Consider the following 55,843-nt stretch of genomic DNA (forward strand, 5'->3'; position numbering starts at 1 on the left):
GTCAGTTGTCAGTTGTCAGTTGTCAGTTGTCAGTTGTCAGTTGTCAGTTGTCAGTTGTCAGTTGTCAGTTGTCAGTTGTCAGTTGTCAGTTGTCAAAAGAGCATGGACCAGGTCATGTTCATGTCAAGGTTTTTGACCACTGACCACTGACAAGGGACAAAAAACAAAAAGGCCCGCACAGGGCGGGCCTTTTTGTGCATCAGGTGACGCCAGATCAGCGCATGGGGCGCAGGCCGTACTGATCCAGGTAACGCAGGTCGGAACTCTCGACGCGACCCAGTTCCCAAGCACCACGGGTACGGGCGTGGTTCACGGCCGCATCCACATCAGCACTGGAGGGGTTGAGCTGCACCGTCAGGCGCTGACCGGGGAAAATCAGGTCGGCGTCGCGGATCTGGGAGGCGTTGGCCCTGTAGATCAGCGGCCACTGGTACGGGTTGCCGTACACGGAGCTGCGACCGGAGATCTTCCACAGGCTGTCACCGCGCACCACCTCGTAGGTCATGGTGGTGGGCGCAGCCGGCGGCGGCGGAGCCGGGGCCGGGGCCGGCGCGGCACGGGGGGCCGGAGCAGGTGCCGGGGCCGGGGCCGGGGCCGGTTCGGGTTCCGGGGCCGGCTGGGTGGAGGCACATCCGACGGTCAGCCCAAGGGCAATGGCGCCGGCAAGGACAAGCCGCAGCTGTTTCGTATTCATGTCTAAAGCTCCTGATTTTTGGGAATTCTTTGAGCGGGCATACAACACGGCACTACGTGTGACCAAGCTACCACCGTGAAACTTGAGGCGTCAAGAAGAAGCAGAGACGCACGTCACGGAACGGCTTATCGAGACGATGATTGGTAGAGGCAGAATATTGAGCGGTGAGAAATTCCGATGCAGTGCCCTGCACAGATCCGATGTGCCCAGGGGATCAGATCAGGGGATCGCGTCCAGCGCTTCCTGGCGCGCCTTCAGGGCCTCGTTGCGGGCCTGCGCGGCCTTGTCACGGGCAGCCCGGTATTCTCCCGCCTGCAACAGGGTCTCGGCGGACTCGAGCAGGCTGCGGGCAGTCTCGTAGGAGGGTGCGGCGCGCTGGGGGGCGCCCACCTGCTCCGCCGCCCGTAGGGCCTGACGCGCGTCACTCATCTCCTGGACAGGGGCGGTGGCGGCACATCCGGCGAAGGCGAGCACCGACAGGTATAATGCGATCACAAGCGCGGTGCGCAGTCGTTGACTCCACATGGGGCAGGATTCGGGCGTAAAAGGCGGGCTGGGACTAAGGTTGGTTCCCGACGCTATCACCCACCCCCCATGCCGTCAAGACACGCCCCAGGTACCAACCTGATTCACCGAGAGCAAAAGGCAGCCCGATGACCGAACAGCCAGCCCCCGTCCTGATCTACCACAACCCCCGCTGCAGCAAGTCCCGCGAGACCCTGCAGCTGCTCGAATCCCGGGGCATCTCGCCCCGCGTGGTGGAGTATCTGAAGACCCCGCCCAGCGCCGAGGAACTGGACCGCATCCTCAAGATGCTCGGCATGGAGCCCCGGGAGCTGATGCGGCGCAAGGAACCCGAATATGCCGAGGCGGACCTGGACGACCCGGGCCTGACCCGCGAGACCCTGATCCGCGCCATGGTGCAGCGCCCCAAACTCATCGAGCGCCCTATCGTGATCCACGGCGACAAGGCCGCCCTGGGGCGCCCGCCGGAACAAGTGCTGGAGATCCTCTGAGATGACCGAGATCCTGGTGGTCTATTACAGCCGCTACGGCGCCACGGCGCAGATGGCCCGGCACGTGGCCCGGGGCGTGGAGTCGGTTCCCGGCATGCAAGCGCGGCTGCGCACCGTGCCGCCGGTGTCGGCCACCTGCGAGGCGGTGAGCCCGGAGATACCTACCGAGGGTCCGCCCTACGTCACGACCCGGGACCTGGAGGAATGCGCAGGCCTGGCCATCGGCAGCCCCACCCGCTTCGGCAACATGGCCGCGCCCCTGAAGTATTTCCTGGACCAGACCGGCAGCCAGTGGCTCTCCGGCGCCCTGGCCGGCAAGCCCGCCGGGGTGTTCACCTCCACGGGCACCCTGCACGGCGGCCAGGAGAGCACCCTGCTCAGCATGATGATCCCCCTGCTGCACCACGGCATGCTGCTGGTGGGCCTGCCCTACACCGAGCCGGCGCTGACCGAGACCCGCACCGGCGGCACCCCCTACGGCGCCAGCCATTTCGCCGGGCCCAAGGGCGACCTGCCCCTGAGCGAGGACGAACGCCACCTGTGCCATGCCCTGGGTGAGCGCATCGCCCGCACGGCCCAGACCCTGGGCCTGGCCCTGCACCAGGGAGAGTCCCGTTGAGCCGCATCTGCTACCTCAGCGCCATCTCCGGGCTGCTAGGCCTGTTCCTGCTGATCCTGGTGTGGAATGCCTGGCTGTTCCCGCCCCAGGTGCTGCCCCGCGCCCTGGTGCTCGCGATCCTGCTGGTACCCCTGGTATTCCCCCTGCGGGGCATGCTGGCCGGGCGCGCCTACACCCACGCCTGGGCCAGCTACCTGGCCATGCCCTACTTCGTGATCGGGGTGTTTCACGCCGCGGGGGAACCCGTCGAGAAACTCTACGGCTGGCTCATGGTCCTGCTCAGCCTGGCCTGGATGGCGGGCAGCGCCTTGTATCCGCGGATGTCGCGGCGGGAAAGACAAGTGAAGTGAGAAGTGAGAAGTGAGAAGTGGGACTTAACTTCGCACTTCCAAATTCACACTTCCCACTTCACCCCCCTCCCCCAGCACCGCCCGGGCGAACGGCAGGGTCACCCGGCGCTGATCCCGCAGGGACGCCTGTTCCAGACGCTCCAGCTGCACCATGAGCGTGGCGAGATCACGGGCGCAGGTGCGCAGCAGAAACTCCCCCACATCCTCGGGCAGATCGAAGCCGCGGCGGCGGGCGCGTTCCACGAGCACGGCACGCTTGCCGGCATCATCCAGGGGCTGTAGCTGGAACACCGGCCCCCAGACCAGGCGTGAGCCCAGGTCAGGCAGTGCTGCCGACAGGGCCCGCGGGGCATGGGTATCGGCAAGCACCAGCCGGGTATCGCGGCACCTCGAGGCGTTGATGAGGTTGAACAGGCCCGTCTCCGTCTCCACACACCCGACCAGTGCACTGATGCCATCCAGGCAGACCAGATCCAGCTGTTCCAGGCCTTCCAGGGCGTGTGCACCGCCCTGGCGCAGCAGGAAGGCAGGGAGGTAGGCGGCGCGGCGACCCCACAGGGAGGCCTCGTGACAGGCGGCCTGCAGCAGGTGGGTCTTGCCGCTGCCGGGCTCGCCGTAGAGATAGAGCTGGCGTTCCCCCTCGCCCCGGGCCAGGGCGCGCAGGCTGTCCACGGCCAGGCCGTTGGCACCTGCATGGAACGCATCGAAATCGGACCCGTCCGGCAGGGTCACGTCCAGGGTCAGCTGGCGCGCCTGCATGTCAGCCCCCGGGCTTGGCCGAATCGCCCGCATAGAGTGCGCTGCCCCGGTAGTCCGCATGGGCGTGGCGCACCAGCACCGCCAGTACCGCGGCCGCAGGCAGGGTCAGCCGCTGGCTTGCGGCACCGGGCTGTGTGTTCATACGCCGGGCTGCCGGGCGGCCAGGGCGCGCCGGGACCAGCCCACCACGTAGGCCACGCCGCTGGAGACGGTGGTCACCAGGACGATGCCCACCAAGGCATCCAGGTAGAGCTGGGGCAGGGAAATGACCCCGGCGTTGACCAGCACGGACAGCACCAGCACGATCTGGAAGAAGGTGTTGAGCTTGCTGATGAGCAGGGGCTGCATTTCCAGGCTGCGGGTCACCGCCCGGTAGGCCAGGGCCCCGAGGATGATCACCACGTCGCGGGCCACCACCAGCACCATGAGCCACCAGGGGATCAGGCCCACCCAGGCCACGGTGAAATAGGTGCCCATCATGAGCACCTTGTCCGCCAGGGGGTCCAGATAGCCGCCCAGCCGGGTGTGCCAGCCGTTGCGGCGCACCAGCCAGCCGTCCAGGCCGTCGGAGATACCGGCCAGCAGCAGGAGCGCCAGCACCCAGCCGTAATGCCCATTCAGCAGCGCGAGCACGATGGGCAGCGTCAGCAACAGACGCAGCACCGTGATCGCATTGGGCAGTTGGCGCAAACTCACCGGGACAGACGCAGGCTGACGCTGCTCATGTGCTGTTCATGGAAGGGCAGATCGGCGGCCGTTTCGGCGGGTGCCAACACCCGGCCCAGACGCACGCCCCGCTCCAGGTCCCGAGGGCTGCCGCGCAGCCGGGTGATAAACACCGCCTGACCGGCCTCGAGTCGGTGGGGTCGGATCTCCGCCACCACGCTCAGTTCCGCCAGGTACTGACGCACCGCCTGAAACTCAGCGAGGCTGTTCACGCCATCGACTGTCACCAGCACGTGATCCTCGCTGGCCAGCAGCCCGGCGATGGCCAGGCGCCGACCCAGGGCGTCGGCGACACGCTGCAGTCCCTCGTCCAGGGCGGCCTCCAGGGTGTCTGCCTCGACCGTGAAATCCTCCTGCTGCTCCTGGCCCATGAGCCGCCAGCGTCCGCTCCACAGGCCGCCACGGCGCTGCACATGGGCGGCCAGCACGAAGCGGCTGGCATAGCGGCCCGAGGCCTGGAGCACCGGTTCGTGGAAACCACCGGCCAGGTCTGCGTAACTCACCGCTGCCTGGTCCTGAAGATCCATGACGGGGAATACCAGGCGCAGGCCGCGATCCCGTGCCACCCCTGTCAGGATCTGCTGCAATGGCCTACCCTCTTCGCCGCCCAGCACGACGCGACGACCCTCGTCCACGGTCGCCAGCCAGAGCAGCACGGAGGGACGATCAGCACCCCATACGGGCAGCCCGCGCTCGGCCAGCTGGCGCTCCAGGGCCGCGACGTCGAACAACACCTCCAGGCCCGGCTGATTCTCACCCAGGTCCACGTAGCGGAAACGCTGCACATAACGGGAGGCCGCGGCACGTATGTCGGCCAGGCGGGGGTCGGCGAGTACCTGCCGATCACCGGAGAGCTTCAGTAGGACCCGATCAAGAGCGGCCTCGAATCCCGCCTGCCGAGCGGGTCGGTCCCGGTCCGGCACGGGCACAGTGGCTTCGTGCAGCCCGCTACCGGCGGCCTGGGCCACGCCGCCGGCAACGGCCAGCCAGGCCCACGCCAGAACCAGGATCAGGGCAAGAATCGGCAGACGACGCGGCAAGAGTCGCAAGTTCATGGGAGAGACGGCGTTTTCGCTTGGATTGAGAGTCCGCTAACATATCACAGTTGACCCTGACGTGAGCCCGACTGACCGCACCGCTTTACACCCCCTCACGGCCTCCTTAACATCGTTTGCCCCCCAACCCCAGGGACCCGTTCATGCCCCATTCCGACCCCAGCTCCAAGGACACGACACCCGGCCTGCGCTACCGCGACGCGGGGGTCGACATCGACGCCGGCAATGCGCTGGTGGAGCGCATCAAGCCCCACGCCCGACGCACCCATCGCCCCGGCGTGCTGGCGGGCCTCGGCGGCTTCGGCGCCCTGTTCGAACTGCCCGTGGGCAGATTCAAGGAACCGGTCCTGGTCTCCGGCACCGACGGCGTGGGCACCAAGCTGCGCTTGGCCATGCAACTCAAGCGCCACGACACCATCGGCATCGACCTGGTGGCCATGTGCGTGAACGACGTGGTGGTGCAGGGGGCGGAGCCGCTGTTCTTCCTGGATTACTACGCCACCGGCCGGCTGGACGTGGACGTGGCCGCCGACGTGGTCAAGGGCATCGCCGACGGCTGCGAGCTGGCCGGCTGTGCCCTGGTGGGCGGCGAGACCGCCGAGATGCCCGGCATGTATGCCGAGGGCGACTACGACCTGGCCGGTTTCACCGTGGGCATCGTGGAGAAGTCCCGGATCCTGGACGGCCGCCTGGTGCGCGAAGGCGACGTGATGCTGGGCCTGGCCTCCTCCGGCCCCCACTCCAACGGGTACTCCCTGATCCGCAAGGTCCTGGAGGTCAGCCAGGCGGACCTGGACCAGCCCTGCGGCGACACCAGCCTGGGCGAGGCCCTGCTGGCCCCCACCCGCATCTACGTGCGCCCACTGCTGGCCCTGATGCAGAAGCAGCCGGTGCACGCCCTGGCCCACATCACCGGCGGCGGCCTGCTGGAAAACATCCCCCGGGTCCTGCCGCCCGGCACCTGCGCCCGGCTGGACCCCAACGCCTGGACCCGACCGCCGGTGTTCAACTGGCTGCAGGAGGCCGGCCAGGTGCAGCCCCGGGAAATGCTGCGCACCTTCAACTGCGGCATCGGCATGGTGGTGATCCTGCCCGCCGAGGGCGTGGACAGCGCCCGCGCCCACCTGACCGAGGCCGGCATCGAGTCCTGGGTCCTGGGGCAGATCGGCGCCAGCGAGCACGTGCCGCCCCATGTGGAACTGATCACTGAATGACCCTGCCGGAACCGATGCCGGTGGTGGTGCTCATCTCCGGCACCGGCACCAACCTGCAGGCATTGATCGACGCCATCGCCGCCGGCGAGGTGCGGGCGCGCATCGCGGCGGTGATCAGCAACCGCCCCGGCGCCGGTGGCCTGGAACGGGCCCGGCGGGCGGGCATCCCCACCCACGTGCTGGACCACACCGGTTACCCGGACCGGGCCGCCTTCGACGCCGCCCTGGCAGCCGCCATCGACCGCTATCAACCCGGCCTGGTGGTACTGGCCGGCTTCATGCGCATCCTCACCCCCGGCTTCGTGGAGCACTATGCCGGACGCATGATCAACATCCACCCTTCCCTGCTGCCGGACTTCCGCGGCCTCAACACCCATGAACGGGCCCTGCGCGCCGGGGTCAAAGAACATGGCGCCAGCGTCCACTTCGTCAACAACGAGCTGGACGGCGGCCCCGTGATCATGCAGGCCCGGGTTCCGGTCAGGTCCGACGACACCCCCCAGACCTTGGCCGCACGGGTCCAACAGCGGGAACACCGCCTCTATCCCCGGGTGGTGGGTCTACTGGCCGATGGCCTCCTGAAACTCCAGGGCGGTGAGGTATGGTTCGACGGTACGCCGCTGGACGCCCCCCTGGACCTGGACGCGCAGGCATCCGCAGAGGATTGATCAACATGGCATGGAACACCCTCAGCACCCGGCTCGCACTGCTCATCCTGCTGCTCGGCGCCGGCCCCCCGGCCCTGGCGATGCCCCCGGCCCATACCGCCTTCTACGAGGCCGTCGCCTACGGCAACACCCTCAAGACCCGCAGCACCGTGAACTACGAACCCGGGCTGGTGCGCATGAGCCTGGACGCCCGGATCGTGGGTTTCCTGCGCATCCTGGGGCGCTTCGAGATGTCCCGGGAAAGCATCCTCAGCAACAGCCCCGAAGGCCTGCGCCTGCTGGAAAGCCATCACAGCGAGACCCAGCCCCGGCGCAGCCGCGAGGTGCACACCCGCTTTGACTGGGACGCGCACCTCGCGCGGGGCACCCAGGACGGCAAGCCCTTCGAGATCGAGGTGCAGGACGGTACCCTGGACTACCTCTCCGTGCTGATGATGCTCATGCAGGAACTGCGCACCGGCAATGTCGAGGCCCGTGAAACCGTGGAAGTGGTGGAGCGCCATCGCCTGCGCACCTACACCCTGATCCGGGAAGGCAACGAGCGGCTGCAGACAGACCTCGGCCGCCTGGACACGGTGAAGATCACCCGCCGGGACGAGGAGCGGGGTATCGCCCTCAGTGCCTGGTTTGCCCCTGAACTGCACTACATCCCGGTACGCTTCGACTACGAGGCCGACGGGCGCATCTACGCCCTGAGAATCACCGGGGTGGAGTGGCATTGAGCTTTGCGTGAGGGGTCAGGCGTCAGGCGTGGATGCTTGTACGCCTATCCCCTGCCCCTTCACGCCTCACCTGGCGAAACACCTCTGATCAACCCGAATCACACACCCAAACACCGGTAACACACCATGAGCGAACACTTCGACCTGGCCGTGATCGGCTCCGGACCGGGCGGCTATCGCGCCGCGATCCTCGGCGCCCTGCGCGGGCTCAACGTGGCCATCATCGAGAAGGCCGACTGGGGCGGCTGCTGCCTCAACCGGGGCTGCGTGCCCAAGAAGGACTGGTACCACACCGCGAAACTCATCGCCGCCCAGCGCCACTTCGCCGGGCGCGGCATCGAGGGCACGCTCACTGCGTCCATGGACAGCGCCTGGGAACACCAGGAGACCGTGGTGGCCAGCGTGCAGCAGAGCTACGTGGACTACATGAAGCACCTGAAGATCAGCGCGCTGCAGGGCGCAGCCCGCTTCAAGGACACCCATACGCTCGAGATCACCGCCAGCGACGGCAGCACGCAGCTCATCCAGGCGAAGCACAGCATCATCGCCACCGGCGCCACCGCCTTCGTGCCGGCCCCCTTCGAGGCCGTGGACGGCAAGGTGCTGACCAGTGACATGCTGTTCGACAGTCCGCCGCCGAAGGGCAAGCGCGTGGCGGTGATCGGCAACGGCGTGGTGGCCACGGAGTTCGCCTTCATCTTCGCCATGCTGGGCAAGGAGGTGGTGTGGCTGTCGCGCTCCGCCGCCCTGCGCAAGATCCCCTTCAGCCCCCAGGCCATGGGCGCGTTGAAGACCGCCTTCAAGGAACACGGCATCGAGCACCGCCAGGACGTGGGCTTTGAGTCGGTGGACACCGCCGGTGACGGCGTGGTGATCACCCTCAAGGACGGCGAAAAGATCCAGGTGGACTGGGTGTGTCTCGGCACCGGCCGCACGCCCCACACCGAGGACCTGGGCCTGGAGGCCGTAGGCGTGAAGCTGGACCGCGACGGCTTCGTCAAACGCAACGACTTCCTGCAGACCGATGCCGCGAACATCTACGCCATCGGCGACGTGGCCAGTCCCTGGATGACCGCCAACCACGCCCTGTCGGACGCCACCGTGGCCGTGGACAACCTCATCAACGGCAACACCCGCAAGCAGGACGGCCTGCAGGTGCCCATCGTCATCTACAGCGCCATCGAGATGGCGCGCCTGGGCATGGACGAGGACATGGCCGAGGACGAGGAGCTGGAACCGGCGGTGGGCTTCGCCGCCTTCGAGACCTCCCCCTGCGCCCTGGGCCAGGACGACACCGCCGGCTTCGTGCGCCTGATCGGCGACATGGATTCCGGCGCCCTGCTGGGCGGTGAGATCGTGGGTGGCGAGGCGGGCGAACTGATCCACCTGCTGTCGCTCGCGCCTAACCGGGAGACGGCGCTCAGCTGGATCGCCAAAGGCGTGTTCAACCACCCGGCCCGGGCGGAAGAGGTCCTCAATGCCACCGAGACCCTGGCGAGCAAGTGGGGGCTTGCGGATCAGGTGTTCGACGCCTGATCGATGAGGCACACGGGGCGCAACGCGCCCCGGTGATGATCACTCCCGCCGGAGGATACGCTCCACCAGCAGATTGCCGAGTCGACCGGAACGGTACTCGCGGTTGATCTTGTCGGCGTCGTAGACCTGTTCCACCCAGGTGCTGAAGTCCATGGGCGTCTCTGCCGCATCGCGCCGGTACTGCCTGAAGATCTCGTCCAGCACGCCGGTGCGGCCGATGCGCAGATGCCCGTAACGCAGCCGCAACTGCGCCGCGGCCTCGTCCGCGTCGCGCCCCTCGTGCATGGCCAGATACACCGCCGACATGAGGCCCGCCCGGTCCGCCCCCGACTTGCAGTGCATCAGCGCCGGGTAGTTGAGCACCTGAAACATGCGCGCCGCCGCGAGCAGGGTCTCCCTGGGCGGCGCCCGCTTGGAGCTCACGGAAAAATTCACCAGCTCGATGCCGAAGCGCCGGCAGGCCTCCGCCTCCAGGAGATAGGCACCGGTATCCCCCTCGCCCCGAAGATTGACGATGGTCTTCACGCCGAGATCGGCCATCTGTTTCACATGGGCCGGCGAAGGCTGCGCGGAACGGTACATGCCCGGCGCCACCTGGTGTCGGTTGCTGTACAGGGCGCGGATGAAGCCGTGATCCACCAGCAGCAGCTCAAAGCGCCCGAGAAAACGCTGCCAGGGCGTGCGCATGTCTCCCCGGGCCCGGGAGACGACCCGGGCAAGCTTTCTGCCCACGGAATTGATGTAGCGCATCAGGGCAATCGGGCCCGCAGGGCATCCCGGTCGAACCACCATTTGCCGCCCACGATGGCGTCCACGATCATGCCGAGCCGCGGGAAGAGCTTGTCGATGTTGTTGAGCTCGTACATCTCGATCCAGGTCTCCAGGGTCTCCTGGTCCTCGATGCCCCGGTGACGCCGGGCCACCTTGGCGATGATCTGGTTGGTGAGGAAGGTGAGATTGTCCCGTTCCTTGCCCTCGGTGCGCAGGCCGGCGATGTAGTGGGCCGCCATGGCCGCCACCGCCGCGCCATCGGCATTCTCCGGGGTCTCCTCCACCACGTGTCCCAGCATGGTCACCGTGGTGTGGGCCTTCACCGGGTAGGTGACCGAGAGCCACACGCCGTGGCCCAGGGCCACGATGGATTCCGCCTGCTCCGCCTGGTAGAGCAGCTCGCAGGCCTCCACCGCCTCCTGCCACGCCTCGGCCTCGATCAGCTCGTCCAGCAGCGGACGCACCGTCTCCCAGACCTCGCCATGGCGCTCCAGTCCCAGGCGCGCCTCCGCCATGTCCAGCAGCAGGTGCACCCGCTCCATGAAGGGGGTGTCCGCCGGCAGGGCGGCGAGCTTCACCTGCATCTCCGCCAGCTGCTGCTCCATCGCGGCCTGTTCCGCGGCCAGCATACCGGTGAAGGGATTGCCGGGTCGGGTCTCGGGGTTCTGATCCATCTTGTCTTGCTCCGGGTGCGCCCGTGGGTCGTAGGGCCAGTGCCCGTGTTGTACCGAAGCCCCGGGGTGATGGCAACCGCCCAATCGGTATACTCAAGGACCCGACACCGCCCCCGAGGATCCCATGAAGACCTACGAAACTCTCGTCGCCGAGGCCCTGACGGTGGTCCCCGAGATCCTGCCCTGGGACCTGCAGAGCCGTCTCGAGCAGGCCCCGCCTCCCCTGCTGCTGGACGTGCGCGAGCCCGAGGAATACGCCGCCATGCACATCCCCGGCAGCCTGCACGCACCCCGGGGCATCCTGGAGGCCGCCGCCCAGTGGGGCTTCGAGGAGACCCTGCCCGAACTGGTCCGGGCGCGGGATTCGGAGGTGGTGGTGATCTGCCGCTCCGGCCGGCGCAGCGCCCTGGCCGGGCGCACCCTGGTGGAGATGGGCTTCACCCAGGTGCAATCGCTCAAGATGGGCGTGCGCGGCTGGAACGACGACGGCGGTGCGCTGGAAGATGCCGACGGCAACGAGGTGGACCCGGAACTGGCGGACGAGTACTTCCGGGCGCGGGTGCGGCCGGAGCAGATGGGGCCTGAAGGCAGTGGCTAGTGGCAAGTCTCAAGTGGCAAGGGAAACCACCCTCACCCCGACCCTCTCCCTGAGGGAGAGGGGGAACGCTTTTTTCCTTGCCACTAGCCACTTGCCACTGGCCACTTAATTCGGCGCCGATGACAGACGCATCTCGATGCGCCTGTTACGCGAGAAAGCGGCCTCCGTGCTGCCCGCGTCCAGGGGGTGATACTCGCCGAAACCTGCCGCCGCCAGGCGGCGGGGTGCCACGCCTCGGCTGATCAGGTAATAGACGATGCTCTGGGCCCGGGCGCTGGACAGCTCCCAGTTGGACGGGAACTGCTCGGTGCGGATGGGACGCCGGTCGGTATGACCTTCCACCATGAGCACCCAGCCGATGTCCCCGGGGATGCGGGCATCGATCTCGCGGATGGTGCGCGCCACCCGGTCCAGGCGCTCGCGGCCCTCGGGGCCGATCTCCGCCGAGGCGGTCTCGAAGAACAGCTCCGACTGGAAACGGAACCGGTCGCCCACGATCTGGATGTCCTCCACGTCCGAGAGTACCTCCCGCAGGCGGCCGAAGAACTCGGACCGGTAGCGGGAGAGTTCCCTCACCTCCTCGGCCAGGGCCAGGTTCAGGCGCTCGCCCAGATCGGCGATCTCCACCCGCTGGGCCTCGATGGTCTCCTCCCGGGCGCGCAGGGTCTCGTTGAGGCGCGCCAGCTGCTGCTCCAGGTCCTGCATCTGGCGCCGCAGGGCATCCACCCGGGCCTGGGCGTCGGCGGTGAGGCTGCGCTCCTCGGCCAGGGCGCGGTCCCGCTCCTCGATACCGGCCGCCAGGTCCTGGATGCGGATCTCCCGGGCCTCGATCTCCCGCTGGGCCAGCAGGGTGGTCTCCTGCGTCTCCGCCAGGCGTGCCTCGAGGGCGCGACTGCGGTCCCGCAACTGTCCGGCAGCGGCCTGGCTCTCCTCCAGTTCCGAGGCCAGCCGCCCCACCTGGGACTCCAGGTCCTCGCGCAGGCGGCGCAGGGCGTCGATGTCCTCCTGCAGGGAGGCGATCTGAAGCAGGCGCGCCTCCAGGGTCTCGGCCTGCTGCCTCAGTTCCGCCTGGCTCTGGTCGACGCTCTGCTGCAGTTGCTCCCGTTCGGCCAGGGTCACCTGCAGGCGTCCGGTCAGGGCCTGGACACGCTCGCGCAGGTCCTCGGCCTCGGCCTCGCGCATGGACAGGGTCTCGGCCAGCTCCGTGACCCGGGTCTGCAGGGTCTCCAGGGCCCGGTGGCGCTCGAACAACACGTCGGAGAGGTAGAACTGGGAGACCACGAACAGCATCAGCAGGAACACGAACACCAGGACCACCGTGGCGAGCACGTCCACGAAGCCCGGCCAGATGTCGGTGCTACGGCTGCGGCGTCGGCTGGTGCTGATCATGTCCGGCTCAGTCCCGTCCGCCTTCGCTCACCCGGGCCACGGTGCGGGTGAGCAGCCGGATCTCCTCGCGCAGGGTGTCCACCAGTTCGGATCGCTCGGCCCCGAGGGTGTCGCGCACCCCGTCGAGACTCTGGGACAGGCGCTGCAGCTGCTCGCGCAGCTGCTGGTCGGTGTCGCTGCGCTCGGACGTGGATGTGGCCAGGGCCTGCAACACGCCCTGCAGTTCGCCCTGGGTGCGCACCACGCCCAGCAGGGCCTTGTGGTCGCTGCGGGCCTGCTCCGCCAGGGCACCCACTTCGCCGATCAGGGCCTCCAGGCGCTGATCCGCCGCACGGCGGGTCTCCTCGCCCTTGCTCATGATGCGCTGCAATTTATCCAGGCTGTCGGCGGTCTGCTCCAGCAGGGCCTGGATGTAGGCGGGCACGCTGCCCTCCCCCTCCGCGACCAGGGCGCCGCTGGACAGGCGCGTCTGGCCTGCCAGCCATTCCTCCAGCTCGTTGTAGAAGCGGTTCTGGGCATGCCCCGCCTGCAGGTCGATGAAGCCGAGCACCAGGGCGCCGGCCAGGCCGAACAGGGAGGAACTGAAGGCGGTGCCCAGACCCGAGAGCGGCGCCTCCAGGCCTGCCTGCAGGCCGCGAAAGGCGGTGCCCACGTCCTCGCCGCCCAGGTTCAGGCCGCTGATCACGGCGCTCACCCCGCCCAGGGTGTCCAGCAGACCCCAGAAGGTGCCCAGCAGGCCCAGGAACACCAGCAGTCCGATGATGTAGCGGGAGATGTCCCGGGATTCATCCAGGCGCGAGCGGATGCCGTCCAGCAGGGTACGCAGGGAGGTGGTGGAGAGGGTGAACTGCTCGCCATGACGGCCGGTGAGCAGGCGGGCCATGGCTCCCAGCAGGCGGGTGCGGGGCAGGATGGCGGCATCGGGGGCGTCGGCGCGACGGAACCGCTCGATCCACCGGGCCTCGGGGGCCAGGATCAGCACCTGGCGGTAATTGATCACCAGGCCGGCCAGGAGCACCAGCAGGATCAGTCCGTTGAACACCGGATTGGCCATGAAGGCCCGGGCCAGGGGCACCGAAAGCACCGCCACCACCAGCGCCACCGCCAGCAGGAACAGGCTCATCCAGATCAGGGCATTGCGGGTGTTGCGCATGACACCTCCCGGCACAATCCATGGAACCGTCTGGGAGGGTAACCGCTATTCGGTGTTCTGATCCACCTCGTGCCGGATCTATAACCGCGACGCAAAGGCGCAAAGGCGCGAAGTACCGCAAAAAGGCTTCTTGAATACATTCAAAATCATTTCTTTGCGTACCTATGCGTCTTTGCGCCTTTGCGTCGCGGTTACGAAGTAACTCAGCAGGCCTCCGGGGACTTCTGCACCGGCTGGCCCTTGGAGACCCAGCCCTCGAAGCCGCCGGCGAGCGAGGTAAGCTTGCCGAAGCCCATGCGCTGCAGGGCAACGCAGGCGAGCGCGGCGCGGCCGCCGGTGCGGCAGTAGACCAGGATCTCGGCATTGGGGTCCTTGAGCACCGGGTGCTCGCCCACCTTGAACTCCAGCACGCCCCTGGGCACGTTCACCGCGCCGGGCAGATGCCCCTGCTCGAATTCACCCGGCTCGCGCACGTCCAGCACGATCGCGTCCTTCTCCATCAGCGCGTAGGCGCCGTCGTGATCGGTCTCCCGGATCTGCTGCCTGGCCTCGGCCACCAGTTGCTGTGCGGTCATGGACATGGATAAAACCCCCTTTTTGAAGTACGAAGTGTGAATTGGGAAATGGGAAGGAAAGTGCAAAGTGAGAATTGGGAAGGGAGTTACTGAGTGCCTTTACTTCCCACTTCCCAATTCCCACTTCCCACTTCCCAGTTTTATTCACCCGCCACCGTCACCTGTTCGAGCAGCAGCGAACCGGTGCGGATATTACCGTTGACGTTTACGTCGCGTCCCACGGCCTGGATGCCTTTCAGGAGTTGCCTGAGGTTACCGGCAACCGTGATCTCCTCCACGGGATAGGCGATCTCGCCGTTCTCCACCCAGAAGCCAGCGGCGCCCCGGGAGTAGTCACCGGTGACCAGGTTGATGCCGTGGCCGATGAGCTCGGTCACCAGCAGGCCGGTACCCAGGGTGCGGATGAGATCATCCAGGTCCTGCTCGCCGGGCTCGATGGTGAGGTTGTGCACGCCGCCGGCGTTGCCGGTGGTGGTCATGCCCAGCTTACGGGCCGAGTAGCTGTCCAGCACGTAACCCTGCAGCACGCCGCCGGTGACCAGGTCACGGGGCCGGGTGGCCACGCCCTCGCTGTCGAAGGGCACGCTGCCCAGCGCGCCGGGCAGGTGGGGCTGTTCGTGGATGCGCACGAAGTCCGGGAACACCGACTGACCCAGGGCATCCACCAGGAAACTGGCCTTGCGGTACAGGGCGCCGCCACGCACGGCACCGACGAAATGCCCGATCAGGGAACGGGCCATCTCCGGCACGTAGATGGCCGGACACTGGCGGGTGGTGAGGCGCCGCCCGCCCAGGCGGCGCACGGCACGCCGGGCCGCCTCGCGGCCCACCGCCTCCGGGCTTTCAAGCGCGGCAGGGTCCCGGGCCACGGAATACCAGTAGTCCCGCTGCATCCCCTGCTCGTCCGCGGCCACCACGGAGCAGCTCAGGGAATGACGGGTGCCCGTGTAGGCACCGAGGAAGCCGTGGCTGTTGCCGTACACCGCCATGCCGCGCATGGTGTTGGTCGAGGCACCCTCGGAGTTGATGATGCGCGCGTCGAATTCCCGGGCCGTGGCCTCGCAGGCGCGGGCCAGTTCGATGGCGTGTTCCACGGACAGATCCCAGGGATGATCCAGGTCCAGGTCCGGCCAGTCCTTCGCCATGAGTGCCGGGTCGGCGAGACCGGCGCAGCTGTCCTCCGCCGTGTAGCGGGCGATGCGGCAGGCCGCCTGCACCGCCTCGCGCAGGGCCTGCGGCGCCAGGTCCGAGGTGCTGGCCGTGCCCTTGCGCTGGCCGAAGTAGACCGTGATGGCCACGCCCTGGTCCTTGTGGTGCTCCAGGGTCTCCACCTCGCCCAGGCGCACGTTCACGGACAGCCCGAGGTCATTGCTGGCCGCCGCCTCGGCGCTGCTCGCGCCCGCCTTGCGGGCCTCGTCCAGCATCTGCTCGACAATGGACTCCATGGTCTGCTGATCCCTGGGAAGGGCCTGAATCGCTGTCATGTGTTTTCCTGAGTCTGTATCGGATCCGGATCGCGACCCGGTCCTGAATTTCAATGTAAGATCGATGTGTGCGTCACAAGCCACGCAGGAACGCCGAATCAAGCGAAGCTATGTTCAAGGCGCTTTTCTTAGCGCTCTCCGCGAACCCTCTGCGCCCTCTGCGTTTCCGCTGTTGAATTTCCATGATCCAGTTCGAGGCACCCGTGTACGAAGACGACGACGAACACTACATCAGCCGCAACCAGCTCAAGCGCGAGGCCGAGGAGGCCCAGGCCCTGGGCGAACGGCTGATCACGCTCAAGGAAACGGAGCTCGCGGCCCTGGATCTGCCCGAGCCCCTGCTGGAGGCTATCCGCGCGGCGCGCAACATCCGCCAGCACGGCGCCCTGCGTCGTCAGCGCCAGTACATCGGCAAGCTGATGCGCAAGATCGACATCGAGCCGATCCGCGCCGCCCTGACCGAACGGGAACAGGACCGTCACCGTGACGCCCGGGCCTTCAAGGCCCTGGAGGCCTGGCGCGAGCGCCTGCTCAAGGAAGACGACAAGGCCCTGAACGCCTGGCTGGCCGAGCATCCGGAGAGCGATGCCGCAACCCTGCGGGATTTCATCGACACCGCCCGCAACGCCCCCAACGCCGCGGCTAGAAAGACCGCCTCCCGCGCCCTGTTCCGCTACCTGAGCGAGCAGTCAAGTCGGTAGTTCGGGCCTACGTATTTTGTCCTTCCCTTGCAACTTGCCACTTGAGACTTGCCACTGCCTTCAAGCACTCGCCCCGTGCTTGTTCACCGCCGTGCGGTTGCCCCAGCGATCCAGGTCATCCACCTGCACGCCGACCCACCAGAGCGGTCCTACGCTGTCGCGGGTGTAACCGCCCACCAGCTGCTGACCCTCGGCCAGCTTCACATGGGGCATGAAGGCCTCGGCGGCCTCGCGGCTGCGGAACACGTGCCACTGCACCACGTGATCCTTGCCATGGCCTTCCGGCAGGGCCAGTTCATGGGCCAGAAAGTCTTCGTCGACCATAGTCACCTCCTGTTGTCTGTCGTGTCTTTCCTGAAAATCTGTCTTCGATTCGTTGATCATTGAAAGCATAACCGCAAAGAACGCCAAGGGATGCGCGAAGGTCTCGAAGGTTTTCACCATGAATCTCTATGTACCCTCTGCGTCTTTGCGCCTTTGCGTTGAAGCTTTTGGCCTTTAAGTGCTCGTGCCGCCCACGGTAAGACCGTCCACCTTGAGCGTCGGCTGACCCACGCCCACGGGCACGCTCTGGCCGTCCTTGCCGCAGGTGCCGACACCGGCGTCGAGCTTCAGGTCGTTGCCCACCATGGACACCCGGGTGAGCACCTCGGGACCGTTGCCGATCAGGGTGGCGCCCTTGACCGGGCGGGTCACACGGCCGTTCTCGATGAGATAGGCCTCCGAGGCGGAGAACACGAACTTGCCGGAGGTGATGTCCACCTGGCCGCCGCCGAAGTTCACCGCGTACAGGCCGTTCTTGACGCTTTCCAGGATCTCGCCGGGGTCGTGTTCACCGGCCAGCATGTAGGTGTTGGTCATGCGCGGCATGGGTAGGTGGGCGTAGGACTCGCGCCGGCCGTTGCCGGTGGTGGGCACGCCCATGAGCCGGGCGTTGAGCCGGTCCTGCATGAAGCCGCGCAGCACGCCGTTCTCGATGAGCGTGGTGCACTGGGTGGGGATGCCCTCGTCGTCCACGTTCAGGGAGCCGCGCCGCCCGGCCAGGGTGCCGTCGTCCACCACGGTCACGCCGGGGCTGGCCACCTGCTGACCGATGCGGCCGCTGAAGGCGGAGGTCCCCTTGCGGTTGAAGTCCCCTTCCAGACCGTGGCCGACCGCCTCATGCAGCAGCACGCCGGGCCAGCCGGGGCCGAGTACCACAGTGAGCGTGCCCGCCGGGGCGTCCACCGCCTCCAGGTTCACCAGGGCCTGGCGCACCGCCTCGCGGGCATAGCCCAGGGCGCGCTCCTCGTCCAGAAAAAACTCATAGCCGGAGCGTCCGCCGCCGCCGGAGGAGGCCTGCTCCCGGCGCCCGCCCTTGCCTTCCACGATCACGTTCACGTTCAGGCGCACCAGGGGGCGTACGTCGGCGGCCAGGGTGCCGTCGGTGTTGGCCACCATGATCACCTCGTGCACGCCGTTGAGGCTCACCATCACCTGGCTCACCCGGGGATCGAGGCGCCGGGCCTCGGCGTCCACCCGGTGCAGCAGGTCGATCTTGGCCTGCTCGTCCAGGGTGGCCAGCGGGTCCAGGGGGGCATAGAGACTGTGGCCGGCCTGGTCGCGGCGCATGGCCGCGGTGCCGCTCGTGGCCGCGCGGGCGATGGCCCGGGCCGCCGAGGAGGCCTCCAGCAGGGTGGGCATGCGGATGTCGTCGGAATAGGCGAAACCGGTCTTGTCGCCGCTCAGGGCGCGCACGCCCACGCCCTGCTCGATGTTGTAGCTGCCGTCCTTGACGATGCCGTCCTCCAGGGACCAGGACTCGTGGCGGGTGAGCTGGAAGTACAGGTCGCCGCCGTCGATGCCCGGCCCCATGAGGCCGCCCAGGACGCGGTCGAGATCGCCCTCGGTGAGGCCGGCCGGCTCCATGAACTGTTGCTTGGCGATCTGCAGGACTTGGGACATGGGAGGGTTGCTCCTTGGGAATGTGGCGAAGCCGGCGCGGGTGTCCGCGCAACGGTCTTTAGATCACAGTGGGGCCCCGGCGCGGGCAATTCAACCCGACGGGACCCCGGGGTATTGGCGCGATCAGCTGATGGCGCAGCTCAGGCGGCGGTGCTGCAGGCTCGGGAAGCTGCGCCGGATGGAGGCAATACGCTCCGGATGCAGTTCCCCCAACACCACCCCCGAACCCCGCGCCAGGCGGTCCAGGACCTGGCCCCAAGGGTCCACCACCATGCTATCGCCGTGGGTCTCACGGCCGTTGACGTGGTAGCCACCCTGGGCCGCGGCCACCAGGTAGACCTGGTTCTCGATGGCCCGGGCCCGGATCAGGGCCTCCCAGTGGGCGCGGCCGGTGATGGCGGTGAAGGCCGACGGCAGCGCCAGCAGGTCCATGCCCTGGTCCATCATGCCGCGAAACAGCTCCGGGAAGCGCAGGTCGTAGCAGATGGCCACGCCCAGCCGGCCGAAGGGGGTCTCCACCACCACCGCGGACTCTCCGGGCATGGTGGTCTCGGACTCGTGGTAGGACTCGTCGCCCTCGGGCAGTTTCACGTCGAACAGGTGGATCTTGTCATAGCGGGCCACCCGCTGGCCCTGGTCGTCGTAGACCAGGCAGCTGGCGTAGACACGCCCCGGATCGGCGCTCCTGAGTGGAATGGTGCCGCCCACGATCCACAGGCGGTGACGCCGCGCCAGGTCGGCCAAGAAATCCTGCATCGGACCCTGGCCATCGGCCTCGGCGATCTCCAGCTTGTCGCTCTCCTTCATGCCCATGTGGGCGAAGTTCTCGGGCAGCACCACGAGCCTGGCACCGGCCGCGGCGGCCTCGCCCACCAGCCGGGCGGCCTCGGACAGGTTGGCGGAGACATTGGGACCGGAGGCCATCTGGATGGCGGCGAGCAGGGTCGGCTTGGTTTCGGTTTTCATGCTGGGCGGCTTGTCCGGCAAGTTGACGGGGATCAGGGTTGGACCAGCAGGTCCACACGCTCAATGACACCGGGATCGGCGCGCAGTTCGATACGGGACGAGGGAATGCCCAGGGCCACCAGCCAGTCGCGCAGTTCCGAGGCCCACAGTTCACCCTGCTCATCCTGGGGGTGACGGATCTGCAAGCGCCGATCGGCGCTTGCCTGGAGCGCCGCCACGGTGTCGCGCAGGGGCGTGAGGGCGATCAGGGATTCGGCGCTGCGGGGACGCGACCAGGTGTCCGCATCCAGGCTGGGCGCCGGCGGCTGCGCGGACAGGGCGAGGGGCATCAGCAGGCAGGAGAGGCACAGGGCCCGGAGCAGGTGTTCGAACATGCCGTCACTATACCAAGTCAGCCGAGCCCGTGTCTGTCCTCGGCAAGCCGGCCTCAGCCTACTGGGCCTCCTCCACGGGCCTGGCCAGCACCTCCACCCGGGGTTCGTCCCAGGAGCCGGTGATGCGGTATTCCACCCGGGAGGCCTCGTCGATGCGCCGCCCCATGCCCAGCAGGCGGTCCATGACGAACACGGCCACGCCCGCGACGGGCCCGCCCAGGATGGCGCCGGCCACCGGCAGGGTACTGCCCACCCGGGGCATCACCGTGATCTTCTGGTCGTAGTCCCGGGCCACGATCCCGGTGCGCCCCTCGATCTGCACCCGGGCGGCGGCGCTCTGGATGTTGAGATCCGAGGTATAGGCATCGCTGTCCACGAAGCGGATGTTGCCCTCCATGCGGTCGAAGGCGAGCCCGCGCTGGAAGAGGTCACGGAAGTCCAGGGCCAGGCGGCGGGGGATCATGTTGAGACTGAACAGGCCCAGCAACCGCCCCGCCCCCGGCTCCACCTCGGTGAGACGGCCATCCCGGACCTCCAGCTTCACGTTGCCGGTCAGCCCCTGCCAGGTGAAACGGGTGGCCGCATCGGGCCAGCGCATCTGGCCTTCCAGTTTCGCCGTGCCGCGGTGGAAGCCGTGCTCGAAGCCCAGGTCCGTGAGTGCCTCGCCCACGTCCTCGCTGTCGATGGCGAAGCGCAGCTGGGTCTGGTGCCGGTCAGTTCCGCTCACCCGCCAGTCGCCGGTGACCCGCATCCGCGCATGGTCCCGGGCGCTGGAGAGCTGCAGGTGGTGGATCTGCAAGCCCTCGCGGATGCGGGTGGCCTCGATACGCACGTCCCGGAAAAACCGGCCGTCCAGCACCAGGGTGTCTACGCTGCCCCGGATGCCGGGCAGCTCCCGGGGATCCAGCCGCCCGGCCCCACCCTCGCCGGCACCCTCTACGGCCGCGGCCAGCTGATCCAGGTCCAACAGCTCCAGGTTCAGGGTCAGGGGCGCCACCCCGGTGAAGTCATGGGGGATGTCCAGCTGGCCGCGCAGGGCATTGGAGACCACCTGGGCCTCCCAGCGCTGGGGGGTGCGGTCGGCCTGGATCTGCAGGTCGCGGAACAGCCGGTCTCCACTGCGCAATGCCCCGATGTGCACATCCAGGCGATCCACCAGCTGCTCCGGGGCGGCCTGGGCACCGGCCGTGCGCGGTACTCGCTGCCGCAGGGCCAGCCAGTCGTCCAGGGGGAGATCCTCGATCCTTCCTGCCAGTCGCACACCTCGCTCGGGCATGCGCGCCGTGCCGTCGTTGAAACGCAGCTCGCCCCGGGCTGCGCGCCCCGGGGCGGCCGTGCGCAGGCGCATGGACAGCAGCTGCCCCAGGTCCAGGGCCAGGGGCTGCACTCCGGCCTGGGTCAGCGGCACGGTCAGGGTGATGGGCAGGGTGCGTGCGGCGGGCTTGGCCAGGGGCTCGGGCAGGTTCGAGCTGACACCCCGCAGGTCCGATTGCAGGCGCAGGGTGGTGGCGCCGCCATCCAGGGGCGCGGTCAGGCGGGCCTGCCAGCGGGCCCGGCCCGCGAGTCTGGGCGCGAGCAGTTCGGGCAGCACCGTACGGAAGGACTCGATCCGCTGCAGGCCCTCCCCGTCCACGGTCAGCGGCCCGCCCCTGGGCATGCGGGCCGCAAGCGTCACCGTCTCGCCGTGAAGGTTTGCGCTGACCCCCTCGGCGTTCACCGTGGCCTCGGTGAAACGCACCTGGCCCTGGAGGTCCGTGAAATCCACCGGATGACCGGAGAGCGTCAGGCGGTTCCCCTTGAGGGTCACCGTGCCCTGGGCGGTGGTATTGGCGGTGCCGCCCTCGCGCCGGGTCAGGGGGATGCGCAGGGACAGATCCAGGTGGCTGTCGCCCTGGGCGCGGGAATTATCCAGCAGGTCATCCAGCCCGCGCACCAGGGGGCTCTCGCGCACGTAACGCAGCATGTCCTGGAGCGGGCCGTCCACCTGCCCCTGTATCTGCAGCACCGTGTTGTGATAATCCTCGATCACCACCGTGGTGTCGTGAATGGCCGCCCCGAAGATGCGCCCCCGGGCTGACTCCGCACGCATGCCCCGGTCGGTGAAGATCAGCTCGCCCGCCAGGGCGTCGATGGCAGGCCAGCCCCGCTGGTAGTCCAGCAGGCCGTCCTCCACCCGGGCGCGCACCTCGAACTCCCCTTCCCCCTCCTCGAAGGGCAGCTGGGTGAACGGCCCCCGGTAGACCACGGTGCCCTCGGTGACACGGCCCGCCCTGATGCTCTCGCTCAGCCAGCGCGCAGTGTCCCGGGGCAAGATGTGCACCGGCAGATAGGCGGCGGTGCGGCTGCCGTCCACATCTGCAAAGCCCATCTCCAGCACCATGCCCGGGCGCTCGCCCAATTCCACCTCGGCCCACCCCCAAGCACGGATGTCTGCGTTGTGCACCCGTATCCCGTCGGCGGCGAGATGCAGCCCGTCCGCGCCGCGCTCGATCTTCAGGCGGGTGTCCAGGCCATCCAGCCACAGGGCATCGGCAAACAGCCGGGGGGCCTCGAATCGCAGTCCACGGCTGGCCAGGGTCACATCACCGCCCTCCTCGTGGAGGCTGAAACTGCCTGCCAGGCCATGGAAACCGGGGATCTTGTCCAGGGGATTCACGCCCAGTTCGCGGAACTCGCCCTGCATCACCCCCGTGGGCCGGGCATCCTCCTCGACGGGCAAGCGGACATTGAAACGCGCCTCCCGGATCTCTCCCGTGGGCGCCAGGCGTTCGAGCAGGTGGCGCTGGTCTTCCTCGAGCAAGGCCGGCTGGGCCAGCAGCAGCGCGGAGAGGCGCTCCAGGCTCATGCCCTCCAGTTCGCCCCAGACCTGGCGGCCTTCGTCCCGGGGCTGGAAGGCCAGGGACAGCCCCATGGGCGAGCCGTCCTCGATGCGGGTATCGTGCAGGCGCAGCTGCCAGCCCCGGCCGCGTCGCTCCCACAGCAGGTCGGTACGCAGCTCGGCGAACCTGTGTGCCGGCGCATCCTCTGAGACAGGGCTGAAGCGCAGGTCCCGGGCACGGGCCCGGGCACGCAGCCGGTCCGGTTCACCCGCCGACAGACGTCCCCAGACCTCCAGGTCCAGGATCCCCGAGTCCGCATGCACGCGACGCATCAAGGCATGTTCCGGGAGCCCTTCGATGATGACCCCTTCGCCATGCACATAGAATTCGCCGCGCCAGCTCTCGCGCATCCCGGGATCGCCGCGCAGGTCCAGGCCCACGGCCAGGGCGGCACCCAGTTCCCTGGGCAGGAACACCTGGCCCGCCAGGCGCAGGCGATCGGCATCCACGGCCACGTCGAGGTTGAGATCATCGAAGCGGTAATCCAGGGCGAGGATCTCGTCGCTGAAGCGCAGGCGGCTGGACTGGAGCTGGAAGCGGGTGCCGGCGAGCAGGTCCAGCACCCGGGTCCCGGGGGCGGCGGGGGCATCCTCGCCGGCCGCCGGGGCGAAACCCGCGCCGCTGATCTGGACACCGCCCTCCGCGTCCCGGTGGATGTGCACGTCGGCACCCAGCACGCGTACCGAATGCACCCGCAGCTGGCGGTGCCAGAGACTCAGGATGGCGCGCACGCCCACGTCCACCTGCGCCACCTGGAGGGCCGGGGTGGTGTCGTCCTCGCCGTAGATGGCCACGTCGTCCAGCAGGATGCGCGGACCCAGCAGGCGCCAGCGGGCATCCAGGGCGCCGATCTCCACCCGGTGGCCCAACAGGGCTCCCAGCTCGGCGGCCATCTGCTCCCGGTACTCGGAGGCCATGGGCAGCACCAGGCGCAGACTGGTGACCAGCACCGCCAGCAGGATCAGTACGCTGGCCGTGATCCAGATCGCCGCGGTCTTGAGGCGACTGAGCCAGCCCCGCCAGGCCACACGCACACCCCCGGCACGATCATGCCGCGGGCTTTCAGGCTCCTGGGGCTGTGGCTTCTCGGACATGGGTCTCAGCGGCTAGAGCAGCACCACGTCGAACTGCTCCTGGGTGTAGAGGCTCTCCACCTGGAAACGGATGGGGATGCCGATGAATTCCTGCAACTGGGCGACACTGGCGGATTCCTCATCCAGCAGCAGGTCCACCACCGTCTGGGAGGCCATCACCAGCAGTTCCTTGGCATCGAACTGGCGCGCCTCGCGCATGATCTCCCGGAACATCTCGTAGCACACGGTCTCGGCGGACTTGAGATAGCCCCGCCCTGAACAGGTGACGCAGGGTTCGCACAGGATGCGTTCCAGGCTTTCACGGGTGCGCTTGCGGGTCATCTCCACCAGGCCGAGCGGCGAGACCTCGCACAACTGGCTCTTGGCGTGATCCTTCTCCAGGGCCTTCTCCAGGGCGCGGAACACCTGGCGCTTGTGTTCCTCCTGGGTCATGTCGATGAAATCGATGATGATGATGCCGCCGAGATTCCTCAGGCGCAGCTGCCGGGCGATGGCCTGGGCCGCCTCCAGGTTGGTCTTGAAGATGGTCTCTTCCAGGTTGCGATGACCGACGAAGGCGCCGGTGTTGATGTCGATGGTGGTCATGGCCTCGGTCTGATCGAAGATCAGGTAGCCGCCGGACTTGAGCTCCACCTTGCGCTCCAGGGCCTTCTGGATCTCGTCCTCCACGTTGTAGAGATCGAAGATGGGCCGCTCGCCCGGGTAGTGCTCGATGCGGCCCAGCAACTCCGGCACGTAGCTCTCGGCGAACTCCGTCACCTTCTGCACCGTCTCGCGGGAGTCGATGCGGATCTTCTCCAGTTCCACGCCCACCATGTCACGCAGGATGCGCAGGGTGAGCGGCAGGTCGGTGTAGACCTCGGAGCCGGGTGGGACCTGCTTGACCCGCTCGCTGATGGAGTGCCAGAGCTTGTGCAGGAAGTCCACGTCGTTGCGCATGGCCTCCTCGCTGGCCGCATCCGCGGCGGTGCGCACGATGAAGCCGTGGCCCTCGCCCTTCTCCGCCAGCACCGATTCCATGAAGCCCTTCAGGCGCGCTCGTTCGGCCTCGTCCTCGATGCGCGTGGAGACGCCGATGGTCGGGCTGTTGGGCATCAGCACCAGGTAACGGGAAGGCACGGTGATGTAGGTGGTCAGGCGTGCGCCCTTGGTACCGATGGGATCCTTGATCACCTGCACCAGCACATCCTGCCCTTCCCGCAGCAGTTTCTGGATGGGTTCCGTGGGCTTGGCACCCTCGCCGTTGGGCAGTTCCTCGCGCTCCACGGGCGCCACGTCCGAGGCATGCAGGAACGCGGCACGCTCCAGGCCGATGTCCACGAAGGCGGCGTCCATGCCGGGCAGCACCCGGCTGACACGGCCCTTGTAGATGTTGCCCACTAGCCCGCGGCGGCGCGCGCGCTCCATGTTCAGTTCCACCAGCACGCCGTTCTCCACCAGGGCCACGCGGGTCTCCTGGGGAGTGACGTTCATCAGTATCTCGGTGCCCATCATGTGGTTTGCATTTCCTTTGAAGCCGCAGCACCGTGACCGCCATGGGCCACGCCGAAGGCCTCCAGTAATTGACCTGTCTCGAACAGGGGCAGCCCCACCACGCCGGTGTAGCTGCCCTCGATGTGTTCCACGAACAGCGCGCCCAGCCCCTGGATACCGTAGGCGCCGGCCTTGTCGGCGGGCTCGCCGCTGGCCCAGTAGTCGCTGATCTCCCGGGGCGAGAGGGTGCGAAAGCGCACCCGGGTCTCGGCGCATTTCAGCGCCTCCCGGTCCCCGTGCACGAGGGCCACCGCGGACAGCACCCTGTGGGTGTTCCCGGACAGACGTCCCAGCATGTGCAGGGCCTCGTCGCGATCGGCGGGCTTGCCCAGTATGACCCCGTCCAGGGTCACCACGGTATCGGCCCCCAGCACCGGCAATCCGCTCGACTGGGCCATCCATCCCGCCCGGGCCTTGGCCAGCGCCATGCGCTCGGCGAAGGCCCGGGGCGCCTCACCAGGCAAAGGCGTCTCGTCCACGTCCACCGCCTGGACCCGGTAGGTGACGCCGATCTGCTCGAGCAGTTCACGGCGACGGGGAGAGGAGGAGGCGAGGATCAGCATAGAGGTGGATGAAGTGCGAAGTGTGAATTTGGAAGTAGGAACAAAAGGCCGAAAACCCGCTCGATCTTACCGCCTTTCACTTCGTACTTCCCAATTCACACTTCGCACTTATTCACGGTGATACGGGTGCCCACGCAACAGACTCCACGCCCGGTAGACCTGCTCGGCGAGGATCACCCGCACCAGGGGATGGGGGAAGGTGAGCGGCGACAGGGACCAGACGAGATCGGCGCGGGCGCGGCAGGCATCGGTCAGGCCCTCGGGGCCACCCACCAGCAGGGCGAGATCCCGGCCCAAGTGCATCCACTCGTCCAGGCGGCGGGAGAGTTCGGCGGTGGAGAAACTGCGGCCCTTCTCATCCAGGGCGACGACGAGACAATCCTTGGGGATCGCCTCCAGCATGCGCGCCCCCTCGGTCTCGGCGATGCGGGCCAGATCGGCGTTCTTGCCCCGCTTGACCGCCGGGATCTCCTTGAGGATGAGGCTGCACTCGGCAGGCAGGCGGTTGGCGTACTCGGCGTAGGCGGCGTCGACCCAGGCGGGCATGCGCTCGCCCACCGCGATCAGGTGAATGCGCATCAGCGGCGCAGGCGCTTGACCTTAGTCACCGGCTCGGACTCCTCGGCGGCGGAGGCGTCGGTGAGCCAGAGCTTCTCCAGGTTGTAGAAGTCACGCACCCGGGGCAGCATCACGTGCACCACCACGTCGTTGAGGTCCACCAGGACCCACTCGTTGTCCCCCTGTCCCTCGGTGCCGAGCGGCATCACCCCGGCCTCCTTGGCCTTGACGATCACACTATCGGCCAGGGCCTTCACGTGCCGGTCGGAGGTGCCGCTGGCGATCACCATCATGTCGGTGATGGCGGTCTTGCCGCGCACGTCGATGGCCTTGATGTCCTGTCCCTTGAGATCCTCGAGGGCCTTGACGACCAGTTCGGTGAGTTCTTCTGTCTGCATGTCTTCCCCGTGTGGGCTAAGCGAAGCGCGTGGCCGCGCCCTGAGTCGGTGAGGCGTCCAGGTACAGGCCCTGGACGCGGATGTAATCGAGCACGCTGCTCGGCATGAGGTAGCGCGGGCTCTCTCCCCGGCGCAGCATGGCGCGGATGGCGGTGGCGGAGATGTCCAGCTGGGTCACCGGCTGGAACCACACCGCGCCCGCCGGCCGGGCACGCAGTTCATGGAGATCCCGGGTCGCCGCCTCGGTGGCCCAGTCGCCCAGATCGTGGGAGGCCGGGCTGCCGGGCCGGTGGGCCACCACGATATGCGCGAGCTTCAGTATCTCCTCCCAGCGATGCCAGGAAGGCAGTCCGGCGAAGGCATCCATGCCCATCATCAGGCACAGGGGCATGTCATTGCCCAGCTCGGCGCGCAGGCTCTCCAGGGTGTCCACGCTGTAGGAGGGGCCGTCCCGGTCCAGCTCACGCCGGTCCACCACGAAGCCCGGCTGACCGTGCACCGCCCGCTCCACCATGGCCTGGCGATGCTCCACGGAGGCCACCGGGGTACGCCGGTGCGGCGGGATGCGGCAGGGCACGAAGCGCACCTCGTCCAGCCGCAGGTGTTCCATGACCTCCAACGCCGGGCGCAGGTGCCCGAAGTGGATGGGATCGAAGGTGCCGCCGAGGATACCTAGCATGAAGGCAGTGGCAAGTGGCAAGTGGCAAGTGGCAAGGAAAGCGGTCCTTGCCACTTGCCACTTGCCACTTGAGACTGGGCGTCAGCCCCGTACATGTCCATCGCCCAGCACGATGTACTTCAGGGTGGTCAGCCCCTCAAGCCCCACCGGGCCCCGGGCATGGAGCTTGTCGGTGCTGATGCCGATCTCGGCGCCGAGGCCGTATTCGAAGCCGTCGGCGAAGCGGGTGGAGGCGTTGACCATCACGGAGCTGGAATCCACCTCGCGCAGGAAGCGGCGCGCCCGGGTGTAGTCCTCGGTGATGATGCTGTCGGTGTGGTGGGAGCCGTAGGTGTTGATGTGCTCGATGGCGGCATCGAGGCCGTCCACCACGCGCACCGCCAGCACCGGGGCCAGGTATTCTTCGAACCAGTCCTGCTCGGTGGCCTCCTTGATGCCCGGCAGGATGGCCCGGGTGGCCGCGCAGCCGCGCAGCTCCACGCCCTTCTCCTCAAAGGCCTGGCCCAGCGGCGGCAGGAGCCTGTCGGCCACGGCGCGGGAGACCAGCAGGGTCTCCATGGTGTTGCAGGTGCCATAGCGGTGGGTCTTGGCGTTGACCGACACCTTGAGCGCCTTGTCGGGATCGGCGCCGTCGTCCAGGTACACGTGGCAGACCCCGTCCAGGTGCTTGATCACCGGGATCAGGGATTCCTCGCTCACCCGGGCGATCAGCCCCTTGCCGCCCCGGGGCACGATCACGTCCACGAAGTCCTTCATGCGCAGCAGCGCGCCCACGGCGGCGCGGTCGGTGGTGGCCACCACCTGCACCGCGTCACCGGGCAGGCCCGCCTGTTCCAGGCCGGCGCGGATGCACTCGGCCAGGGCACGGTTGGAGTGGAAGGCCTCGGAGCCGCCGCGCAGGATGCAGGCGTTGCCGGACTTCAGGCACAGCCCCGCCGCGTCCACGGTCACGTTGGGGCGGGACTCGTAGATGATGCCGATCACCCCGAGCGGCACGCGCATGCGCCCCACCTGGATGCCGCTGGGGCGGTAGTTGAGATCGGAGATGGCGCCCACCGGGTCCGCCAGGCTGGCGATCTGGCGCAGGCCCTCGGCCATCACCGCGATGCGCTCGGGGGTGAAGGCCAGGCGGTCCAGCAGGGCCGCGTCCAGGCCATTCTGCTCGCCGGCCTCCAGATCCTTGCGGTTCTCGACCATCAGGGCCTCGGCTCGGTCCTCGATGATGCTGGCCATGGCCATGAGCGCGGCGTTCTTGGCGCCGGTCTCCGCCCGGGCGAGCGCGCGGGAGGCCGCGCGCGCGCGCCGCCCCATCTCCTGCATCTGCCGCTCGATCTCGCCCGTCATGTTCTCAACCACTGCGTTCATTCCGTCATCCCAGTGAATTCACTACCCCCGTAGGTCGGGCTTCAGCCCGACGCCGGCGCTTCGATGGGCACCGCTGTCGGGCTGAAGCCCGACCTACGGTCTGTTCTACGATGCGGGGCGTCCGAACAACGGACGCCCTGCCAAGCCTATTGTTAATTGTAACAACTCATCCCAGGCGCTGCCCGGTGCCTGGCCCTTGATCACCCGGTCCGTTCGGGCGCACAGGGCCAGCAGGGACCGCCAGGCGGGGGCCCGGTGCCGGGACAGGGCCTTCTTGACCAGGGGCGCCCGCTTGGCCCAGACGCTCTTCATGGCCTGGGCGGCGGGGGTGCCCGCCTCCATCTGCTCGGCGATATCCGTGAGGCTGCGCACCTCCCGGGACAGGGCCCAGAGGATCAGCACCGCATCCACCCCCTCGCCGCGCAGGCCGTTGAGCACGTGCACCGCCCGGGCGCTGTCGCCGGCCAGCGCCGCATCGGCCAGGTCGTAGATGGTGTAGCGGGCGGCGTCGGAGACTGCCTCCAGCACCCCGTCGGCGTCCAGGGGGCCCTCGCCCCGCAGCAGGGCCAGCTTCTCCACCTCCTGGGCGGCGGCCAGCAGGTTGCCCTCCACCCGCTCCGCCAGCAGGCGCACCGCCGGCTCGTCGGGCACGAGCCCCCGGCTGCGCAGGCGCCGGGCGATCCAGCCGGCGGTCTCGGCCAGCGACAGGGGCCAGACCTGGAGCATCACCCCGGCCTGTTCCAGGGACTTGACCCACTTGCTGTTGGCCGCGCTCTTTTCCAGCTTGCCCGCGTGCACCAGCAGCAGGGTGTCCTCGGGCAGCCGCTGGCAGTAGGCCTCCAGGGCCTTGGCCCCCTGGGTGCCCGGCTTGCCCGTGGGCAGGCGCAGTTCCAGGATGCGCCGCTCGGCGAACAGGGACAGGCTGTCCGAGGCGGCCGTCAGCGCGCCCCAGTCAAAACTCCGGTCGGCGGTGAACACCTCCCGCTCCGTGTAGCCGCGGGTGCGCGCCGCGGCACGCACCGCGTCCGCCGCCTCCATGAGCTGCAGGGGCTCGTCGCCCGCGAACAGGTACACCGGGGCGAGGCCCTGTTCCAGGTGACGGGCGAGTTGTTCAGGCTTCAGGCGCATGGAACTTGGGGAATGGACAGGATGAACAGGATTTTTTCAGGATTAACAGGATTCATGAATGTTTGAAGACCTTGGGATAGTCTGCCGGTACCCGGGGCGAATCCGTGATTCGCAGTTCACACCCAATACTTGTTCCTGTCCATCCTGAAAAAATCCTGTTCATCCTGTCCATTCAGATATAAGCATCAACGCGCTGCCTGCAGGCGGAACATCACCAGCTGAGCCAGGTCCCGCTCCATGGCCTCGCGCAGCGCCTGCTCCTGCTCGCCCTGGCTGAGCACCAGCAGCGGGTCGTGCACGTATTCGCGGGTGATGTTGAGCGTCACCGGCTCCAGGGCCCATTCGCTGCCGCGGCCGCGCACCTCGTATTCCAGCACCATGTAGAGTTCGTATTCGCTCACCCGGGCATCGCCACCCACGGACAGCACGCGCCGACCGGTTGTGAGTCGCTGCACCCGGAACTCGGCGGTGGACGCCTCGCGGCTGTCCACCAGGGTCACGCCGCCGGCCCGCAGCAACCCCGACAGTTCCCGGGCGAAACCGTGATTGGCATTCATCCCGGTGAGCCAGGTGCGCTCCATCTGCGGCGGCAAGTCGGCCGCGCCGCGCAGTTGAAACCCGCAGGAAGCAAGGAGCAGAGACAAGAGACAAGTGGCAAGAGACAAGTAATTGCGGGGCACCCTGTGCCCGCCGTTCATCTTGCCTCTTGTCTCTTGCATCTTGTCTCTCATTTCACAACTACATTCACCAACCGCCCCGGCACCACCACCATCTTCACCACCGTCTTGCCCTCGATGTGCCTTTGCACATTCTCGTCAGCCAGGGCGGCCTCCTCGATGGCGGCACGCTCGGCGGCGACGGGCACCTGGATCTGGGCGCGCAGCTTGCCGTTGACCTGCACCACCAGTTCCACGGTGTCGCTTTCCAGGGCCGACTCGTCCACCACCGGCCAGGGCTGATCCACCGCGGCGCCTTCGCGGCCCAGCTCGGTCCACAGGGCATGGGTGATGTGAGGCACGATGGGCGAGAGCATCAGCACGGTGGTCTCCAGGGCCTCCTGCATCACCGCGCGGCCCTGCCCGCTTTTGTCCTCGAAGCGGCCCAGCTCGTTCATCAGCTCCATGCAGGCGGCGATCGCCGTGTTGAAGGTGTATCGCCGGCCGATGTCGTCGCTCACCTTGGCGAGCGTCTGGTGCAGCTTGCGGCGCAGGGCCTGCTGATCGGCGTTGAGCGCGGCCTTGTCCAGGGCCGGCGCGGCGCCCCCCTGGACGTGGTCATGGACCTGCTTCCACAGACGCTTGAGGAAGCGGTAGGCCCCCTCGACGCCGGAGTCGGACCACTCCAGGGACAGCTCCGGGGGCGCGGCGAACATCATGAACAGGCGCACGGTGTCGGCGCCGTAGCGCTCGATGAGCGCCTCCGGGTCAACGGTGTTGCCCTTGGACTTGGACATCTTGGCCCCGTCCTTGAGCACCATGCCCTGGGTAAGCAGGCGGGTGAAGGGCTCGTCGCCGTCCACCAGGCCCTCGTCGCGCATGAGCTTGTGGAAGAAGCGGGCGTAGAGCAGGTGCAGCACCGCGTGCTCGATGCCGCCGATGTACTGGTCCACCGGCAGCCAGTGGCGGGCGCGCTCGTCCAGCATGGCGCCGTCGGCGTCCTTGCAGGTGTAGCGGGCGTAGTACCAGGAGGACTCGAAGAAGGTGTCGAAGGTGTCCGTCTCCCGCTCCGCCTTGCCGCCGCACTCCGGGCAGGTGGTATCAATGAACTCGGGCATCTTCTTGATGGGTGAACCCACGCCGTCGAAGGCCACGTCCTCGGGCAGCACCACGGGCAGCTGGTCCTCGGGCACCGGCACCGGACCGCAGTCCGGGCAGTTGATGATGGGGATCGGGCAGCCCCAGTAGCGCTGGCGTGAGACGCCCCAGTCGCGCAGGCGGTAGTTCACCCGGCGCCGGCCCTTGTGCTGCTTCTCCAGGAAATCGGCGATGGCGTCGAAGGCCTGGACAGAACTGAGGCCGTTGAACTGGGCGGACTCGATGAGCACGCCCTTGTCGGTGAAGGCGGCCTGGTCCAGGTCCACGGCCACGCCCTCCTCCGCCGGGAGGATCACCTGGCGGATGGGCAGGTCAAACTTGCGGGCGAACTCCCAGTCACGCTGATCGTGGGCGGGCACGGCCATGACCGCGCCGGTGCCGTATTCCATGAGCACGAAGTTGGCCACCCAGATGGGGACCTCTTCTCCGGTGATCGGATGCACGGCCTTCAGACCCGTGTCCATGCCCTGCTTCTCCAGGGTCGCCATGTCCGCCTCGGAGACCTTGGTGTGGCGGCATGCCTCGATGAAGGCGGCAAGTTCCCCGTTGCCCTCGGCCGCCCTGGCGGCCAGCGGGTGTTCCGGGGCCACTCCCACGTAGCTCACGCCCATGAGCGTGTCCGGGCGGGTGGTGTAGACGGTCAGCGGCGCCTCGCCGGGCACCTCGAACTCCAGTTCCACGCCCTCCGAGCGGCCGATCCAGTTGCGCTGCATGGTGCGCACCTGCTCCGGCCAGCCCTCCAGGCCGTCCAGACCCCTGAGCAGCTCCTCGGCGTAGTCGGTGATGCGCAGGAACCACTGGGGAATCTCCCGGCGCTCCACCGGCGCGCCGGAGCGCCAGCCCTTGCCGTCGATCACCTGCTCGTTGGCCAGCACGGTCTGGTCCACCGGGTCCCAGTTCACCATGGCGGTCTTCTTGTAGGCCAGGCCCTTCTTCACCAGCCGGGTGAACAGCCACTGCTCCCAGCGGTAGTACTCGGGCCGGCAGGTGGCCAGCTCCCGCTCCCAGTCATAGCCGAAGCCCAGGCGCTGCAACTGTCCGCGCATGTAGGCGATGTTCTCGTAGGTCCACTTGGCCGGCGGCACCTGGTGCTTGATGGCAGCGTTCTCCGCCGGCAGGCCGAAGGCGTCCCAGCCCATGGGCTGGAGCACGTTGCGCCCCTGCATGCGCTGGTAGCGGGAGATCACGTCGCCGATCGTGTAGTTGCGCACGTGGCCCATGTGCAGCCGCCCCGAGGGGTAGGGGAACATGGACAGGCAGTAGAAGGGCTCGCCGGGGGCGTCCTCCCGGGCGCGGAAGGTCTGGTGCTCGTCCCACCAGGCCTGGGCCCGGGTTTCCAGGGATTCGGGTTCGTAGTGTTCTTGCATGGACCGTTCTTGTTCGGGGCAAAGGGGGTGACTGGGGCAGGCAAGAGACCCTGCCCCGGGCAATAGGTCAGGATACCAGCCCGCAGAACACCCCCACAACCGCGCAGCCTCGCCACAAGGGGCATTCCCATACGACTTTTTGCCACCCTGGCCCGAAGCCCCGGCATGCATGAACTACACTCATGAACGAGACATCCCGCCCAATCCGTTCTCCCAGGAGGTACCCATGCACCCCGACATGAACGAGATCCTCAACCCCAGCGCCGCCAGCCATGACCCCGCCTTCCGCCATGCCCCGTCCGGCTGGAGTCGGGACGAGGCCATCCGGGCCGCCCAGGCCGATGGCCTGACACTCACCGAAGATCACTGGGAAGTGGTGCGCGCCCTGCAGGAGTTCTACGCCCGTCATCAGGACACCGGCATCAACCTGCGCGAGCTGCACGATGCCCTGGACGAGAAGTTCCACCGTCAGGGCGGGCGCAAGTACCTGTTCGGCCTGCTGCCCGGCGGCCCCGTGGCCCAGGGCTGCCGCCTGGCCGGCCTGCAGCCGCCCGCCGGTGCCGTGCAGTCGGGCTTCGGCAGCGTCGCCTGATCCGCCTGGCGCAGGATACACAGCCCCCGCCCCGCGGGCGGGGGCGTGATCCTGTCCGCAAGGCTTGATCCCTCTGCGGGTTTGCTCCATGCCGACGGCAGCTGGCGCTGGCACCCCTCCAATGCCTCTCCCGTGCTGGACGAATCCGGCCGCGTCAGCGCCTACATGGGGATTGCCCGGGAGATCACCCAGCGCAAGCAGCAGGAGGCGCAGATACACCACCTGGCCCACCACGACCTGCTCACCGGTCTGCCCAACCGCTCTATTCACCCGGACGGGATTGAGCCCAAGACCCTCCCGCAAGCCTGGTCGATACATGGCCGGCGATTTCCCTGATAGACATTCAGGCTCTACCAAGGAAGCACGGACCTACCAGCCACCGTAGGGCGCCCAGATGTCCGCCTCGATGCCCGCATCGATGCGCGCCTGGATCGCCACCTGATCATGATGCTCGCGCAGTTTCTGGGCCACGTAGCTGCCGAGCGGCATCTCCCGAAGCTGTTCCGGGTGGCGCTCCGTCAACTCGAACCATGCGATCAACCGCTGCTCCAGACGCGCCGGCCCCGGCTCACGCAGATAGGCCTTGAGCGCAAAATAAAAGCGCAGGGTGTTGCGCTCGATCATGCCGCGCATGCCGCTCACATGGACGGGCCGGCCCGCCTCGTCCACCCCTTCCACCGTGAAGCCGATGCGGTCACGACCAGCCACCGAGAAATACAGCGCAAGGGTCATGCGCCCCAGGGCGCCATAGCGCAATGCATAGCGCATCCGCAGGAGACTGCGCTCCGTATCCAGGCGCATCGCGGAAAGCTCCAGGGAGAGATCTCTCAGGCCATGGGGACCACGCTCTGCCTGCAAGCGAACGAGAAACGTCTCCGTGTTTAAGTGCTGGGCCTCGAAGCGCATGCCCAGTCGTTCGACCACCTCCGGATCCTGGTAACGCTTCCGCCCGATATGCAGTCGGATCTCCTGACCCGGATGGGCCTCGTTGCGCTCAAGCACACAGGCCTTGATGTTGAAGTGCAGAAAGAAGACTTCACACCAGGCCTCGGCACTGTCGAGCTGGCGGACAAGCGTCTCGAAGGGGACGTCCAGGATGGCGTGGACCTCGCCATGGACAGCACCCCTCTCCTCCACCGAGACCAGATGCACGGGCTCTCCATCGAGCGGGCTGGTGCGGATCGCCTCGAGAATAGCGGCCTGATCAGCGTGCAGCCCGGCCAGGGCGTCCCGGCCAGGGCACAGCATCAGCAACAGGCACAGCAGGCACAGCCATCGCCCCGGCAGGCGGCCCCTGATCGAGGACCCGCCGCAAGCACCGGGACCGCATACGCCACTGACCCGGAAGGCTCCCGATACCCCCGTACCCATCGCATTCCACCTCCTGCAAGCTCACAGGATCACCCGATCGGACTGGCCCCATGCACGCCCCGGACACATCATGGCCCGATCGCACCACGCCTGTCTGCCCAAGACAGAAGTCCCGGAACACAGACCATAGCACTCCGCCTGATCGGGGACGCGCCGACCACCCGGCATCAATGACTGATGCAGCTCAATTTGCCGCGGGAATCCGATAGCCATCCACCCCGGGACTTGGTAGCCTTCGAAAAAACATTCACCCGCGAGCCCCACCGCACGGAGGATTCCCATGAGCGAGCAAAAGCACGAAGAAAGCGTCAAGGACCGCCTGGCCCACGCCTACGACCGTATGCTGGAGCGGGTGCGCCACAGCCTCGAGACTGCCGAACACAAGGTGGCGCCGACCCTGGAGCATGCCCTGGAGGCGGCCCGGGAAAAAGCGGTGGAACTGGGTGAGATCACCCGGGAGGAAGCGGAGAAGGTGGGCGACTACGTGCGCCGCGACCTGCACGACATGGCGGACTACCTCAACGAGGTGAGCGACGACTACCGCAAGTGGTTCCGCATGGACCTGCAGCTGATCGAGGCCAGGATCATGGACCTGCTCGGCTCCATCGCCGACCGCACCCGTGTGGAGATCGCCGAGATCGCCGCCCGCGCTGCGGTGCGCGAACGCCACACCGGCGAGATCACCGGCCCCGGCGTGCTCATGTGCACCGAATGCGGCGAGGAACTGCACTTCAAGAGCAGCGGCCACATCCCGCCCTGCCCCAAGTGCAAGTCCACCACCTTCCGGCGCACCCGCGGCGAAACATCGTAGGCGCGGCGACCCCGCCGCGAACCTCTCCGGGATAAGCCAAAAGTCCCTATCTCACGCAGAGGGCGCAGAGACGCGGAGATCGCAGAGATTTTTTGACATCAATTCTTTGCGCCCTCTGCGTCTTTGCGTCCTCTGCGTTAACTACCGATTACCGAGTTCATCTACCCCGCAGGCGATGCAGATGCGGCATGAGCGGCCCGGTCACCGGCTCGATGCTCTGGCGCAGGGCGATACCGACCGAGTCCGACAGGCCGAAGATGGGGGCAATGAGCTGCTCGCCCACGCAGGCCAGGACCCGCAGGCTTTCCAGCAAGGGATGATCCTGTTCCGGCAGGGCTGACCTGAGCGCGGCCAGCTCGCCGCAAAGCCGCGCATCCGCCGGCCCCGTGTCCGGTGCGGTGCAGGCCGCCAGCAGGGATGCCATGTCCCGGTAGCGGGCCTCGGCGGGCTTGATGGGGGCGAAGTAGGCCTCGATGGCCTCGAACAACTGGATCACCACACCCTGATCCGCACTGCGACCCAACACCCCTTCCACCGTCTCCAGCCAGGCCTGGCCCTGGGGACTCAACAGCCGCATCAGCAGCCGGGCGTGGGCATTGCCACTCTCGGCCAGGGCCGCGAGCAATGGTTCCAGCTCGGCCAGGCGCGGATGGGGCGGCTGCTGCGAGGGCAGTGCATCGGGCAGGGTCTTCAGGAAACCCACCCGAAAGGCGGGCTTGCGCTGGCCCCGGGACCAGAGGGAGGCCTGCACCTGCTCGCTCACCAGTCCGGGCTGCAGCACCAAGCGCACGGATTCCGCCACCTTCTGGCTGTCCTCCTCGTAGGGCATGAACTCCACCAGGAATTCCGCCAGCACCCGGCCCATGTCGCTTGCCGCCACCTGTGCCCGGCGCAGCATGGCCCGTGCATGGTCCGGGGACTGGTCCACCCACCAGGCGTGTCGGGCGATCTCCTCGGTGAGGCCTTCGGCATGCACCACCGCCGCGACCGCCTCCGGCTCGCCCAGACGCAGCAACTTGGTGAGGCTCTCGGTGCGGGCGTGGCCCGTGCGGGTCCAGCGGTGCATGAAGCGGGGGTAGCCGTGGGGGGAACCCAGCACCTGGTTGGAGATCATCTCGCGCACCTGGCGCAGGTATTTCTCCTCCGGGCAGTTGGGATGCAGCTGCACCTTGGCCTCGCCCCGGGGCGTGAGCCCCACCACCAGCAGCTTGCCCTCGTCGATGCGCAGGGCCTGGAGCTCCTGCTTGAGGAGGACGTTTAATCGCAGGCTGTCTTCTGGGCTCAGGTTCATGGTTCAACCAGTGGTTGTAATGAAGTGGCAAGTCTCAAGTGGCAAGTGGCAAGTTAAACCACCCTCACCCCAGCCCTCTCCCTGAGGGAGAGGGAGCAACACCAGACATAACACCCTGCCTTAAATCGTGGTGAGGTTTGATATGGTTGTACCTTGCCACTAGCCACTTGAAACTAGCCACTCGCGTTCAGTTCAACTGAACGCGCTGCCCCCAGGGCACCGGCGTCTTGCCCTTCACCAGCCACACCACGGGATAGTGGGGCGGCAGCGGGGGGAAATCCCCCTGGGCGTCGGTGAAGTAGACCAGCAGGTCCGGCTGGCGGTCGAGGCTCGCGATCCAGTCGAATACGGGCCGGAAGTCGGTGCCGCCGCCGCCCTGGAAGGACTCGGGCAGGCGCAGGGCCTCCCAGGGCTCGAACACCCAGGGACCATCGGCATTCATCTGGTGGTCGCAGGCGTGCAGGGTGACCCGGGCGCGGATCTGGCCCTTGATGGCGTCCACCTCGGTGATGAAGTCGGTCATCTCCTTCGCAGACACGGAACCGCTGGTGTCGAGCAGCACCACCACGTCCAGGTTGTGACTCCTGAGGTTCGGCAGGATGGCGGGCTCGCCGCGCCTGGACGAGGGGCGGCTGTAGCTGTAGTCGTCCCGGGCCTGGGCGCTCATGTAGCGGGCCAGCAGCATGCGCCAGGGCAGCTGGGGTTGCAGCAGGTGATCCACCAGTCGCGCCATGTCGCTGCTGAGCTTGCCCGCCTGCATGGCCTGCTGGGCGGCGCCGGCCAGACGCTGGCGCCACTGCACCGCCAGTTCCTCCCGCTCCTGGTGGCCGAGGGGCGGGGGCGGATGGTCACCGCCATGGTGCTCGTCGGTCTCCCGTTCGGGACGCTCGGCTTCGTTCTGCCCCTCGCCGGGATCCTGCTGCGGGTGCTCGTCGCGGCGCTTGCCCCTGCCCTCCCCGGACTCCGGCGGCGGCTGCTTGCCCTTGCCGCTGCGCTGCTCCTCGGGCCGATCGTAGACGTGCTGGTCCAGGGTCGAGTCGTTTTCGTTGTCCTGGATGAAGGGGTAGATCTCCTCGGCGGACATGCCCTCGTAGCTGCGCTCATACAGCATGCCCGGCGGCGGCGTGAGGCCGTCGTTGATGAGGATGGGATTGATGGCGTAGTCGCAGGCGATGTCCCAGAGGTGCTTGACCCGGTGACCGCGACGGGCGAAGTGCCCCAGGGCGCAGTGCAGGGCCTCGTGGGCCAGCATGTACTGCACCTCGGCCAGGTTGAGCTTGTCGATGTACTCGGCGTTGTAATAGAGCTTGCGCGCGTCCGTGGCGGTGGTCCTGCACCAGTCGCCGGCGGGCTCAAGCGGCAGGCGCAGGACCAGGGCGCCGAGAAACGGCTTGTCCAGGATCAGGCGCGTGCGTGCCGCGCCCAGCTTCGTCACCACATCGGGTTTGCTCACGGAACCTGCCCGATCAGTTCTCGTAAAGCATCAGGTCCGCCACCTCGGTGGCCCAGCGACCGAACTCCGGCACCGCGAACAGCGGCTCGCCCAGGGCCCGGTGCATGTCCATGATCATCATTACGCCCATCTCCCGCTGCGGGAACACGCCGGCGTAGTTGAGGATGTTTCCCCAGACCACCGGCGCCTCCTGCGCCTCCCGGGCACGGATGGCGCGCCCCACCAGGGCGGCGGCCACGGCGTACTGCAGGTCGATCTCCCGGGGCGCCGGCAGGCGCTCGCCGCCGATGATGGCGTCCAGATCCGGCAGATCCTCCAGGTGGGCGAGGAAGGCGGCCAGTTCGATGCCGGCGGCCTGGCCGACACAGGCCTGCAGGGCGCCGGAGAGCAGCTCCGGCTGGCCCTCGAACTTCTGCAGGGCCCGGTGGGCGAACTCCCAGGAACGGGGCGAGGGGAAGGCCACGGGGTTATGGGCCGGGTCGAAATCGAACAGCAGGTCCGGGCGGAAACGGATGAAGGCGATGATGCGGTCGTCGATGCCGGCGCCGTAGGCCCAGGCGGCCCAGTCGTCCACGTTCAGGTCCACCTCGAAGTGGGAGAATCGGTTGGCGAGCGGCGCGGGCATGGTGTAGGTCACGCCCCGGTCGCCCTGGCGGTTGCCGGCGGCGAAGATGGCCCAGCCCTCGGGCACCTGGTAGTTGCCCAGGCGCCGGTCGAGGATCAGCTGGTAGGCGGCGGCCGAGACACTGGGAGGCGCCGAGGTGATCTCGTCCAGGAACAGGATGCCCTCGGGGCCGTGCCGCTCGGCATCGGGCAGCATGGAAGGGATGGCCCATTCCACCCGGTCGCCGTGCTTGAAGGGGATGCCGCGCAGGTCCGAAGGCTCCATCTGGGAGAGGCGGATGTCGATCAGCGGCACGCCGTGGCGGTTCGCCACCTGGGTGATCATCTGGGACTTGCCCACCCCCGGCGGGCCCCAGAGCATCACGGGGGTGTGATGCCCCGAACGGGTGCTCTGAAACTCCCGGTCCAGCACTTGCAGCAACAGCGCGGGTCGCATGACGCTCCTCAGGCAAAAAACTTGATCAAACCGATGAGACTACCGGAGGAGCAGCGCCCGCCGCAAAACCACATGGGAGAGGGTCGCACTACCCATTGGGGATAGACGGGGTCCCTGCACCAGGGCCGTGCAGGGATGGGGCATTGCCGCCCGGTTTCGTGCACGGCGGCCCGGCAATGCGCCGTCTGCCCCGAAAAACGCGCCGCTCATCCAGCCCGCATCTTGCTGTGGGTATCGGTGAGACACACAACCACAACAGGGATGCCCCATGCTCCAACTCCTACGCCCATTGACCCTGCTTGGCGCCTTCAACCCCGACACCGTCAGCAACAAGGCACCGCCCGCCGACCCGGTCCCCGTCGACAGCGCTTCGGTCAGACCCGAACCCCTGCCCGTGCCATCCGCCGTGCAACTCATGGCCCTGGCCCGACGCCTGCTGGAACACGCGGAACAGGGCAGTGCCAGCCTGGCCCAGCGCATGGACGAGATGGACCAGCGCTCCAGCACGCTGAAGATCGCCCTGGATGCGGCGGAATCCCAGATGCAGCAAAGCCTGGGCTCGGCGGAGGCCCTGGAGGGCGAGATCGCCACCGGCGTGCAGGACACCCAGCGCCACATTGGTGAGGGACTCGCCCGCATCGACGGGGAACTCACCCGCCGGCTGGCCGAAACCACGCAGATCGTCTCCCTCATCGAGGGCATCGCCAACGAGCTCAACCTGCTGGCCATCAACGCGGCCATCGAGGCCGCCCACGCGGAGCGTTACGGGGCCACCTTCGGCGTGGTGGCGGAGCGCATCCGGGAGCTGGCGGGATCGACCCGCAGCCATGCCCAACGCATCAAGGAACAGCTGGAATTCAGCGACCTGCACGAGGCCCTCGAACGCTTCCAGCAGGACACGGGAGACACCCTGGGCGCGCTGGCCGACAGCACCTCGGCATCTACCCGCCGGCAACTGGGCAATTTCCAGCACATGCACGCGCACCTGCAATCGGTGCGGGACAACAACAAGGTGATCTTCGAGGTGCTGGGCCAGAGCCAGTCGGCGGTGGAGCGGGTCGCGGGCAAGACCCGCTGGAGCCGGTCGCTGCTCGCCGAGGGCACGACCGCGCTGGAACAGGGCGGCGAGCCGGCCCTCACCCGCCTGCTGCAGGACCGGGATCTGCTGCGCGCACCGGACTTCGACCGCCTGGCCGAGATCCGCCGGCGCGGCGTGCTCCGGGTGGCCATCGAGCCAGACTTCAAGGGCCTGTCCTTCAGGCGCCGTCCCGGCGACCCCCTGCAGGGCCTGGATGCGGACTACGCCCGGGCCTTCGCCCGCTGGCTCGGCGTGGAGTGCCAGTTCCTGGAGTGCCCCTGGGACCAGTGCACCGAACTGCTGGCCGCTGGCCGTGCCCCGGGAGAACCGGAGGCGGATCTGGTGTGGAGCGCCCTGCCCCCCAATGCCAGCTACCGTGACGTGGCCTTCTCGGAATCCTATACCTACCTGCCCTATGCCCTGGCCCGGCGCAAGGGGGATACCCGCATCAGCGGCATCGCCGACCTGGAGGGACGGGTGCTGGGCTGCATCAACGACCCGGCCGCCTTCGACACCCTGGCCGGCGCGGGCCTGCGCTGGCCGGCCAACCAGGACCAGCCAGGAGGCCGGGTGCGGCTGGCCAACCTGGTGGCCTACTCCGACCAGGGGCGCATCCACGACTGCCTGGCGGATGGTCTGGTGGACGCCTTCGCGGTGGACCGGCCCATCTACTGGTGGGCCTGTTACGGTGAGGACAGCCCCTGGCGCGGACAGATCGAACTGCTGCCTGCCCCCATCAGCGCCACCCCCTGGTACTACGCCGCGGGGGTGTCGGCAGAGCCCTCCGGCTATCACCTGCTGGCGGCGCTGAACCGTTTCATTGGCGAGTTCCGGGGCAGCCCGGAACGCCGCGCCATCGAGCAGCGCTGGCAGGGCCAGGTGCTCGACGGCACCCAGAGTTACCGGCAGGAACCCGGCGACCTGCCGGGGGAAGCGGAGTTGCGAAAGCGCTACCTGGAGCATTGCCAGAGACTCGGCATCGAGCCCAGGCCTGCGGAGGATGCCGATCCGCGGCGACTGTCCGCCTGAGCTGCCGGCGCGCCCTGACAACCCCCGGCCACAAGGCCGGTCAGGCCCGCAGCCAGCGGCGTCCCAGCAAGCCCACGGCCAGCAGGACCAGGCTGAGCCACACCGCCACGCTGTTGCCCCACAGGGCAAAGGGCGTGCGCCCGGTGCGCGGCTGGGCGTGGGCCGTGAGCACGTCCACCTCGAACTGGGGCGAGGTGGCGATCAGCTCGCCGCGGTGACCGATCACGGCGGACACGCCGGTGTTGGTGGCGCGCAGCATGTCGCGCCCGGTCTCGAGCGAACGCATGCGCGCGATCTCCAGGTGCTGGTGGGGGGCGATGGAATCGCCGAACCAGGCATCGTTGCTCACGTTGATCAGCAACTTCGCCTCGGGCAGGGCATCGATCACCTGCCCGCCGAAGGCATCCTCGTAGCACACGGACATGCCCACGGGCAGATCGCCCACGTACATGAGCGGACGCCAGCTGCCCTTGGAGAGATCCGACATGGGGATCTCCAGCCAGTCATTCAGCCACATGAGCAGGCCCCTCAGGGGCAGGTACTCGCCGAACGGCACCAGGTGGCGCTTGTGGTAGGCGGCGGGTTCCGCGGTGGCATGCACGATGCTGTTGTACATGGCGCCGGTCTCGAAGTCGTAGACGAAGATGCCGGTGATCAGCGCCCCGCCCCGGGCCTCCACCGCATCGGCCAGTTCCATCATCGGCTCGTGGACCTCGTGATAGAAGGCGGGGATGGCCGTCTCGGGCCACAGCACGATGTCCACGGCTTCGGCCTCGTCCAGGACCTTTCGAGTGAGCCCGCCGTAGAGCGCCAGGGCCTCATCGATGCTATCCGGACCCCACTTCTCCTCCTGGGCCACGTTGCCCTGGATGAGATGCACGGCTAGCAGCCCCCCCTCGGGCCGGGTCCAGTCCACCCGGGCAAGCCCCAGGCCCGCGAGCCACAGGCACAGCACGGCGGCTGCGCCCACGCCCAGGACCCGGGGTGTCCAGCGCACCAGGGCCCAGGCCAGCAGCCCGGCCATGAGTGCGGCCACCAAGCTCGCGCCGTAGGCACCCACCACCGGCACGTAGCCGGCCAGGGCCGTATCCACCTGGGCGGTGCCCAGCAGCAGCCAGGGGAAGCCGGTGAGGAACCAGCCCCGCCACCATTCCCACAGCACCCAGGCGGCCGGGAAACACAGCACCAGGGCCGCAACCGGCAGGCGCGGGGCGAAGCGGGCCAGCAGGTAGCCGAGCAGCGCCGGATACAGGGCCAGCACCGCCACGAACAGGGCGGTGATCAGGGCCGCCAGGGGCGCGATGGCGGAACCGAACAGGTGCAGGCTGTAATAGATCCAGGACACCCCCGCGCCGAACATCCCCAGACCGAACAGGTAGCCCCGCCACGCGGCCCGGCCCGGCGCCTGGTCCCACCACAGCAGGAACAGCGCCGCCGGCGCCAGCACGGCGAACACGCGCAGTTCATAGGGGGCGAAGGCCAGGCTCAGCGACACGCCCGCGACGAGGGCCAGGAGGTGGCCGAGACGGGGATGGGTCTCGAGGAAGGAGATGACCGGGTTCATCGGATCAGGCACGGGTTCGGATTCGGCCGGTAGTGTACCGGATGGGCGTGAAGGCAGGATAAAAGCCCTCAACGCAAAGACACGAAGACGCCAAGAACGCAAAAAAGCTCAATTGATGCTGATAAAAAACCCGGTACAAAGCTCCGTAGGATGGGCAAAGCAACGCGTGCCCATGCCGGCAGGGTCTGATGGGTGCGCTGCGCTTCACCCATCCTACGTGCCACGCTGAAACAAAAAACCCCATCCTCTCACGGAGCCACAGAGGCACGGAGAAAAGGCGTTACGTTCAAAAAGCCTTCCCCGTGGCTCCGTGCCCCCGTGAGAGAACAAGCTTTTGGCTTTTTCAGAAGTTCCCTTCACGTCTTGGCGTCTTCGCGACTTTGCGTCGAGGGCCTTTACTCCCCGTCCACCGACGGCTCCACATCCTCCCGAAGCCGCATCTCCAGCAGGTGCACGCGGCGGTTGTCGGCGCGCAGGACGCGCACCTGGAAGCGGTCGAACACCAGTTCGTCGCCGCGCTTGGGCACGTGGCCGAAGCGGTTGACTACCAGGCCGCCGATGGTGTCGAACTCCTCCTCGCTGTAGTCGGTGGAAAAGTACTGGTTGAACTCGTCGATGGGGGTGAGCGCCTTGACCGTATAGCGGCCGCTGGGGTGGCGCATGATGTGGGTGAGGTAGTCCTCGATGTCGTGCTCATCGTCGATCTCGCCGACGATCTGCTCCAGCACGTCCTCGATGGTCACCAGCCCCGCCACGCCGCCGTACTCGTCCACCACGATGGCCATGTGGTTGCGGCTGTTGCGGAACTCCTTGAGCAGCACGTTCAGACGCTTGCTCTCGGGCACGAACACCGCCGGGCGCAGCACGTCGCGCATGTCGAAGTCTTCGGTGTTGCCGTCCACGAAATAGCGCAGCAGGTCCTTGGCCAGCAGGATGCCCAGCACCTCGTCGCGGCTGTCGCCCACCACCGGAAAACGGGAATGGGCCGACTCGGTGATCACCGGCAGGATGTCCATCAGCTGCCCGTCGCCGCGCACCACATCCATCTGCGCCCGGGGCACCATGATGTCGCGCACCTGCATCTCGGCCACCTGCAGCACGCCCTCGATCATGCCCAGGGCATCCGGGTCCAGGATGTCCCGCTGGTGCGCGCTGCGCAGCAGGTCGATGAGCTGCGCCCGGTCCCGGGGCTCGCCGGTGAAGGCAAGACTCAGGCGTTCCAGCCAGTTCCTCAGGGGCGGTGCGTTTCTTGATTTGTCGTTCATAAAGGAAAGCGTCAGATACAAGTTACAAGAGACAAGAGGCAAGATCGGGGCCGCGTGACTTCGACAAGCTCTGTGTCGACTCCGGGGCCTTTTCTTGTCTCTTGCCTCTTGTAACTTGTCTCTGATCCTTTATTCATAGGGATTTTCATAACCGAGCCCGGACAGTATCTCTTTTTCGAGGGCCTCCATGCGGGCCGCATCAAAGTCTTCGATGTGGTCGTGGCCCTGCAGATGCAGCATGCCGTGGATCACCATGTGGGCCCAGTGGGCCTCGGCGGTCTTGCCCTGCTCGGCGGCCTCGCGCAGTACCACCGGGGCGCAGATCACCAGGTCGCCCAGGTGGCCCTCGGCGAACTCCGGGGGCGCCTCGAAGGGAAAGGACAGTACGTTGGTCGGGCCCTGCTTGTGACGGTAGGTGCCGTTGAGTTCGGCACTCTCGGCCTCGTCCACCACGCGGATCACCACCGAGGCCTCGTCCTCATCGCCCTGCCAAGCGGCAGTGGCCCAGCGCTCCAGGGACGCCTCGACAGGGATGTCCGCGGCCTCGCTGGCCAGCTGGATCTCGGTGTGCAGCGCCATGGCGTTGCTCAGTCCCCGCCCTTCTTCTCGTCTTTCTCGTAGGCCTCGATGATCCGCTGCACCAGCGGATGACGCACCACGTCCCGGGAAGTGAAGAACGTGAAGCTCACGCCATTCACGTCCTTGAGCACCTCGATCACGTGGCGCAGGCCGGACTGGCGATGATGCGGCAGGTCCGTCTGGGTGACGTCGCCGTTGACCACCGCCGTGGAGCCGAAACCGATGCGGGTGAGGAACATCTTCATCTGCTCGGTGGTGGTGTTCTGGGCCTCGTCCAGGATCACGAAGGCATCGTTGAGGGTGCGCCCGCGCATGTAGGCGAGCGGCGCCACCTCGATGACGTTGCGCTCCATGAGCTTGGCCACGGTGTCGAAGCCCAGCATCTCGTAGAGGGCGTCGTACATGGGGCGCAGGTAGGGATCGATCTTCTGGGCCAGGTCCCCGGGCAGGAAGCCCAGGCGCTCGCCCGCCTCCACCGCCGGGCGTACCAGCACCAGGCGGCGCACCCGGTCGGTCTCCAGGGCCTCCACGGCAGCGGCCACGGCCAGGTAGGTCTTGCCGGTGCCGGCGGGGCCGACGCCGAAGTTGAGGTCGTGGCTGCGGATGTGCCTGAGGTAGCGCATCTGGTTCGCGCCCCGGCCGCGGATGATGCCCTTGCGCAGATGCAGGGCCATGTCCTCCGGCGCCTGCGCCTCGGTCCGCTCCAGCAGCCGGTCCACGCCGGACTCCTGCAGGTGCAGGTGCACCCGCTGGGGCGACAGGGTCTCGCGGGCGGTGTCCCGGTACAGGTCCTTGAGCAGTTCCGCCGCCGCCTGGGCGGGGCGGGGATCGCCGATCACGTTGAAGTGGTTGCCGCGGCTGTTGATCTCCACACCCAGGCGCTGCTCCAACAGACGCAGGTGCTCGTCGAACTGACCGCACAGGTTGGCGAGCCGCAGGTTGTCCGCCGGCTCCAGGACGATTTCCAGGGTGACGGGCAGATCGGCAGGGGCAGGGTCGGGGGAAGGATTCAAGAGGCCAGGATTACCGGGAATTGAGGGCTATGGAAGGATTATAGAACGCAAGGCGATTCAAGATTCAAGATTCAAAGGGAAAATCTACCCCTTCAACCCACTTTGAATATTGAATCTTGAATATTGAATTCGGCGTCAAGCCGCCCCCTCAGGGAATTGGCCAGCGCCTCGGTGATGCGCACCTCCACGAACCGGCCCGCCAGTTCCGCTGCGCCGTCGAAATTGACCACCCGGTTGTTGGCGGTGCGCCCGGCCATCTGGGCGGGATCCTTCTTCGACGGTCCTTCCACCAGGATGCGCTGAAGGCTGCCCACCATGGACTGGCTGATGGCCTGGGCCATCTCGTTGATGCGCGCCTGCAGGCGCGCCAGGCGTGCCTTCTTCACCTCCAGGGGCACGTCGTCCTGCAGGGAGGACGCGGGCGTGCCGGGGCGGCGGCTGTAGATGAAGCTGAAGGACTGGTCGAAGCCCACTTGCTCGATCAGTTCCATGGTGGCCTCGAAATCGGCATCGGTCTCGCCGGGGAAGCCGACGATGAAGTCCGAGGACAGGGAGATGTCCGGTCGGGCCTCCCGCAGGCGGCGGATCTTGGACTTGTATTCCAGCGCCGTGTGGCCGCGCTTCATGGCGGCCAGGATGCGGTCGGAGCCGCTCTGCACCGGCAGGTGCACGTGGCTCACCAGCTCCGGCACCTCGGCGAAGGCCCGGATCAGACTGTCGGAGAACTCCACCGGGTGGGAGGTGGTGAAGCGGATGCGCTCGATGCCGTCCACGGCCGCCACGTAGTGGATCAGCAGGGCCAGGTCGGCGATCTCGCCGTCGTGCATGGGACCCCGGTAGGCGTTGACGTTCTGCCCCAGCAGGTTGATCTCGCGCACCCCCTGGGCGGCCAGCTGGGCCACCTCGGCGAGCACGTCGTCGAAGGGCCGGCTGATCTCCTCGCCCCGGGTGTAGGGCACCACGCAGAAGGTGCAGTACTTGGAGCAGCCTTCCATGATGGACACGAAGGCCGAGGGGCCCTCGGCCCGGGGCTCGGGCAGGCGGTCGAACTTCTCGATCTCCGGAAAGGAGATGTCCACCACCGGCAGGCCCTTGAGGCGCGCCGAGCGCACCATCTCCGGCAGCCGGTGCAGGGTCTGGGGGCCGAACACCACGTCCACGAAGGGCGCCCGTTCGCGCAGGGCCTCGCCTTCCTGGCTGGCCACGCAGCCGCCCACCCCGATCACCACCCCCGGACGGGCCTCTTTCAGGGCGCGCCAGCGGCCCAGCAGGGAGAACACCTTCTCCTGGGCCTTCTCGCGGATGGAGCAGGTGTTGAGCAGCAGCACATCCGCCTGCTCCGGGTCATCGGTCAGCACCATGCCCTCGGACTCACGCAGCACGTCCAGCATCTTGCCGGAGTCGTACTCGTTCATCTGGCAACCATGGGTCTGGATGTATACCTTGCTGCTCATGTGTGCTGAATGACCAAAAAGCGTGAGTCCGCAAATGCACGCAAAATCAACGCGAATAAGACCAGTGCTCTCTTTCGCGTCCATTCGCGTTCATTTGCGGACCCATTACAGGTTTTTTAAAATGGAATCTCGTCGTCGAAGTCGTCGGGCATGGAGGAGCGCGCCGGGGCCTCCTGGCGGCTGCCGCCCTGGCGGGACTGGCTGGGCGCATCGTCGAAGCCGCCGGTGCCGCCGCTGCCGCCACGCCCGCCGAGCATCTGCATGTCGCTGGCGATGATCTCGGTGGTATAGCGGTCTTGGCCGTCCTGACCCTGCCACTTGTTGGTTCGCAGGCTGCCCTCAACATAGACCTGCGAGCCCTTCTTCAGGTACTCGCCGGCGATCTCGGCCAGCCTGCCGAAAAACACCACCCGGTGCCACTCGGTACGCTCTTGGCGTTCGCCGCTGTTCTTGTCCTTCCAGCTCTCGGTGGTCGCCAGATTCACTCTTGCCAAGGCGCCGCCGCTCGGCATGTACTTGACCTCCGGGTCACTGCCCAGATTGCCCACCAGAATGACCTTGTTGACGCCTCGTGCCATGCGCTTCGCTCCTGTGCTTGGGTGTCGTGCCGGCTCCCTGCCCGCGTGAACCAGAAACCAAAGGGGGATTGTATCAGGCCGCCCCGCCCTCAGGCCACGGCAAACCGGCGCAGGGCCGCCTCGTCCAGGGCGTGGCGTTCCACCTTGAGGTAGGCCATGCCCTCCTCCCCGATCACCACCGCCTCGGCCACCCCGCGCACGGCGGTGAGTTTCATGGCCAGGCTCTCAGCCTCCTTCTCCGCCAGGGTGCCCACATTGAGCACGTAGCTGGACAGGTACCGGGGCCGGCGCATGCTCATGGCCAGCCCCAGCCAGATCAGGGTCCCCAGGGCGCCCAGCAGGAACACCCCCTGCACCCCGTACCGGGCATGCAGCAGGCCGCCCACGGCCCCGCCCACGAAGATGCCCAGGAACTGGGTGCTGGAATAGACCCCCATGGCGGTGCCCTTGCGGTCCGGGGGGGCCATCTTGGCGATCAGGGACGGCAGGCTCGCCTCCAGCAGGTTGAAGGCGGCGAAGAACACGAACAGGGCCACCACCAGCCAGACCATGGAGCCGCCGTTGCCCGCCAGGGCCAGCTGGGCCACGCCCAGCACGGCGATGGCGCCCACGAACACCGGCTTCATGCGCCGGTGTTTCTCCGCGTAGATGATGAACGGCACCATGGCGAAGAACCCCGCCAGCAGCACCGGCAGGTAGACCCACCAGTGCTGGGCCGAATCCAGCCCCAGGCTGTCGCGCAGCAGCAGGGGCAGCACCACGAAGTTGGCGGTGAGCACCATGTGCAGCACGAAAATGCCCGCATCCAGGCGCAGCAGCTGGGGGTCGCGCAGCACATCGCCGAAGGTGCCCGGTACCGCCTGGGCATCCCGGTGCACCCGGGCCGTCACCGGCGTGGGGATCAGCAGCAGGGTGATACCGATGGCCACGATGGCCAGCAGGGCCGTGAGCCAGAAGATCCCCGCCACCCCCACCCAGCGGTCCAGTACCGGCCCCGCCACCAGGGCCACGGAGAAGGACACGCCGATGGTCAGCCCGATGATGGCCATGACCTTGGTGCGATGCTCCTCCCGGGTCAGATCCGCCGCCAGGGCCAGCACCACCGCCGCGATGGCCCCGGCCCCCTGCAGGGCCCGCCCGGCAATCACCCCGTAGATGGAATCGGACACCGCCGCGAGCACGCTGCCCGCCGCGAACACCAGCAGACCGGCCACCATCACCGGCTTGCGCCCGATGCGGTCCGAGAGCATCCCCAGGGGAATCTGCAGCAGGGCCTGGGTGAGGCCGTAGATGCCGATGGCCAGCCCAACCAGGAAGGGAGTCACATGGGCCAGCCCCTCGGCATACAGGGCAAACACCGGCAGAATCATGAACAGCCCCAGCATGCGCACAGCATAGATGCTGGCCAGCGCGCCGGAGACGCGCAGCTCGGCGGGGCTCAGGGAATCGGAATAGCCTGATTGCATGGGGTCTGGGATGGTCCTTGGATTCTGGGTCTATGCCGGGCCTGTGGGGGCGCCGGACAGGGCGGGTATCTTAGCAGACTGGGGGGGCGGGGGACGGATGGACCATTCAGGAACTGGGGAGGGTCCAGATTTGGGTATGCGGGTCTGTTGTGTGTCGGCTGAAGCCATAAAATCAAAGGCTTCCGAGCCCCGTGCAACGGGGATCGGAAGCCTTTGACTTTGGCTTCGCGTGAACCCCAAAACCCAACTTGGCTTCGAGCCAGACCGAATCCCCCTGAACCTGGGATCCCAAACAACACATCACCCCTCACCTTAGCCCCACCCCACCCCGCAGTGTTAAGCTAGCACGTTTGCGCGACTCCCCTATCCCACGCCCCAACGGCTGCCAGACCCGACACCCCATGGACAAGATCCTCATCCGCGGCGCCCGCACCCACAACCTGCAGAACGTGGACCTGGACCTGCCCCGGGACCGGCTGATCGTGATCACCGGCGTGTCCGGCTCGGGCAAGTCCTCACTGGCCTTCGACACCCTGTTCGCCGAGGGTCAGCGCCGCTACGTGGAATCCCTGTCCGCCTATGCGCGGCAGTTTCTGTCGGTGATGGAAAAACCCGACGTGGACCACATCGAGGGGCTCTCGCCGGCCATCTCCATCGAGCAGAAGACCACCTCCCACAACCCCCGCTCCACCGTCGGCACCATCACCGAGATCTACGACTACCTGCGCCTCCTGTTCGCCCGCGCCGGCACGCCCCGCTGCCCGGACCACGGCGAGACCCTAGAGGCCCAGACCGTGAGCCAGATGGTGGACCAGATCCTGGCCCTGCCGGAGGGCAGCAAGCTGATGCTGCTGGCACCGGTGATCCAGGACCGCAAGGGGGAACACCACCAGGTGATCGAAAACCTACGCGCCCAGGGCTACATCCGCGCGCGCATCGACGGGGAACTAGTGGAACTGGATGCGACGCCAGCCCTGGATGCCAAGCGCAAGCACCGCATCGAGGTGGTGGTGGACCGCTTCAAGGTGCGCGACGACGTGCGCGTGCGCCTGGCGGAATCCATCGAGACGGCCATCCACCTGTCCGACGGCCTGGTGCTGGTGGCCTGGATGGACGAGCCGGAGCGCGCGCCCCTGACCTTCTCCGCCCGCTTCGCCTGCCCCGTGTGCGGCTACTCTATCCAGTCCCTGGAGCCGCGCATGTTCTCCTTCAACAACCCGGCCGGGGCCTGCCCCGCCTGCGATGGGCTGGGGGTGAAGCAGTTCTTCGATCCGGAGCGGGTGGTGACCAACCCGGGGCTGAGCCTCGCCGGCGGCGCGGTGCGCGGCTGGGACCGGCGCAATGCCTATTACTTCCAGATGATCCAGTCGCTCGCCGAGCACTACGGCTTCGACATCGAGGCCCCGTTCGGCGAACTGGACGAAAAACACCGCCAGGTGATCCTGCACGGCAGCGGCGAGCAGGTCATCGAGTTCCGCTACATCAACGAGCGCGGCCACACCACCCGGCGCAGCCATCCCTTCGAGGGCATCCTGCCGAACCTGGAACGCCGCTACCGGGAAACCGACTCGGCCACGGTGCGCGAGGAGCTGTCCAAGTACCTCTCCACCCACGCCTGCCCGGACTGCGAGGGCACGCGCCTGAACCGCACCGCCCGGCACGTGTACGTGGGCGAGCACACCCTGCCCCGGACCACGCACCTGCCCATCGGCGAGGCCCAGGCCCTGTTCCAGTCCCTGCGCCTGCCCGGCGCCAAGGGCCAGGTGGCGGAGAAGATCGTGCGCGAGATCGCCGCGCGCCTGGATTTCCTGGTCAACGTGGGCCTGGACTACCTGACCCTGGACCGCAGCGCCGACACCCTCTCCGGTGGCGAGGCCCAGCGCATCCGCCTGGCCTCCCAGATCGGCGCGGGCCTGGTGGGGGTCATGTACATCCTGGACGAGCCCTCCATCGGCCTGCACCAGCGGGACAATGAGCGCCTGCTCAACACCCTGACCTACCTGCGGGATCTCGGCAACACGGTGGTGGTGGTGGAACACGACGAGGACGCCATCCGCCGCGCCGACCACGTGGTGGACATGGGTCCCGGCGCCGGCGTGCACGGTGGCCGGGTGGTGGCCCAGGGCAGCCCCCACGAGGTGGAGACCCACCCGGAGTCCCTCACCGGCCAGTACCTCTCCGGGCGGCGCGCCATCCGCGTGCCCGAGACCCGCGTGCCCTACGACCCGGAGCGGGTGCTCACCCTGCGCGGCGCCCGGGGCAACAATCTCAAGGGCGTGGATGCGAGCTTCCCCGTAGGCCTGCTCACCTGCGTCACCGGCGTGTCCGGCTCCGGCAAGTCCACCCTGGTCAACGACACCCTGTACCGGATCATGGCCCGGCACATCAACCGCGCCGGCGAGGAACCCGCCCCCTGCGATGCCGTGGAGGGTCTGGAGCAGTTCGACAAGGTGGTGGACATCGACCAGAGCCCCATCGGCCGCACCCCCCGCTCCAACCCGGCCACCTACACGGGCCTGTTCACCCCCATCCGTGACCTGTTCTCCTCCACCCCCGAGGCCCGTTCCCGGGGCTACAACCCGGGACGTTTCTCCTTCAACGTCAAGGGCGGGCGCTGCGAGGCCTGCCAGGGGGACGGGGTGATCAAGGTGGAGATGCACTTCCTGCCGGACGTGTACGTGCCCTGCGACGTCTGCAAGGGCAAGCGCTACAACCGGGAGACCCTGGAGATCCGCTACAAGGGCAAGACCATCCACGAGGTGCTGGACCTGACCGTGGAGGACGCCCTGGAATTCTTCCATGCCGTCCCGGTGATCCGCCGCAAGCTCGAAACCCTCATGGACGTGGGCCTCTCCTACATCCAGCTGGGCCAGAACGCCACGACGCTCTCCGGCGGCGAAGCCCAGCGGGTCAAGCTCGCCCGGGAGCTGTCCAAGCGGGAGACCGGCCGCACCCTCTACATCCTGGACGAACCCACCACCGGCCTGCACTTCCACGACGTGGAACAGCTGTTGGAGGTGCTGCACCGCCTGCGCGACCACGGCAACACCGTGGTGGTCATCGAGCACAACCTGGACGTGATCAAGACCGCCGACTGGCTCATCGACCTGGGCCCCGAAGGCGGCTCCGGCGGGGGCCAGATCATCGCCGTAGGCACGCCGGAAGATCTGGCCGCACACCCAGGCTCGCACACGGGGCGCTTCCTGGGCCCCCTGCTGGACAGCCGCCGTGGCACAGCGGCCACTGCATGACCCATCCTGCAAATGTCGGCTTCATTTACACGCTGCAAAACACGTACGTCACGGCCTCGCGTCACCGACAACCAAAGCCAGACGCTGATTAATCTTTTTTTTTCTATGACTTAGAAGAAGGCCAGGCGACAGCCGAAGATGCAGGATGTGTCCTGGAGAGAGATTCCACGCAAGCCAAAAGATGTGAAGCCCATCACGTTGTCGGACTGATTTACACAAACCATCCACTATGGTGAGCAGCGCTGAAGCCAGACCGAATATCCTATTGTTTTTAATCGGCTTTTTAGATCTGGCACGGCTAGTGCTTTGTGTTGAGACAACTGGACTCGGCTGACCTCTCAGCCCTGAATCACGGACAGATCCAGACCAGACACAGCAGGGAGGGTGGCACAGATGTCAGACCAACATCTGAGCCGAAACGGAGGGCTTGAAGACCAAACCCTCTTCACAACAGCAAATTGACGAAGGAAGTACGACAATGCGCACACGTAACTGGACGCTCTCTCTCGTGATGCTGCTGCTTGCATTTACATTTAGTGGTAATGCACAGGCCTTGGTGCTCGGACCCGGTGATATGAATGGAAGGTATTATCAACCGTCGGGGCAGTGTGCCGGAGAGGACAAGCAGCTCGGCTGTATTGCGGACGTATTCAGTCTGGATGACACCACCAGCCTGACTTTGCTCTACAAGTCGGATTACGGTGGCAGCGATTCCGGTCTCCTTGCAGGTTCGTACCACACGGATTACACGGGTGATCCGAACAACGCCATCATCTCATACATTGATGGCATGGCTGCCATCAGCTGTCCGGAATGTTATCTGGTGGTCAAGGATGGCAACGCCAATCCCAACTACTACTTCTACCAGTTCGACGAGGGTGACTGGAACGGCATCGAAACAATCTACCTGAATGGTTTTTGGGTGGGTACTCAAGGAGCCATCTCCCACGTTGCTATCTGGGGTACCCCGGTTGGCGTGCCTGAGCCCGGTGCACTGGCCCTGCTGGGCATCGGCCTGCTGGTCATGACCATGGCGGTCCGCCGCCGCCGGATCAACTGATCCGATCATCTGATCGATCAGCAGCTGTACCCGCACGGGGCCTTCGGGCCCCGTGTTCTTTTATCCCCTGCCCGCGGCAGTAAGCTGCCAGGCACTCAGGCAACACCTTCCCGGGTCATGCCTCACTCCGCACCTCGTCACCCACACCAATGCCCAGTCGCTGATCGGCTCGCCCCTGATTGACCGCGATTTCAACCAGCCCAAAGGCGTTCTCGTACCAGAAGGCCGTCCCCTCTGGCACCCTAGCGAAGGTCCTTGCGTATGCGATGCGCAGCGAACCCACGAGCAGCAGCGCATCCCGGTCCAGGTGTTCGGCCCGCAGGCCGGTGACCAGGTTGCCGTAGTGATCCACGTAGATGACCTCGGCAAGATCACGCGCCCAGCCATACCCCTGCATCCCTGCAGGGTCCATGGCAATGCATTCGGGCAACCTGCCCTGCGCCAGCTCGGCCGCCACGGGCGCGAACCAGTCCCTGCCATGGAAGCTCGATGAGAGCCGTTCAGGACGCCACAGGATTCGCCACAGGCGCACCTCCCGGGCATTGCTGGCAACCCGGCTGAGAAGGCCGTTGTCGGGCCCTACGAACCAGCGGCCGTCGGCCTGGAGGATGAGCCCGTCACGCTCGGTGCCCACCCCGGGATCCACCACGGCAAGCCAGATGCTGTCGGTGGGATAGAAGGACACCAGGGAGGCGAGCAGGTAGGCCGAGGCCCGGGCATCGAAAACGGGCGCATCAGCGCAGGCATCCACGACCGGACGCGCGGGAGCGGCCACCTGGAGCACGGCGCGGACCTGGCCAAGGTAAGGCCCGGCAATGCCGAAATCGGTGAACAGGATGAACATGGGCAAGTGGCAAGTGGCAAGTGGCAAGTGGCAAGTGGCAAGTGGCAAGTGGCAAGTGGCAAGGAAAAGCATAGGACATGCGCGCCTGCTTGACGCTTGTGCACAAAAAAGCCGGCTCAATGGCCGGCTTTCTTGTGTCTGGCTATCGCGCCCGGGAAGATCACTCCGCCTTGGCGGACTCCACGGCAGGGGCTTCCTCGGTGAGCTCGGGACAATCCACCAGCTCCACGTAGGCCATGGGGGCATTGTCACCAGGACGGTTGCCGCACTTGAGGATGCGCATGTAGCCGCCGGGACGGGTCTGGTAACGGGGACCCAGTTCCTGGAACAGCTTGCCGACCATTTCCTTGTCACGCAGACGGGCGAAGGCGACGCGGCGCTTGTGCACGTTGTCCACCTTGGCCAGGGTGATCAGGGGTTCGGCCACGCGGCGCAGTTCCTTGGCCTTGGGCAGGGTGGTCTTGATCACCTCGTGACGGAACAGGGAGGCGGTCATGTTCTGGAGCGTCGCCTTGCGGTGAGCACTGTTGCGGCTCAGCTGCCGCCCACTATTACGATGGCGCATGGGTGTAATTCCTGTCGTTCAAACTTGGGGGACGTCAGCCGGAGGCCTTCTTGTCCTGATCCTTGAGACCCGGCGGGGGCCAGTTCTCAAGGCGCATGCCCATGGAAAGGCCATGGGAGGCCAGCACGTCCTTGATCTCGGTCAGGGACTTCT

At 67.1% G+C, this 55,843-nt stretch carries 54 protein-coding genes and 1 pseudogene (1 of these 55 running past the window's edge); 15 read left to right on the plus strand and 40 right to left on the minus strand.

Translation table 11 applies throughout. From position 1 onward, the window contains the following. Positions 1–214: 214 nt before the first annotated feature. Positions 215–694 (minus strand): LysM peptidoglycan-binding domain-containing protein, encoded by a 480-nt coding sequence (locus D580_RS16535; RefSeq protein WP_155999752.1) that lies wholly within the window; start codon positions 692–694, stop codon positions 215–217. A 219-nt stretch (positions 695–913) separates the two neighbouring features. Further along, positions 914–1,219, minus strand: coding sequence for a DUF4398 domain-containing protein (locus D580_RS0106750; RefSeq protein ID WP_026289776.1), 306 nt, complete (start codon positions 1,217–1,219; stop codon positions 914–916). Positions 1,220–1,347: 128 nt separating this feature from the next. On the opposite strand from D580_RS0106750, the gene arsC reads away from it, so the two are divergent. From arsC to D580_RS0106765, 3 genes are read left to right on the plus strand one after another with little or no spacing between them, the layout of a single operon-like run. Then, on the plus strand, positions 1,348–1,710 hold the full coding sequence (arsC, locus tag D580_RS0106755; protein ID WP_012638802.1) for an arsenate reductase (glutaredoxin): 363 nt from the start codon (positions 1,348–1,350) through the stop codon (positions 1,708–1,710). Between the two features lies 1 nt (position 1,711). After that, on the plus strand, positions 1,712–2,329 hold the full coding sequence (gene wrbA, locus D580_RS0106760; protein WP_018953660.1) for an NAD(P)H:quinone oxidoreductase: 618 nt from the start codon (positions 1,712–1,714) through the stop codon (positions 2,327–2,329). Further along, positions 2,326–2,679 carry a DUF2069 domain-containing protein gene (locus tag D580_RS0106765; protein ID WP_018953661.1) on the plus strand — a complete coding sequence of 118 codons (354 nt, stop codon included), beginning with the start codon at positions 2,326–2,328 and terminating at the stop codon, positions 2,677–2,679. Before wrbA ends, D580_RS0106765 begins: the two co-directional genes overlap by 4 nt. 24 nt (positions 2,680–2,703) lie before the next feature. Here the strand turns inward: D580_RS0106765 and hda are convergent, their stop codons facing one another. From hda to D580_RS0106785, 4 genes are read right to left on the minus strand one after another with little or no spacing between them, the layout of a single operon-like run. After that, entirely contained in the window at positions 2,704–3,438 is a 735-nt protein-coding gene (hda, locus tag D580_RS0106770; protein WP_018953662.1) for a DnaA regulatory inactivator Hda, read from the minus strand. Position 3,439: 1 nt separating this feature from the next. Then, positions 3,440–3,580: a hypothetical protein gene (locus D580_RS16540; protein ID WP_018953663.1), complete on the minus strand. Its 141-nt coding sequence runs from the start codon at positions 3,578–3,580 to the stop codon at positions 3,440–3,442. Continuing rightward, entirely contained in the window at positions 3,577–4,134 is a 558-nt protein-coding gene (locus tag D580_RS0106780; protein ID WP_018953664.1) for a CDP-alcohol phosphatidyltransferase family protein, read from the minus strand. The genes D580_RS16540 and D580_RS0106780 overlap by 4 nt, the downstream gene beginning before the upstream one ends. Further along, the gene (locus D580_RS0106785; RefSeq protein WP_038043312.1) at positions 4,131–5,219 is read right to left on the minus strand and encodes a DUF2066 domain-containing protein; all 1,089 of its coding nucleotides are present in this window, start codon (positions 5,217–5,219) and stop codon (positions 4,131–4,133) included. The genes D580_RS0106780 and D580_RS0106785 overlap by 4 nt, the downstream gene beginning before the upstream one ends. Positions 5,220–5,362: 143 nt before the next feature. On the opposite strand from D580_RS0106785, the gene purM reads away from it, so the two are divergent. The 4 genes from purM (at position 5,363) to D580_RS0106805 (ending at position 9,359) form a co-directional block, all read left to right on the plus strand. Next, positions 5,363–6,433 carry a phosphoribosylformylglycinamidine cyclo-ligase gene (purM, locus tag D580_RS0106790; RefSeq protein ID WP_018953666.1) on the plus strand — a complete coding sequence of 357 codons (1,071 nt, stop codon included), beginning with the start codon at positions 5,363–5,365 and terminating at the stop codon, positions 6,431–6,433. Continuing rightward, on the plus strand, positions 6,430–7,101 hold the full coding sequence (purN, locus tag D580_RS0106795; protein ID WP_018953667.1) for a phosphoribosylglycinamide formyltransferase: 672 nt from the start codon (positions 6,430–6,432) through the stop codon (positions 7,099–7,101). The genes purM and purN overlap by 4 nt, the downstream gene beginning before the upstream one ends. Positions 7,102–7,106: 5 nt before the next feature. After that, on the plus strand, positions 7,107–7,823 hold the full coding sequence (locus tag D580_RS0106800) for a DUF3108 domain-containing protein (protein ID WP_026289777.1): 717 nt from the start codon (positions 7,107–7,109) through the stop codon (positions 7,821–7,823). Positions 7,824–7,949: 126 nt separating this feature from the next. Next, positions 7,950–9,359, plus strand: coding sequence for a dihydrolipoyl dehydrogenase family protein (locus D580_RS0106805; protein ID WP_018953669.1), 1,410 nt, complete (start codon positions 7,950–7,952; stop codon positions 9,357–9,359). Between the two features lie 39 nt (positions 9,360–9,398). On the opposite strand, the gene D580_RS0106810 is transcribed toward D580_RS0106805, so the two are convergent. Both D580_RS0106810 and D580_RS0106815 read right to left on the minus strand, forming a co-directional pair. After that, on the minus strand, positions 9,399–10,109 hold the full coding sequence (locus D580_RS0106810; protein ID WP_018953670.1) for a fused DSP-PTPase phosphatase/NAD kinase-like protein: 711 nt from the start codon (positions 10,107–10,109) through the stop codon (positions 9,399–9,401). Continuing rightward, positions 10,109–10,804: a hypothetical protein gene (locus D580_RS0106815; RefSeq protein WP_018953671.1), complete on the minus strand. Its 696-nt coding sequence runs from the start codon at positions 10,802–10,804 to the stop codon at positions 10,109–10,111. Before D580_RS0106815 ends, D580_RS0106810 begins: the two co-directional genes overlap by 1 nt. Positions 10,805–10,928: 124 nt before the next feature. Here D580_RS0106815 and D580_RS0106820 point away from each other — a divergent pair, with 124 nt between their 5' ends. Then, positions 10,929–11,402, plus strand: a complete 474-nt coding sequence (locus D580_RS0106820) for a rhodanese-like domain-containing protein (RefSeq protein ID WP_018953672.1) — start codon at positions 10,929–10,931, stop codon at positions 11,400–11,402. A 105-nt stretch (positions 11,403–11,507) separates the two neighbouring features. Here the strand turns inward: D580_RS0106820 and D580_RS0106825 are convergent, their stop codons facing one another. The 4 genes from D580_RS0106825 to pmbA form a co-directional block, all read right to left on the minus strand. Further along, positions 11,508–12,791 carry a peptidoglycan -binding protein gene (locus D580_RS0106825; RefSeq protein WP_018953673.1) on the minus strand — a complete coding sequence of 428 codons (1,284 nt, stop codon included), beginning with the start codon at positions 12,789–12,791 and terminating at the stop codon, positions 11,508–11,510. A gap of 7 nt (positions 12,792–12,798) precedes the next feature. Continuing rightward, positions 12,799–13,944, minus strand: coding sequence for a hypothetical protein (locus tag D580_RS0106830; RefSeq protein WP_018953674.1), 1,146 nt, complete (start codon positions 13,942–13,944; stop codon positions 12,799–12,801). Positions 13,945–14,147: 203 nt separating this feature from the next. Further along, positions 14,148–14,525 carry a rhodanese-like domain-containing protein gene (locus D580_RS0106835; protein WP_018953675.1) on the minus strand — a complete coding sequence of 126 codons (378 nt, stop codon included), beginning with the start codon at positions 14,523–14,525 and terminating at the stop codon, positions 14,148–14,150. A gap of 134 nt (positions 14,526–14,659) precedes the next feature. Continuing rightward, entirely contained in the window at positions 14,660–16,003 is a 1,344-nt protein-coding gene (pmbA, locus tag D580_RS0106840) for a metalloprotease PmbA (protein WP_018953676.1), read from the minus strand. Positions 16,004–16,185: 182 nt separating this feature from the next. Between pmbA and yjgA the strand changes: the two genes are divergently transcribed. Further along, on the plus strand, positions 16,186–16,704 hold the full coding sequence (gene yjgA / locus D580_RS0106845; protein WP_018953677.1) for a ribosome biogenesis factor YjgA: 519 nt from the start codon (positions 16,186–16,188) through the stop codon (positions 16,702–16,704). A 60-nt stretch (positions 16,705–16,764) separates the two neighbouring features. Here yjgA and D580_RS0106850 read toward each other — a convergent pair whose 3' ends face one another. The 14 genes from D580_RS0106850 to leuS all read right to left on the minus strand — a co-directional run bounded on the left by D580_RS0106850 (position 16,765) and on the right by leuS (position 33,366). Next, positions 16,765–17,028, minus strand: coding sequence for a hypothetical protein (locus D580_RS0106850; protein WP_018953678.1), 264 nt, complete (start codon positions 17,026–17,028; stop codon positions 16,765–16,767). Between the two features lie 174 nt (positions 17,029–17,202). Continuing rightward, positions 17,203–18,648, minus strand: coding sequence for a metalloprotease TldD (gene tldD / locus D580_RS0106855; RefSeq protein WP_018953679.1), 1,446 nt, complete (start codon positions 18,646–18,648; stop codon positions 17,203–17,205). A gap of 123 nt (positions 18,649–18,771) precedes the next feature. After that, positions 18,772–19,614, minus strand: coding sequence for a carbon-nitrogen hydrolase family protein (locus tag D580_RS0106860; RefSeq protein ID WP_018953680.1), 843 nt, complete (start codon positions 19,612–19,614; stop codon positions 18,772–18,774). 32 nt (positions 19,615–19,646) lie between these two features. Continuing rightward, positions 19,647–19,988, minus strand: a complete 342-nt coding sequence (locus D580_RS0106865) for a hypothetical protein (RefSeq protein WP_018953681.1) — start codon at positions 19,986–19,988, stop codon at positions 19,647–19,649. Positions 19,989–20,046: 58 nt separating this feature from the next. Next, positions 20,047–23,961 (minus strand): YhdP family protein, encoded by a 3,915-nt coding sequence (locus tag D580_RS0106870; protein ID WP_018953682.1) that lies wholly within the window; start codon positions 23,959–23,961, stop codon positions 20,047–20,049. Between the two features lie 12 nt (positions 23,962–23,973). Continuing rightward, entirely contained in the window at positions 23,974–25,455 is a 1,482-nt protein-coding gene (rng, locus tag D580_RS0106875) for a ribonuclease G (RefSeq protein WP_018953683.1), read from the minus strand. Beyond that, complete coding sequence (locus D580_RS0106880) at positions 25,452–26,057, minus strand: Maf family protein (protein WP_018953684.1); 606 nt, start codon at positions 26,055–26,057, stop codon at positions 25,452–25,454. The genes rng and D580_RS0106880 overlap by 4 nt, the downstream gene beginning before the upstream one ends. A 108-nt stretch (positions 26,058–26,165) precedes the next feature. Further along, positions 26,166–26,636 carry a 23S rRNA (pseudouridine(1915)-N(3))-methyltransferase RlmH gene (gene rlmH / locus D580_RS0106885; protein WP_018953685.1) on the minus strand — a complete coding sequence of 157 codons (471 nt, stop codon included), beginning with the start codon at positions 26,634–26,636 and terminating at the stop codon, positions 26,166–26,168. Next, positions 26,636–27,013: a ribosome silencing factor gene (rsfS, locus tag D580_RS0106890; RefSeq protein WP_018953686.1), complete on the minus strand. Its 378-nt coding sequence runs from the start codon at positions 27,011–27,013 to the stop codon at positions 26,636–26,638. Before rsfS ends, rlmH begins: the two co-directional genes overlap by 1 nt. A gap of 16 nt (positions 27,014–27,029) precedes the next feature. Next, positions 27,030–27,692 carry a nicotinate-nucleotide adenylyltransferase gene (nadD, locus tag D580_RS0106895; RefSeq protein WP_018953687.1) on the minus strand — a complete coding sequence of 221 codons (663 nt, stop codon included), beginning with the start codon at positions 27,690–27,692 and terminating at the stop codon, positions 27,030–27,032. An 81-nt stretch (positions 27,693–27,773) separates the two neighbouring features. Continuing rightward, positions 27,774–29,057: a glutamate-5-semialdehyde dehydrogenase gene (locus tag D580_RS0106900; RefSeq protein WP_018953688.1), complete on the minus strand. Its 1,284-nt coding sequence runs from the start codon at positions 29,055–29,057 to the stop codon at positions 27,774–27,776. Between the two features lie 105 nt (positions 29,058–29,162). Continuing rightward, positions 29,163–30,185, minus strand: coding sequence for a DNA polymerase III subunit delta (gene holA / locus D580_RS0106905; RefSeq protein WP_018953689.1), 1,023 nt, complete (start codon positions 30,183–30,185; stop codon positions 29,163–29,165). A gap of 185 nt (positions 30,186–30,370) precedes the next feature. After that, entirely contained in the window at positions 30,371–30,778 is a 408-nt protein-coding gene (gene lptE, locus D580_RS0106910; RefSeq protein WP_231363513.1) for an LPS assembly lipoprotein LptE, read from the minus strand. Positions 30,779–30,912: 134 nt separating this feature from the next. Beyond that, positions 30,913–33,366: a leucine--tRNA ligase gene (leuS, locus tag D580_RS0106915; protein ID WP_018953691.1), complete on the minus strand. Its 2,454-nt coding sequence runs from the start codon at positions 33,364–33,366 to the stop codon at positions 30,913–30,915. Positions 33,367–33,592: 226 nt separating this feature from the next. On the opposite strand from leuS, the gene D580_RS0106920 reads away from it, so the two are divergent. Both D580_RS0106920 and D580_RS17015 read left to right on the plus strand, forming a co-directional pair. Beyond that, complete coding sequence (locus D580_RS0106920; RefSeq protein WP_018953692.1) at positions 33,593–33,958, plus strand: TusE/DsrC/DsvC family sulfur relay protein; 366 nt, start codon at positions 33,593–33,595, stop codon at positions 33,956–33,958. A gap of 87 nt (positions 33,959–34,045) precedes the next feature. Beyond that, positions 34,046–34,225: pseudogene (locus D580_RS17015) on the plus strand (PAS domain S-box protein); the annotation flags it as partial. Positions 34,226–34,327: 102 nt separating this feature from the next. Here D580_RS17015 and D580_RS0106930 read toward each other — a convergent pair. Beyond that, complete coding sequence (locus D580_RS0106930) at positions 34,328–35,206, minus strand: hypothetical protein (RefSeq protein WP_018953694.1); 879 nt, start codon at positions 35,204–35,206, stop codon at positions 34,328–34,330. 403 nt (positions 35,207–35,609) lie between these two features. Here D580_RS0106930 and D580_RS0106935 point away from each other — a divergent pair, with 403 nt between their 5' ends. Beyond that, positions 35,610–36,140: a zinc ribbon-containing protein gene (locus D580_RS0106935; RefSeq protein ID WP_018953695.1), complete on the plus strand. Its 531-nt coding sequence runs from the start codon at positions 35,610–35,612 to the stop codon at positions 36,138–36,140. 157 nt (positions 36,141–36,297) lie between these two features. Here D580_RS0106935 and D580_RS0106940 read toward each other — a convergent pair whose 3' ends face one another. The 3 genes from D580_RS0106940 to D580_RS0106950 all read right to left on the minus strand — a co-directional run bounded on the left by D580_RS0106940 (position 36,298) and on the right by D580_RS0106950 (position 39,944). Further along, complete coding sequence (locus D580_RS0106940) at positions 36,298–37,431, minus strand: hypothetical protein (RefSeq protein ID WP_018953696.1); 1,134 nt, start codon at positions 37,429–37,431, stop codon at positions 36,298–36,300. A 187-nt stretch (positions 37,432–37,618) separates the two neighbouring features. Then, positions 37,619–38,884 carry a DUF2201 family putative metallopeptidase gene (locus tag D580_RS0106945; protein ID WP_018953697.1) on the minus strand — a complete coding sequence of 422 codons (1,266 nt, stop codon included), beginning with the start codon at positions 38,882–38,884 and terminating at the stop codon, positions 37,619–37,621. A 13-nt stretch (positions 38,885–38,897) separates the two neighbouring features. Beyond that, a complete protein-coding gene (locus D580_RS0106950) occupies positions 38,898–39,944 on the minus strand; it encodes an AAA family ATPase (protein ID WP_018953698.1) in 1,047 nt (348 codons plus the stop codon). Between the two features lie 268 nt (positions 39,945–40,212). On the opposite strand from D580_RS0106950, the gene D580_RS0106955 reads away from it, so the two are divergent. Continuing rightward, complete coding sequence (locus D580_RS0106955) at positions 40,213–42,051, plus strand: methyl-accepting chemotaxis protein (protein ID WP_026289781.1); 1,839 nt, start codon at positions 40,213–40,215, stop codon at positions 42,049–42,051. Between the two features lie 40 nt (positions 42,052–42,091). Here D580_RS0106955 and lnt read toward each other — a convergent pair whose 3' ends face one another. The 7 genes from lnt to D580_RS0106990 form a co-directional block, all read right to left on the minus strand. After that, positions 42,092–43,627: an apolipoprotein N-acyltransferase gene (gene lnt / locus D580_RS0106960; RefSeq protein ID WP_231363516.1), complete on the minus strand. Its 1,536-nt coding sequence runs from the start codon at positions 43,625–43,627 to the stop codon at positions 42,092–42,094. Between the two features lie 383 nt (positions 43,628–44,010). Continuing rightward, entirely contained in the window at positions 44,011–44,880 is an 870-nt protein-coding gene (locus tag D580_RS0106965) for an HlyC/CorC family transporter (RefSeq protein WP_018953701.1), read from the minus strand. A 129-nt stretch (positions 44,881–45,009) separates the two neighbouring features. After that, a complete protein-coding gene (gene ybeY, locus D580_RS0106970; protein ID WP_018953702.1) occupies positions 45,010–45,459 on the minus strand; it encodes an rRNA maturation RNase YbeY in 450 nt (149 codons plus the stop codon). A gap of 8 nt (positions 45,460–45,467) precedes the next feature. Next, complete coding sequence (locus D580_RS0106975; RefSeq protein WP_018953703.1) at positions 45,468–46,472, minus strand: PhoH family protein; 1,005 nt, start codon at positions 46,470–46,472, stop codon at positions 45,468–45,470. Between the two features lie 92 nt (positions 46,473–46,564). Further along, a complete protein-coding gene (gene miaB, locus D580_RS0106980; protein ID WP_018953704.1) occupies positions 46,565–47,926 on the minus strand; it encodes a tRNA (N6-isopentenyl adenosine(37)-C2)-methylthiotransferase MiaB in 1,362 nt (453 codons plus the stop codon). A gap of 116 nt (positions 47,927–48,042) precedes the next feature. Continuing rightward, the gene (gene ssb / locus D580_RS0106985; RefSeq protein WP_018953705.1) at positions 48,043–48,504 is read right to left on the minus strand and encodes a single-stranded DNA-binding protein; all 462 of its coding nucleotides are present in this window, start codon (positions 48,502–48,504) and stop codon (positions 48,043–48,045) included. Between the two features lie 89 nt (positions 48,505–48,593). Next, complete coding sequence (locus D580_RS0106990; protein ID WP_018953706.1) at positions 48,594–49,970, minus strand: MFS transporter; 1,377 nt, start codon at positions 49,968–49,970, stop codon at positions 48,594–48,596. Positions 49,971–50,371: 401 nt separating this feature from the next. Between D580_RS0106990 and uvrA the strand changes: the two genes are divergently transcribed. Next, positions 50,372–53,221, plus strand: a complete 2,850-nt coding sequence (uvrA, locus tag D580_RS0106995; RefSeq protein WP_018953707.1) for an excinuclease ABC subunit UvrA — start codon at positions 50,372–50,374, stop codon at positions 53,219–53,221. Between the two features lie 427 nt (positions 53,222–53,648). After that, positions 53,649–54,281, plus strand: coding sequence for a PEP-CTERM sorting domain-containing protein (locus D580_RS0107000; RefSeq protein ID WP_231363517.1), 633 nt, complete (start codon positions 53,649–53,651; stop codon positions 54,279–54,281). 115 nt (positions 54,282–54,396) lie between these two features. Here the strand turns inward: D580_RS0107000 and D580_RS0107005 are convergent, their stop codons facing one another. The 3 genes from D580_RS0107005 to D580_RS0107015 all read right to left on the minus strand — a co-directional run. Continuing rightward, on the minus strand, positions 54,397–55,125 hold the full coding sequence (locus D580_RS0107005; protein ID WP_018953709.1) for an SAM hydrolase/SAM-dependent halogenase family protein: 729 nt from the start codon (positions 55,123–55,125) through the stop codon (positions 54,397–54,399). A 160-nt stretch (positions 55,126–55,285) separates the two neighbouring features. Further along, the gene (rplQ, locus tag D580_RS0107010; RefSeq protein WP_026289784.1) at positions 55,286–55,690 is read right to left on the minus strand and encodes a 50S ribosomal protein L17; all 405 of its coding nucleotides are present in this window, start codon (positions 55,688–55,690) and stop codon (positions 55,286–55,288) included. A 34-nt stretch (positions 55,691–55,724) separates the two neighbouring features. Beyond that, on the minus strand, positions 55,725–55,843 hold the 3' portion of the coding sequence (locus tag D580_RS0107015) for a DNA-directed RNA polymerase subunit alpha (RefSeq protein WP_018953711.1). It continues 886 nt past the right edge of the window; 119 of the gene's 1,005 nt are visible here — the last part of the coding sequence; its start codon lies off the right edge, out of view; its stop codon occupies positions 55,725–55,727.

The sequence above is a fragment of the Thioalkalivibrio sulfidiphilus genome, from assembly GCF_000377945.1.
Taxonomy (GTDB): domain Bacteria; phylum Pseudomonadota; class Gammaproteobacteria; order Ectothiorhodospirales; family Ectothiorhodospiraceae; genus Thioalkalivibrio_A; species Thioalkalivibrio_A sulfidiphilus_A.

What these genes read in the sequence shown, in the direction of transcription:
- D580_RS0106900 (WP_018953688.1), bottom strand. Translation starts at nt 29,057, where the DNA reads ATGAACGCAGTGGTTGAGAACATGACGGGCGAGATCGAGCGGCAGATG.
- rplQ (WP_026289784.1), bottom strand. Translation starts at nt 55,690, where the DNA reads ATGCGCCATCGTAATAGTGGGCGGCAGCTGAGCCGCAACAGTGCTCAC.
- rng (WP_018953683.1), bottom strand. Translation starts at nt 25,455, where the DNA reads ATGATGGGCACCGAGATACTGATGAACGTCACTCCCCAGGAGACCCGC.
- rsfS (WP_018953686.1), bottom strand. Translation starts at nt 27,013, where the DNA reads ATGCAGACAGAAGAACTCACCGAACTGGTCGTCAAGGCCCTCGAGGAT.
- ybeY (WP_018953702.1), bottom strand. Translation starts at nt 45,459, where the DNA reads ATGGCGCTGCACACCGAGATCCAGCTGGCCAGCGAGGCCGCGGACATC.
- D580_RS0106950 (WP_018953698.1), bottom strand. Translation starts at nt 39,944, where the DNA reads ATGCGACCCGCGCTGTTGCTGCAAGTGCTGGACCGGGAGTTTCAGAGC.
- D580_RS0106880 (WP_018953684.1), bottom strand. Translation starts at nt 26,057, where the DNA reads ATGCTGATCCTCGCCTCCTCCTCTCCCCGTCGCCGTGAACTGCTCGAG.
- D580_RS0106785 (WP_038043312.1), bottom strand. Translation starts at nt 5,219, where the DNA reads ATGAACTTGCGACTCTTGCCGCGTCGTCTGCCGATTCTTGCCCTGATC.
- purN (WP_018953667.1), top strand. Translation starts at nt 6,430, where the DNA reads ATGACCCTGCCGGAACCGATGCCGGTGGTGGTGCTCATCTCCGGCACC.
- nadD (WP_018953687.1), bottom strand. Translation starts at nt 27,692, where the DNA reads ATGCTAGGTATCCTCGGCGGCACCTTCGATCCCATCCACTTCGGGCAC.
- D580_RS0106990 (WP_018953706.1), bottom strand. Translation starts at nt 49,970, where the DNA reads ATGCAATCAGGCTATTCCGATTCCCTGAGCCCCGCCGAGCTGCGCGTC.
- leuS (WP_018953691.1), bottom strand. Translation starts at nt 33,366, where the DNA reads ATGCAAGAACACTACGAACCCGAATCCCTGGAAACCCGGGCCCAGGCC.
- D580_RS0106955 (WP_026289781.1), top strand. Translation starts at nt 40,213, where the DNA reads ATGCTCCAACTCCTACGCCCATTGACCCTGCTTGGCGCCTTCAACCCC.
- D580_RS16535 (WP_155999752.1), bottom strand. Translation starts at nt 694, where the DNA reads ATGAATACGAAACAGCTGCGGCTTGTCCTTGCCGGCGCCATTGCCCTT.
- D580_RS0106965 (WP_018953701.1), bottom strand. Translation starts at nt 44,880, where the DNA reads ATGAACGACAAATCAAGAAACGCACCGCCCCTGAGGAACTGGCTGGAA.
- D580_RS0106750 (WP_026289776.1), bottom strand. Translation starts at nt 1,219, where the DNA reads ATGTGGAGTCAACGACTGCGCACCGCGCTTGTGATCGCATTATACCTG.
- D580_RS0106935 (WP_018953695.1), top strand. Translation starts at nt 35,610, where the DNA reads ATGAGCGAGCAAAAGCACGAAGAAAGCGTCAAGGACCGCCTGGCCCAC.
- D580_RS0106835 (WP_018953675.1), bottom strand. Translation starts at nt 14,525, where the DNA reads ATGTCCATGACCGCACAGCAACTGGTGGCCGAGGCCAGGCAGCAGATC.
- D580_RS0106815 (WP_018953671.1), bottom strand. Translation starts at nt 10,804, where the DNA reads ATGGATCAGAACCCCGAGACCCGACCCGGCAATCCCTTCACCGGTATG.
- D580_RS0106805 (WP_018953669.1), top strand. Translation starts at nt 7,950, where the DNA reads ATGAGCGAACACTTCGACCTGGCCGTGATCGGCTCCGGACCGGGCGGC.
- rlmH (WP_018953685.1), bottom strand. Translation starts at nt 26,636, where the DNA reads ATGCGCATTCACCTGATCGCGGTGGGCGAGCGCATGCCCGCCTGGGTC.
- D580_RS0106865 (WP_018953681.1), bottom strand. Translation starts at nt 19,988, where the DNA reads ATGTTCGAACACCTGCTCCGGGCCCTGTGCCTCTCCTGCCTGCTGATG.
- D580_RS0106940 (WP_018953696.1), bottom strand. Translation starts at nt 37,431, where the DNA reads ATGAACCTGAGCCCAGAAGACAGCCTGCGATTAAACGTCCTCCTCAAG.
- purM (WP_018953666.1), top strand. Translation starts at nt 5,363, where the DNA reads ATGCCCCATTCCGACCCCAGCTCCAAGGACACGACACCCGGCCTGCGC.
- D580_RS0106920 (WP_018953692.1), top strand. Translation starts at nt 33,593, where the DNA reads ATGCACCCCGACATGAACGAGATCCTCAACCCCAGCGCCGCCAGCCAT.
- hda (WP_018953662.1), bottom strand. Translation starts at nt 3,438, where the DNA reads ATGCAGGCGCGCCAGCTGACCCTGGACGTGACCCTGCCGGACGGGTCC.
- D580_RS0106930 (WP_018953694.1), bottom strand. Translation starts at nt 35,206, where the DNA reads ATGCTGTGCCCTGGCCGGGACGCCCTGGCCGGGCTGCACGCTGATCAG.
- D580_RS0106830 (WP_018953674.1), bottom strand. Translation starts at nt 13,944, where the DNA reads ATGCGCAACACCCGCAATGCCCTGATCTGGATGAGCCTGTTCCTGCTG.
- D580_RS0106800 (WP_026289777.1), top strand. Translation starts at nt 7,107, where the DNA reads ATGGCATGGAACACCCTCAGCACCCGGCTCGCACTGCTCATCCTGCTG.
- D580_RS16540 (WP_018953663.1), bottom strand. Translation starts at nt 3,580, where the DNA reads ATGAACACACAGCCCGGTGCCGCAAGCCAGCGGCTGACCCTGCCTGCG.
- miaB (WP_018953704.1), bottom strand. Translation starts at nt 47,926, where the DNA reads ATGAGCAGCAAGGTATACATCCAGACCCATGGTTGCCAGATGAACGAG.
- D580_RS0106810 (WP_018953670.1), bottom strand. Translation starts at nt 10,109, where the DNA reads ATGCGCTACATCAATTCCGTGGGCAGAAAGCTTGCCCGGGTCGTCTCC.
- D580_RS0106820 (WP_018953672.1), top strand. Translation starts at nt 10,929, where the DNA reads ATGAAGACCTACGAAACTCTCGTCGCCGAGGCCCTGACGGTGGTCCCC.
- holA (WP_018953689.1), bottom strand. Translation starts at nt 30,185, where the DNA reads ATGCGCCTGAAGCCTGAACAACTCGCCCGTCACCTGGAACAGGGCCTC.
- arsC (WP_012638802.1), top strand. Translation starts at nt 1,348, where the DNA reads ATGACCGAACAGCCAGCCCCCGTCCTGATCTACCACAACCCCCGCTGC.
- D580_RS0106860 (WP_018953680.1), bottom strand. Translation starts at nt 19,614, where the DNA reads ATGAAAACCGAAACCAAGCCGACCCTGCTCGCCGCCATCCAGATGGCC.
- ssb (WP_018953705.1), bottom strand. Translation starts at nt 48,504, where the DNA reads ATGGCACGAGGCGTCAACAAGGTCATTCTGGTGGGCAATCTGGGCAGT.
- D580_RS0106870 (WP_018953682.1), bottom strand. Translation starts at nt 23,961, where the DNA reads ATGTCCGAGAAGCCACAGCCCCAGGAGCCTGAAAGCCCGCGGCATGAT.
- pmbA (WP_018953676.1), bottom strand. Translation starts at nt 16,003, where the DNA reads ATGACAGCGATTCAGGCCCTTCCCAGGGATCAGCAGACCATGGAGTCC.
- tldD (WP_018953679.1), bottom strand. Translation starts at nt 18,648, where the DNA reads ATGTCCCAAGTCCTGCAGATCGCCAAGCAACAGTTCATGGAGCCGGCC.
- yjgA (WP_018953677.1), top strand. Translation starts at nt 16,186, where the DNA reads ATGATCCAGTTCGAGGCACCCGTGTACGAAGACGACGACGAACACTAC.
- D580_RS0106850 (WP_018953678.1), bottom strand. Translation starts at nt 17,028, where the DNA reads ATGGTCGACGAAGACTTTCTGGCCCATGAACTGGCCCTGCCGGAAGGC.
- wrbA (WP_018953660.1), top strand. Translation starts at nt 1,712, where the DNA reads ATGACCGAGATCCTGGTGGTCTATTACAGCCGCTACGGCGCCACGGCG.
- D580_RS0106825 (WP_018953673.1), bottom strand. Translation starts at nt 12,791, where the DNA reads ATGATCAGCACCAGCCGACGCCGCAGCCGTAGCACCGACATCTGGCCG.
- D580_RS0107005 (WP_018953709.1), bottom strand. Translation starts at nt 55,125, where the DNA reads ATGTTCATCCTGTTCACCGATTTCGGCATTGCCGGGCCTTACCTTGGC.
- uvrA (WP_018953707.1), top strand. Translation starts at nt 50,372, where the DNA reads ATGGACAAGATCCTCATCCGCGGCGCCCGCACCCACAACCTGCAGAAC.